The sequence below is a fragment of the Virgibacillus sp. GM2-2 genome, assembly GCF_055329585.1.
In genome coordinates this window covers 1-57,671 of record NZ_JBUZWC010000003.1, presented here as the reverse complement: position 1 = coordinate 57,671, position 57,671 = coordinate 1, and the positions used below count along the sequence as shown (strand labels likewise).

Sequence of the window (57,671 nt, the reverse complement as noted above, 5' to 3'; positions counted from 1 at the left end):
AAGAACTACAATTGGAATGGTGGAAGTATATACGTGACGAAGAGAAATTTGACAATGTTACCGAATTAATTGAAAAAATAAAAGATGATGAGGTAAAATGTCGCAAGTATTTTTCCAATCAATGAAATTTATAATATCACTTGCAATTTAACTCAATTAGATGTACGCTTAAGAACGTAAAACCATTGCTTGGCAATTCGACACTCCGACGATTGCTAGGGAATTGGGGCTATGAAGAATAATAGGAGGTGAACCTAAATGGCTATCACTAAAGAGCGTAAGAATGAAATCATTAATGAGTATAAGGTTCATGAAAATGATACTGGATCTCCAGAAGTACAAATCGCTGTACTTACTGCAGAAATCACTACGTTAAATGAACATTTACGTACGCACAAAAAAGATCACCATTCACGTCGTGGTCTACTTAAAATGGTTGGTAAGCGTCGTAACTTACTTAACTACCTACGTAACAAAGATGTTACACGTTACCGTGAACTTATTAAAAGACTTGGTTTACGTCGATAGTTATTCAAAAAGCGGGAGAAATCCCGCTTTTTTTATATTCTTTTGTTTGTGGCATGCTTGTAAACAGCCGCCTATGCTTTTCTTTGTCTAGCAACGGCTCCTAGAAGCTGCCGTCATAAGCAATGAACACGTCGAGCACGAAACCCTTGTGCTCTACGATTCCTTGCTTATGCGTCCGCTTCTAAACAGTCGCCTACGCTTTTCTTTGTCTAGCTTCGGCTCCTAGTGGCTAGCAAATAGATGGTTATGATGAAAGTACGGATAGACCACCGTACTATTCACATTCCCATCTATTTGTACACCACTAAACAGTCGCCTATGCTTTTCTTGTTTACATACGAACGGTTTATCGCTAAAATGAACTTTAAGAGCTTTTGAAAGGAGTATACAATTAAATGGCAGAAAAAAAATTATTCTCCACTGAAATTGCTGGTAAAACTTTTTCAGTTGAAATTGGAGAACTCGCAAAACAAGCAAATGGAGCTTGTATGATTCAATATGGTGATACGTCCGTATTATCTGCTGCGACAGCATCAAAGCAGCCAAAAGATCTACCCTTTTTTCCATTAACGGTAAATTATGAAGAACGATTATATGCAGTTGGTAAAATTCCAGGTGGTTTTATTAAGCGCGAGGGTCGTCCAAGTGAGAAGGCTATCCTAGCATCACGTTTAATCGATCGTCCAATTCGTCCATTATTTCCAGATGGATTCAGAAATGAAGTGCAGGTAATTAGTACAGTAATGAGTGTTGATCAGGACTGTTCATCAGAAATGGCAGCTATGGTAGGTTCGTCAATTGCACTTAGCATTTCTGACATCCCTTTCAGTGGACCAATTGCTGGTGTTATTGTTGGACAAGTTGATGGCGAGTTTGTTATTAATCCAACAATTGAACAACAAGCAAAAAGTGATATTGAGCTTACAGTTGCTGGAACAAAAGAGGCAATTAACATGGTAGAGGCAGGAGCAAACGAGGTACCTGAAGAGGTTATGCTTGAAGCAATCATGTTTGGACATGAGGAAATAAAAAGACTCGTTGCATTCCAGGAAGAAATAGTAGCTGCTGTAGCAAAGGAAAAATCAGAGGTTAAACTTTTTGAATTAGACCAAGAATTAATGAAAAAGATAGAGGATGAATCGAAAGACAAGTTAGTTGCAGCGATTCAAGTACATGAAAAGCATGCTCGTGAAGCTGCTATTGAAGAAGTTAAAGCTGCAGTTGTTGAGGCATATGAAGAGGAAGAAGAAAGTGTAATTAAACAAGTTAAATCTATTCTGGATAAAATGGTTAAGGATGAGGTAAGACGTTTAATTACAAAAGAAAAAGTTCGTCCTGATGGTCGAAAACCAGATGAGATTCGTCCGCTTTCATCAAGAATTGGTGTATTACCAAGAACACATGGATCAGGTCTATTTACACGTGGACAAACACAAGCTTTAAGTGTATGTACGTTAGGAGCATTAGGTGATGTTCAGATATTAGACGGATTGGATCTTGAAGAATCAAAACGTTTTATGCATCACTATAATTTCCCTCAATATAGCGTCGGAGAAACTGGACCAATTCGTGGACCAGGACGTCGTGAAATTGGCCATGGGGCTTTAGGTGAACGCGCACTTGAAAAGGTAATTCCATCTGAAACTGAATTCCCTTATACAATAAGACTTGTTTCCGAGGTTTTAGAATCGAACGGCTCTACTTCACAGGCTAGTATCTGTGCTAGTACTTTAGCAATGATGCATGCAGGTGTTCCAATTAAAGCACCAGTCGCAGGTATTGCAATGGGTCTTGTTAAATCAGGTGATGACTATACAATCTTAACGGATATACAAGGTATGGAAGATGCGCTAGGAGACATGGATTTTAAAGTTGCAGGAACTAGTAAAGGTGTTACTGCACTACAAATGGATATTAAAATCGATGGACTTTCAAGGGAAATTTTAGAGGAAGCACTTACTCAAGCCAAACAAGGTAGACAACATATTTTAGGTCACATGACAGAAACAATCGATAAGCCTAAAACAGAGCTTTCTGAATACGCACCTAAAATCCTAACAATGTCTATTAATCCAGATAAAATCCGTGATGTTATTGGACCAAGTGGTAAACAAATTAATAAGATCATTGACGAGACTGGCGTAAAAATTGATATTGAACAGGATGGAAGTGTCTTTATATCTTCTACTGACGCTTCAATGAATGATAAAGCGAAAAAAATTATTGAAGATTTAGTACGCGAAGTTGAAGTTGGACAAGTTTACCTGGGTAAAGTAAAACGCATTGAAAAGTTCGGTGCTTTTGTAGAAATCTTTAAAGGTAAAGATGGACTTGTTCATATTTCAGAATTAGCTGAGGAACGTACAAATAAAGTTGAAGATGTAGTGTCCATTGGTGATGAAATTATGGTGAAAGTTAAAGAGGTTGATCAACAAGGTAGAGTTAACCTTTCACGTAAAGCTGTTTTAGTGGAACAAAAAGAAAAAAGCGAAAAATCACGATCATAGTTAGTTAATAATGAATGAAGAGGCTGGAGAACCAGTTTCTTTTTTTATTTGTTAAATATTAAGTGTGAAAAGTTTTCGCTTTTAACTTGCCTATGTTTTTCTATCATAACCTGTCCTTTCTTTTCATATCATGGAATGTGAGGAGGGAATGAGTATGCATAGATTAGTTATTCAAGGGCTTATACTTTTTTTATTAATTTTTATATCGTTTAATCACCCAATGAACCCTTTTAAATCGGAAAAAATTACTACCTTTTCTAATGTTCAGCAAGTAATAAAGAAAGAAGATCCATTATATACTGAAATTCAGCAGAAGAGTACTGGCTTCAAAATCCCCCCTCAGAACGCGGTTATTGATAAAGTTTGGAAAAAAATACCTGGTCTTAATGGCAGAGAAGTCGATGTTGATAAATCATACGAAAAAATGAAAAAAGAGGGAGAATTTAATAAAAATCTACTTGTTTTCAATGAGATTTCTCCAGAGGTATCATTAAATGATTTACCACCTGCTCCAATATATCGTGGAAATGCGAATAAACGAATGGTATCTTTTTTAATTAATGTATCCTGGGGTACCGAAAAAATTCCAGGAATACTAAAAATATTAAAAGAAAATCAAGTGAAAGCAACTTTTTTTGTTGAAGGAAAATGGGCAAAAAATAATGCGAAATATGTGCAGATGATAGATGAACAAGGCCATGTTATTGGTAACCATGCATATAACCATCCAGATATGACGCGAATTTCTGAACAAGAAATACATGAGCAAATTAAAAGTACAAATGATACAATACAAGCAATAACAGGCGAAAAGCCAACATTATTCGCTCCACCTAGTGGTAGTTTTACAAACCAAGTCGTAGCAATAGCTGATGGCTACAAAATGAATACTATTCTATGGACTGTCGATACCATTGATTGGAAGAATCCATCCGTATCTGTTATGATGAATCGAGTAATGCCAAAGCTTCATCCTGGAGCAACCATTTTAATGCATCCAACTGATGCAATCGTACGTGGGTTGGATGAACTTATCGCTGGAATTAAAGAAAAAAATTATCAAATTGGTACAGTTGAAAAATTACTGTCAGAAAATCGGTTATCAAATAGGTAATATTGAGCGTAAAATAGGAGGACTAACAATTGATTGAGAAACATACATGTAAAAATGGACTAAGAATTGTCCAAGAAAAAATACCTGCCGTAAGATCAGTAACGATAGGCATATGGGTACTAACAGGTTCACGAAATGAAACAGAAAAAAACAATGGAATTTCGCACTTTCTAGAGCATATGTTTTTTAAAGGTACTGAAACGCGATCTGCGAAGGATATAGCTGAAGCGTTTGATGCTATTGGTGGTCAAGTAAATGCATTTACATCTAAAGAATATACTTGTTTTTATGCGAAAGTATTGGATAACCATAAAGATTATGCATTAGAAATACTTGCAGATATGTTTTTTAATTCATCATTTGATGAAGATGAAATGGAACGTGAAAAGAAAGTTGTGTTAGAAGAAATCAAGATGTATGAGGACACACCAGATGATATTGTACATGATTTATTATCACGCGCATCTTATGGTGAACATTCATTGGGCTATCCAATATTAGGGACGGAAAATCACTTAAAGTCATTTAAACCAGATACACTTCGATCCTATATAACGCAAAGATATACGCCTGATAATGTTGTAATTTCTGTCGCAGGTAACGTTGATCAATCATTCATCGATAATGTAGAGTCTTGCTTTGGAAAATATGAAGCAGATCATGATAAAACTCCATTGATTAAACCTGAATTCCATGCTGGTAAATTAGAGCGGAATAAAGAAACTGAACAGGCGCATTTATGTATCGGATATAACGGATTACCAGTTGGTGATGATTACACCTTTAGCTTAGTAATCATGAACAATGTTCTTGGAGGTAGTATGAGCTCACGCCTATTTCAAGATGTTCGGGAACAAAAAGGGTTAGCATATTCAGTGTTTTCTTATCATTCCTCGTTTCTTGATAATGGACTGTTAACTATTTATGCAGGTACTGGCAAAGAGCAGTTACCACTACTTCAGGAGACCATTTCAAGCACTGTAAATGAACTAATAACGAATGGTCTTACTGACAAAGAATTGAAAAATAGTAAAGAACAACTTAAGGGAAATCTCATGCTTAGTCTTGAAAGTACAAACAGCCGTATGAGCAGAAATGGTAGAAATGAATTATTATTAAAACGGCATCGCACGCTTGACGACATGATAAAAGAAATTGATGCTGTTAATCATGATTCTATTCGTAAGATTATTGATACCATTTTTAATACAAAACCATCAACGGCACTAATTGCACCAAAACAAAATAATTAGTTAGTAAATAACCTATGCAATGACATAGGTTATTTTTTTTGTCATATATTTATAATACCGATACAAAATGAGGTGAGTGTAATGCGGTATAAAGAAATAAGTGGAAAAGAAATTGTAAATGTGAGTCATGGTTCTAGGCTCGGGGTTCTTGGTGCGACGGATTTAGAAATTGACGAGAGAACTGGTCAAATCAGGTCTTTTATCATTCCTAACTACAAATGGTTTGGTTTAAAAAAAGAAGGAGCAGAAACAAAAATTCATTGGAACTCCATAAAAAAAATTGGAGAAGATATGATTATGATTGAAACGGACTAGTTTTTGCCACGTCATATTTTATTTAGTTAGGAGGCTGAGACAAAACTAAAACTATTAATTTAAATAACGAACAATGAATTGTATTAGCTCCGGAAATATACTTAGACTCCTTGAAAAAGAAAATCACTTTTTCTGCGTGCGATGCTTTTTCAGGGTAGCTTTCCTTGTCCTGCGGGAAGACAGGCATTGGTGAGACCCCACAGTGCGTCTATTAAGGAAGGCCGACTAAAAACGTCCTTTGCGGACAACGTCGGCATACCCCTTGCCGGGGCAAGGAGGCTCACCAGCCGCCCGCGGAAAGCGAGTATATTTCCGGAGCGAGTTATTTGCACTAATTATCTTATGTTCGGATTTTCTTTGATAAAAATAGTTTTGTCCTGGCCTCTTTTTTAAAAGATAAAAATCTATAAAATCTGTCCAGCGCAAGCGGACTGGACACTCGAGACATAAACAGTCTACTTCCGTGTGGTAAAAACCACCACACTGCAGCGTTCTGCTTATGCTTGTCGTGTCTTTCAAGTCGCTTGCGCTTTTTTCTTACAGCTTACTCTGACAACGTGCTAATATTCAGAAATAACCTTGACTTTTTATCTTGTTAAATGTAGAGTATTGTTTAACATTTTAATATGAAATTTTTCTTATCCAGAGAGGTGGAGGGACTGGCCCTTTGATACCTCAGCAACAGGTTTATAAAACACTGTGCTAATTCCAGAAGCGTAAAGCTTGAAGATAAGAAAGGGAAATCAGCATAATAGCCAACCCTCTTCTTACTTGAGAAGAGGGTTTTTTTATAACGTTAGAAAGATCTTATATGAAAATACATCGGAATTCGCTATAAGGTGAGGTGAATACCGAGTTTTTCTAATTTTTTCTTAGCTATTACTCACTTACCGAAGCGAAACACATAAGCTATAAAGAAATGATTTGAAAAAGGCATTTGTATAACAAGGAGTGTATAACGAATGGGTTACTCAATAGCTGTAATAGGTGGAGATGCCAGATATATTGAACTAATTCGTCAACTTCAACAAGTTGAAAATACGACTATTTATTTAATAGGTTTTGATAATCTAGATCAAGGATTTACAGGATTAAAACAAAAAGAATTCTCTGAACTAGACCCAAGTGAATTGGATATGGTAGTTTTACCTGTTACAGGAACTGATGATAACGGAGTGATTGAACCTGTTTTTTCCGATCAATCGATTCAATTAACAAAAGAGTGGGTTCAACAATTAAAAAGTACTGCAATTATATTTACAGGCATAGCAAATGACTATTTAACTTCAATAACAGATGAAACAGATCGACGTCTTGTAAAGTTATTTGATCGTGATGATATTGCAGTATATAATTCAATTCCAACTGCTGAAGGAACAATTATGATGGTAATTGAACATACTGATTTTACGATTCATTCCGCTAACTTACTAGTAGTTGGCTATGGTCGTGTCGGAAAAACGGTAGCGAATAAGTTTGCTGCTCTAGGTGCCAATGTAGCAGTATGCGCTAGAAAGTCAGAAGATTTGGCACGCATTACGGAAATGGGTTTTAAAGCCATTCCTTTTGATCAACTGTCACAAAATACAGCGGACTGCGATATTTTAATTAATACGATACCATCTCAAGTTATTACGAAAGAATCAATTCAATACTTACCATCACATGGATTGATTATTGATTTAGCATCTAAACCAGGTGGAACAGATTTTGACTATGCAGAAAAACGTGGGATTCAAGCAATACTTGCGAAAAGTTTACCTAGTATTGTTGCCCCTAAAACTGCGGGTAGAATTTTGGCTGATGTCATTAAACAGTTTATAACGAGTAAGGAGGAAACAGTATGAGTTTAGTAGGAAAACGAATTGGTTTTGGTATCACAGGATCACATTGCACGTATGATCAGGTTTTTCCACAGTTAGAGAAATTAATGAAGATTGGTGCAGAGGTCGTGCCGATTGTAACGTATACCGTGAGATCTACAGATACGAAATTTGGTGATGCAGCTGATCATATCGAAAAGATTGAATCGATTACTGGAAAAAAAGTAATTACTACAATGCCAGAGGCAGAACCTTTAGGACCAAAAGAACCGTTGGATTGTATGGTTATCGCACCATTAACGGGTAATTCGATGAGTAAACTAGCTAATGCTCTAACAGACTCCCCTGTACTGATGGCCGCTAAAGCAACTATGCGAAATAAAAAGCCAGTAGTATTGGGTATTTCGACGAATGATGCACTAGGACTTAACGGCGTTAACTTAATGCGTTTAATGGCAAGTAAATATATTTATTTTATACCGTATGGCCAAGACGATCCGTATAAGAAACCAAATTCGTTAGTTGCACATATGGATACATTAGTGGATACAGTTGAGTCAGCTTTATTATTCGAACAAATCCAACCAGTTATAGTTCCTTATCAAGAAAATAGCGGAGTATAGACTCCAAATAGAAATTAGTTGTATGACAGAGGTGGAAAAATGAAACTATTAGTTCAAAAATTTGGAGGCACTTCATTACAATCACCAGCAAGTATTTCAAAAGTCATCGAACATATAAAAGAAGCAAAAAATAATAATTTTAAGCTAGTTGTAGTTGTTTCAGCATTAGGTAGAATGCCAGACCCATATGCTACTGATACGTTATTAAGTCTCATCGATCGAAATGTACCTTATCATGAAAGTCGTGAAACTGATCTTCTTTTGTCATGCGGTGAAACAATTGCAAGTGTTGTAATAGCAAACGAACTTCGAAAAAATAAATTAAAATCGATTGCATTAACAGGTGCCCAAGCAGGAATTCTAACTACCTCAGATTTTACGCAAGCAAAAATTAAAGGAATTGATACATCTCGATTACTAGAAGAGCTGGAAAAATATGATGTAGTAGTTGTTGCAGGTTTTCAAGGCCAGACATCAATTGGAGAAATAACAACAATTGGAAGAGGTGGCAGCGATACAACCGCTGCTGCTCTCGGTGTTGCGCTTAACGCCGAAAGAGTAGAAATATTTACCGATGTAAATGGTATCATGACTGCTGACCCGAGAATTGTTAAAGCTGCTCGGCAACTTAAATCGGTGACATATACAGAAATTTGTAATTTAGCATATCAGGGTGCAAAAGTTATTCATCCCCGTGCAATTGAACTTGTAATGCAAGCAAATATACCACTCCATGTGCGATCCACTTATTCCAGAGAATCAGGCACATTTGTATCCAACAATTCTATACACGAACTTCCAGATCAACTGATTACAGGTATTGCACATATGACCTCTATGACTCAAATTAAAATAAAAGAAAGGGAAGAAATGCATCGTCTTCATTCAGAAGTATTTAAAGTTCTAGCGGATGGGGGAATTTCGGTAGATTTCATCAATATATCTCCAACAGGATTATTATTTACAATACCTGCTATTCACACGGATTTAGCTGTAAGTTGTATTGAAAATTTAGGATTTGAACCACAAGTAATAGAAGACTGCGCAAAAGTTTCTGTAGTTGGAGCCGGGATGACAGGAGTACCTGGCATTGCTTCTAAGATCGTGCACGCACTTACAGAAGAGGAAATTCAGATATTACAATCAGCTGATAGTCATACTACGATATGGGTGTTAATTCATGAAAATGATGTCTTGAAAGCAGTAAATGCTTTGCATGAAACCTTTAATCTCAGTCAATTAGTTGAACCAGATTTGATAACTGGTTTTTAAACTGCTAACAATTCGTTAGCAGTTTTTTTAATAGGACAAGCTAGAATTGTTCATACTAGTAATTAATAAGGATAATAAATTAGAGGAGTGACCGTAAATGAACAACAATCCATCGATGGATAAAGATAAGAATCAACAAGATGATGAAAACAAATCTTCTTTAGTGGAGAAAATCCAGCAGCTTGGTCAATCAAATGTGGCCCAATCACCAGATTCAAATATTCACGTGTTATCCATTATAGGGCAGGTTGAAGGCCATATACAGTTGCCTGCACAGAACAAAACAACAAAGTATGAACATTTAATTCCTCAATTAATTGCTATTGAGCAGAATCCAAAAATTGAAGGAGTAATTATTTTACTTAATACAGTTGGTGGAGATGTAGAGGCAGGACTAGCTTTGTCTGAGTTAATAGCTTCCATATCAAAACCCACCGTGTCCATCGTATTAGGCGGCGGACATTCAATAGGTGTACCAATAGCAGTTTCAACAACACATTCATATATTGTCCCTACTGCTACAATGACGATTCATCCAATTCGCTTGACTGGAATGGTCATCGGTGTTCCACAGACATTTGAATATTTAGATAAAATGCAAGATAGGGTGATTAATTTTGTCATTAACCATTCAAAAATAAAAGAAGAAAAATTTAAAGAGCTTATGTTTGCCCAAGGGAATCTAACTCGGGATATCGGAACAAACGTTGTTGGAAATGATGCTGTCAAATATGGTTTAATAGATGATGTAGGTGGCGTTAGGGAAGCGATGCAAAAAGTAAATGAATTAATTGCCTTAACGAAACCGGAAAAACCTGACGAAGGCGAGGATCAAACATGATACATTACACACCTTTAGCTGAATCTGATATTTTCCCAGACAACAATGCGGATTCCAATCGGTTATTAATTAATCACCAAAACAAGTCTGTTTATGTGGAAAGAAATGAAGATGGTAATTACCGAGTAGTTCAGTTGTTATCAACAAATCCGAATGATTTTATGGATCCTCAATATCAACCAGGATCTATTCTTTCCTCTCGTTAATTCAGTTTTTGTTAAGCGTTTATTGTTAGTAACGGCGATTTTAAGAATCATATAACTTTCGTCCCACTTGAAAAGTTAGAGCGGGGATTGAATTTTGATCAGTAGCGGACACAGAAGCCCTTATTTTTACTTTTCGGGCATGTTTTATGGGTTAAGTGGATTCAGGATACCTTATTTAGGTAAAAACAGGTTGAGATCAGGCTTTTTTTACTTAATAAGGTATCCTGAGTCCGCTATTTTAATTTCGCTACTTTCTTAGTATCCGTAGACTGCGAACTAAGTAGGGGGGCTAGCGACTGCTTGGCATTGGACTGAGGATGCCTTATTTACCTTTTTTACCTTTATTTTGAGGAATAACGGACACACGATTCCTTATTCAGCTAAAAAACATGATTTTCAACTGTTTTTACCCAAATAAGGAATCCTGAGTCCGATAACAACCGCATTTATCCTTATTTTTCACAAATAAGGGATCGTGTGTCCGCTAGCTGACATCCTGCAGGAATCTATCCAGTACGCTCGAAAATGTTACTTTACTAACCTTGCCTGCAGCAGAAATTAACGTTGCTGTTACCATAAACTTAAATTTTCACTAGTTCGCATTTCACTTCCACTTTGGCATTTTACAACTTACACAACAATCCTTACGAAAAATAGCCTTATTTATAAGAGATTACAATGTAAATCTATGCTATAATAGCCTTAGATACATGGATATCAAAGTTAGCACCCTTGTCAAGATTCTGGCAAGGGTTTCATATTCCATAACAATGGTATTTGAGGTGAAAGTAGTGGCTAAAAAAAGAAAAAAAAGAAAAAGCCAATTGAAAAAACAAGTTAAATTCGAATTACTTGGCCTGCTATTTATATTTATTGCTATTTTTGGTAGCGGTGCTGGAATGATAAGTGACGGAGCAGTTCCTAGTATTTTAGAAAATATATTTCAGTTCTTTTTTGGGATTTGGTATTTTATAGCATCTTTGTTGCTATTAATTACAGGTATAATTTTAATCATAAAACGAAGATATCCTGATTTCTCTCATAAAAAAATGATTGGATTTTATATTATATTTTCGGGAATTCTGTTGTTAACACATATTCAGACCTTTGAGATGCTTCTTTTACGAACAGAAGAAACGTCTATTATTAAGGCGACTTGGAGTAGATTTTTTACATATGTAAATGGTCCAGGTGAATTGATTCAAGCTGGTGGTGGAATGATTGGAGCTATTTTATTCTCATTTTGCTATTATTTATTTTCTTCTATTGGAGCTAAAATTGTAGCTATTTTTTCTATCTTAACAGGAATTATATTCATGACTGAATTCTCAATGGGAGATTTTACAAAGAAACTTGGCGGAAAAGTAAGGTCAATTAAAGAAAAGTCTAAAACACGAGCAAAAGAAAAAAGGGATGCTAAAAAAGAGGAAAAAGCTAATGAACAAATTAACGAAGAAGAACCTGATGAGCTGATAGAAGAACCGGTAATTCAAGACTTTACCGATGTAGCGTACTCTTTTGATCCAAAAACAGAGTCAAAACAAACCGTACAGCCAGAATCAAAAGAACCTGAGCAAGGTGAAAACGTACAAGAAACAGATGTAGATCTTACAGGTTCCATGCCAATGACTGAGCCTGAGAATTACGAATATGAATTACCAGCTATTGATTTACTTACCGAACCAACACATAACTCACAACAACATGAAAAATCACATATCCAGGCAACTGTGAGAAAGTTAGAACGAACATTCAATAGTTTTGGAGTGAAGGCAAGAGTAACAAAAGTACATGTTGGACCAGCTGTTACTAAATATGAGGTTTATCCTGAGGCAGGGGTTAAGGTTAGTAAAATTGTGGGTCTTCATGATGATCTAGCCTTAGCTTTAGCGGCAAAGGATATCCGAATTGAGGCGCCTATTCCAGGAAAGTCTGCGGTAGGAATTGAAGTACCGAATACAGAAGTTGCGATGGTTTCATTACGTGAAGTAGTTGATAGTACACTAACCAAAAAATCTTCTAAGCTTTTATTCGGATTAGGACGAGATATATCCGGTGATGCAGTTGTTGCCGAACTAAATAAAATGCCACACTTATTAATTGCAGGCGCAACTGGAAGCGGGAAAAGTGTATGTGTAAATGGAATTATTACAACCATTCTTATGCGTGCAAAACCACATGAAGTAAAAATGATGATGATTGACCCTAAAAAGGTTGAATTAAACGTATACAACGGGATTCCACATTTACTTGCTCCTGTTGTGACCGATCCTAAGAAAGCTTCCAGAGCCTTAAAAAAGGTAGTTGCCGAAATGGAAAGACGGTATGAACTATTTTCTGATACTGGAACCAGAAATATTGAAGGTTACAATGAATATATTCGCAAATACAACAACACAATTGAGGAGGAAGATAAGCAACCCAACTTACCTTATATTGTTGTATTAGTGGATGAATTAGCTGATTTAATGATGGTTGCTTCAAATGATGTTGAAGATGCAATTACTAGACTTGCTCAAATGGCACGAGCTGCTGGAATTCACTTAATTATTGCGACACAGCGCCCTTCAGTTGATGTAATTACGGGTGTAATTAAAGCAAATATTCCATCACGAATAGCTTTTAGTGTTTCTTCACAAACGGATTCTAGAACTATTTTAGACTCTGGTGGCGCGGAAAAATTACTTGGGCGAGGTGACATGTTATTTATGCCTGTAGGTTCTTCCAAACCAACCAGGGTTCAAGGAGCATTTTTATCAGATGAAGAAGTAGAACGAGTTGTCGATCATTGTATTGAACAACAAAAAGCCTCTTATCAAGAGGAAATGATTCCAGAAGAAACAAGTGAGGTTCAATCTGATGTTGATGATGAACTATTTGATGATGCAGTTGCGTTAATTATAGAAATGCAAAGTGCTAGTGTTTCGATGTTACAAAGAAGGTTTCGAATTGGCTATACAAGAGCAGCACGATTAATCGATGCTATGGAAGATAGGGGAATTGTCGGACCTTATGAAGGAAGTAAACCAAGGACAGTTTTAATTTCTCAATCGTCAGAAGAGAGATCATCATAAAACCAAATGACAAGGCAGTTATAGTTTATATAGACTATAACTGCCTCTTTTTGAGATTATATGTTGATGTATAAAAATAATATATTCTCTTGGATAACGTTCGGGAAAACTTGGTGAAAAAATATAGATCGAAGAAAAATAGATTGAAAATGAAAAAAAGTGATAAATTTTTTAAGAAATTTGACCTATAGTGTTTATTTATGGAGGGAAAAGTGTTATATTTATTTCGGACAAAAGAGTCATACGTCAGATGTCAGATCTCTTTATCCTAGCATGTGTGTAACCTAGGAGGTCAAAATGTCGATTAAAACTGATTCGCGCCATTTATATCTACAAGTGATTGAAGAAATAAAACGTGATATCCAAACAGAAAAGTATAAAGAAAAAGAGAAATTGCCTTCAGAATTCCAATTGTCAAAACAACTAGGCGTTTCACGAGCTACATTAAGGGAAGCTTTACGCATTTTAGAAGAAGAAAATGTAGTAACAAGAAAACATGGTGTAGGAACATTCGTAAATCCAAAACCAATATTTTCATCTGGCATTGAGCAACTTAATAGTGTGACCTCGATGATTGTCAATTCTGGTAGAACACCTGGCTCTCAATACCTTTCCACTGAGCTCTTAGAACCAATGGAAGAAGATATGCAAAGGTTCTTACCCACCAAATTACATACAATTGCACAAATTGAACGAGTACGAACAGCGGACGATCAACCTGTAGTTTTTTGTATTGATAAGGTGCCAGAGGGAATAATACCATTAGACCGCGTTCACAGAGAAGATTCCTTATTTAAATTAATTGAGGAATATTCAAATAAACGAATTTCGTATGCGGTTACATACATCGAACCAATAGGTTACCATGATCGTATATACGAAATACTTAATTGTGAACCTGAACAATCTCTGCTATTACTAAAACAAATGCACTACACAACAGAAGATGAACCTGTACTCTATTCAGCAAACTATTTCCGGTCAGACGTATTTAGCTTTCATGTTTTACGGAAACGTATGTAAGGGTTTTCAGTTTACTTTAGGGAGGTGGTTGTTAACAACAACTGGACAGGCTTAAGATTGAAATAGTCATAATTTACTACTAAAAATGGGGGTATTAAGATTGAAAAATCGTAAATTTTTATTGTTAGCTGCTATGCTTTTTAGCCTAGGATTAATTTTGGCTGCATGTGGCGGTGGTTCTGAAGAAGGTTCAAAAGACTCAGGCAATAAATCTGATGGTGAAAAATCAGCTGAGAATGGTGATTTTAAAGCAGGAATGGTAACGGATGTTGGTGGAGTAGATGATAAATCATTTAACCAATCAGCATGGGAAGGTTTAACAGCATGGGGCGAAGAGCATGGTTTTAAAAAAGGTGAGCAGTATGATTATATCCAGTCAAACGAAGATGCTGACTACCTACCAAATATCACACGTCTAGTTCGTCAAGACTATGACTTAATTTATGGTATCGGTTATAAATTAGCTGACGCAATTAAAAAATCTGCTAAACAATATCCTGATACTAAATTCGGTATTGTTGACTCTGTAGTAGAAGCACCAAACGTTGCGAGCATTACTTTTAAAGAGCATCAAGGCTCATTCTTAGTTGGTGTAGCTGCAGCGATGAAAACAAAGTCAAACAAAATTGGTTTCGTAGGTGGAACAGACTCTGAGTTAATTAACAAATTCGAATCTGGTTATATTGCTGGAGCAAAATCAGTAAATCCAGACATCGTAGTTGAAGTACAATATGCAGGTGCATTTGATGCTCCAGATGATGGTAAGCTAATTGCAGCTAGTATGTACAATGATGGTATTGACGTTATCTACCATGCGTCTGGTGCTACTGGAAACGGTGTATTTGCACAGGCGAAAGATATTAAGAAAAATAACCCAGAAAAAGATATTTGGGTAATCGGTGTTGACCGTGACCAGTATGACGAAGGACAAATTGGGGATCACAACGTTACCCTTACTTCAATGGTTAAACGTGTTGACATTGCAGTACAAGACGTTGCTAACAAAGCAATGAACGGTGAGTTCCCAGGTGGAGAAGTTCTTGCTTATGGTTTAGAAGATGATGGTGTTTCTGTTGCAAGAACAAACGAAGAAGCATTAACGGAAGAAATCATAAAAGAAATCGAAGCTTGGAAAGAAAAAATCGTAAATGGTGAAGTTGAAGTTCCACAAACACGTGAAGAAACAGAAGCGTATGTAGAATCCTTATAAGTGGTAAAAAAGGCTGGATATTCCAGCCTTTTATCACTATTACGTTTGAAAATCATCAAATGAAGAGGTAAGATTCCGGCCCTTTTCATTTGGTGATCTTTCAAGAATTTGTTAAATAGAATTGTTTTTATTAGGGGAGTGAATAACTTGGATTATGTAGTAGAAATGCTAAATATACGAAAAGAGTTTCCAGGCATTGTTGCCAACGATGATATTACAGTCCAATTGAAAAAGGGTGAAATACATGCATTGCTAGGAGAAAATGGTGCAGGTAAATCAACCTTAATGAACGTATTATTTGGATTATATCAGCCGGAAAAAGGTGAAATACGTTATAACGGTGAGAAAGTAAACATAACTGATCCAAACGTTGCTACTAAACTTGGGATCGGTATGGTTCATCAGCATTTTATGTTAGTAGATACCTACACTGTTACCGAAAATATCATTCTAGGAAGTGAACCAACCAAAAGTGGAAAGATAGACCTAAAGAAAGCGGAAAAAGAGGTTCAAGAGCTATCTGATCGTTATGGTCTGAAAGTAGATCCTAAAGCTAAGATTCGAGATATTTCTGTTGGTATGCAACAGCGTGTTGAAATATTAAAGACATTATACCGTGGGGCAAATGTTTTAATTTTTGACGAACCAACTGCCGTTCTGACACCATTAGAGATTACGGAATTAATTGAAATTATGCATTCATTAATAAGAGAAGGTAAATCTATTATTCTAATTACGCATAAATTGAAAGAAATTATGCAAGTTTGTGATCGCTGTACTGTTATCCGTAAAGGTAAAGGAATTGGAACAGTTAACGTTAGTGAAACAAATGTTACGGAACTTGCTTCCCTGATGGTTGGTCGCGATGTCAATTTTAAAACAGAAAAGAAGCCTGCTGAGCCATCAAATGTAGTATTGGAAATTACCAATTTAAATGTGAAGGATTCCAGAAAAGTAAATATTGTAAAAGATTTGAATTTGGAAGTACGAGCTGGTGAAATTGTTGGGATTGCTGGAGTAGATGGGAATGGTCAGTCAGAATTAATAGAAGCAATAACAGGACTCACGAAGTCTCAGTCAGGTACCATTAAAGTAAGCGGTAAAGATATTACAAACTTTAAGCCTCGGAAAGTGACCGAAAGCGGTGTAGGACATATTCCGCAGGATCGTCATAAATATGGGTTAGTATTAGATTTTCCTGTAGCCGAAAATATCGTATTACAGACGTATTATAAAAAACCATATTCTAAAAATAAGATTCTCAGTTTCAATGACGTTTATAAGAAAGCGCAAGAGCTTGTAGACGAATATGATGTTCGTACGCCTAGTGTGCATACAAAAGCTCGAGCACTTTCCGGTGGAAATCAACAAAAAGCAATCATTAGCCGAGAAATTGATCGATCTCCTGATTTACTAATTGCTGCTCAACCTACTCGTGGGCTAGACGTTGGGGCTATTGAATTTATTCATCGTAAACTTGTAGAAGAACGGGATAAAGGAAAAGCAATACTTTTAGTATCCTTCGAACTCGATGAGGTTATGGATGTAAGTGATCGAATCGCAGTAATGTTTGATGGAAAAATTGTTGCCAATGTTAAGCCAGAGGATACAAATGAACAGGAATTAGGTTTACTTATGGCTGGAAGCACGAAAGCGGAGGCAGGTGAAAAGAATGACATCTAATCGACTATTTAATATTTTGGTACCAGTAATATCAGTAATTTTAGGATTAATTTCAGGTGCTATTCTTATGCTCGTTTTCGGTTATAATCCTATCGATGGATATGTTGCTTTATGGAACGGAGCATTTGGAGATTTATACTTTTTAGGTGAAACAGTTAGACAAATTACACCATATATTTTAACTGGTCTTGCAGTTGCATTTGCTTTTCGAACTGGGCTATTTAATATTGGTGCAGAAGGACAAGTAATCGTTGGTTGGCTAGCTGCCATTTGGGTTGGTCTTGCTGTAGACGCTCCAATGATTATTCATTTACCACTTGCCATATTGGCTGCAGCAGTTGCAGGGGGATTATGGGGATTCATTCCTGGTATATTAAAGGCGAAGCTTGGAGTTCACGAAGTAATCGTCACTATTATGTTAAATTACACTGCACTATATATGACAAATGCAATCATTCGAAATGTATTGACAGATTCAAAGGATTCAACTGAAACGATTCCAGCAAGTGCTTCAATGGCTTCTGAATGGTTACAACAGATAACATTCTATTCCCGTATGCACTATGGAATTTTGCTAGCCTTATTCGCAGCATTAGTTATGTGGTTTATTATTGAAAAAATGACTACAGGATATGAATTACGGTCTGTTGGATTTAACCAACATGCATCTAAGTATGCCGGAATGAACGTAAAGAAAAATATTGTTTTATCAATGGTCATCTCAGGTGCTTTTGCTGGACTTGCAGGAGCAACTGAAGGATTAGGTACTTTTGGTTATATGTCCGTTCAATCTGGATTTACCAATTTAGGATTTGATGGTATCGCTGTTGCACTCTTGGGAGCTAATACAGCAATTGGTGTCATAATTGCTGCTTGTTTATTTGGTGTTTTGAAAGTTGGAGCATTAAATATGCCACTTGCAGCAGATGTTCCATCAGAGCTTGTAGACATTATTATTGCTATAATTATTTTCTTTGTCGCATCAAGCTATATTATTAGATGGGCTATTCTTCGCTTCAAAAAGGAGGGTAAATAATGAATATTGTAGATCTATTACAATCGATAATTCCGCCAGCACTATTCTTTTCTGCCCCTCTTATTTTCACTGCACTTGGTGGTGTATTTAGTGAGCGTTCTGGAGTAGTTAATATTGGGCTTGAAGGTTTAATGGTTATGGGTGCATTTGTAGGTGTTGTATTTAACCTTACTTTTGCCGACGCACTGGGTGCTTGGACTCCATGGGTTTCCATTCTAGTAGCAATGATTGTCTCTGCTATTTTCTCGATAATCCATGCAGTTGCTTCGGTTACATTCCGGGCCGACCAGGTTGTAAGTGGGGTAGCTATTAACTTTCTTGCGTTAGGGTTAGGTGTATTCTTAACTAAGCAATGGTACGATAAAGGTCAAACAGACATGGTTAGTAAACCATTCTATACAACTGATATTCCTGTATTAAGTGAAATTCCAGTTATTGGACCAATACTATTTCAAGGTATTTATTTAACTTCATATTTAGCAATCGTATTAGCGTTTGTTGCTTGGTACGTATTGTATAAAACGCCATTTGGTTTGCGATTACGTGCTGTAGGTGAACATCCAATGGCAGCTGATACAAACGGTATTGGCGTTTACAAAATGCGTTATGTTGCTGTAATATTGTCTGGTGCAATGGGGGGACTTGGAGGTTCCGTATTTGCATTAACAATTGCACTAAACTTTTCACACGCAACTATTGTCGGTCAAGGATTTATGTCGTTAGCAGCAGTAATCTTTGGTAAATGGCATCCATTAGGTGCAATGGGTGCAGCATTATTCTTTGGTTTCGCGCAAAGCTTAAGTGTAATTAGTGCGGGTATTCCGCTACTAGAAGATGTACCACAAGTATTCTTGCTAGTTGCACCATATGTGCTAACAATCCTTGCCTTAGCTGGATTTATTGGGCGTGCCGAAGCACCAAAAGCGAATGGCATACCTTATATTAAAGGGAATAGATAACTATTTTAACTGACTTGCTTATATAGCAGGTCAGTTTTTTTTACTGGAAGAAATATATAAGTTTTTAGGATATCAGAACATGTGCAACTTGATCGTTAATCCTTTGCGATAAGCAAAGTTTTCTAATATAGTAAAAAAAGGATAATGGTAATAATATAAATGGTTAATACTACGAATAAGGTAAAAAAACAATATAGTTTGGAGTTGTTTTTATGAATCAGGTGGATGAAAAAATAGTGGAATCAGATGGTTTAAATCTACACCTCGTACCAAGTAAAAAGTTTAAAACATTAAATTTTGTTGTAAAATTTATGGCGCCGTTAGATCGATCTACGATTACCAAACGCGCAATTTTGCCATATGTTCTGCAGCAAGGAACAAAGAAATATGGCAGCAGAAGTGAATTACATCAAAAATTAGATGATTTGTATGGAGCAGTGCTCTCGATTGATGGAACTAAGAAAGGTAATTATCACATTATTTCTTTCCGTTTAGAAATTCCAAATCAACGATTTTTAGAAAACGAATCTGATTTGATTGAAGAATCGATTAAGCTATTAAAAGAAGTTATATATGAGCCTAACGTTACCGACGACAGTTTTAATAGAACTGTTGTAAATAGAGAAAAAGAAACACTAACACAAAAAATTCATTCAATCCTTGATGATAAAATGAGCTATGCTAATATGCGTTTAGTAGATGAGATGTGTGAAGATGAAGTATACAATACACATGTTCATGGCTACATTGATGATTTACCATCTATAGATGGATCGTCATTATATTCTTACTATCAGTCGATATTAGCAGAAGATAAGTTGGATTTTTACGTTTTAGGTGAATTTAATGAGTCACAAATGTCTAATTTAATTGCATCAACGTTTACTAAGGCGAATGCTTCACAGAAACAATTACCCAAATTAGAAGAAGCAAAACAAGAAAGAGCAGCAAAAGTGATTACTGAAAAGCAGAACGTACAACAAGCAAAATTACATATTGGCTATCGGACAAATTGTACCTATAGTGATAAACTGTATGCTGCTCTACAAGTATTTAACGGGTTATTTGGAGGGTTTCCTAATTCGAAATTATTTGTGAACGTCCGGGAAAAAAATAGTCTGGCATATTATGCAGCCTCCCGTTTAGAGAGCCATAAAGGCTTATTGTTTGTATTTAGTGGGATTGCTCCAAAGGATTTTAAAAAGGCAAAGGAAATCATTGACGAACAACTGATAGCGATGAAAAACGGAGAATTTACTGCAGATGATATGGAAGCTACAAAAGAATTAATTGTAAATCAACTGTTAGAAACGTTAGATCATTCTCAAGGAATTATCGAAATGCTCTATCAACAGGAAGTAGCGAACTATTCTTTGACACCAGATGAATTAATCGAAAGTATTAAAAAGGTGGCGAAGGAAGAAATTATCGAAGTGTCAAAAACAATTAGGGAAGACACGACATTCCTGCTTACAAAACAAGGAGAGGAGTGATTACAATGAAAACAAAAAATTATGATGATATTCATGAAAATTTAATTATGGAACAATTACCTAATGGATTACAGGTATTCTTATTACCAAAACCAATGTTATCGAAAACATTTGCGATTTTTTCTACCAACTACGGTTCTGTTGATCTCTCTTTTGTCCCGAGGGATAAACAAGAAGCTATCACGGTACCAGAGGGGATAGCACATTTCTTAGAACATAAGCTTTTCGAAAAGGAAAATCACGACGTGTTTGCTGACTTTAGTAAACAAGGCGCTTCAGCAAATGCGTTTACGTCCTTTACAACAACTGCATATTTGTTTACAGCTACTAATCAAATTGAAAAAAACCTACAAACATTGTTAGATTTTGTACAGGAGCCATATTTCTCCGATCAATCGGTTGAAAAAGAAAAAGGAATAATCGGACAGGAAATAACAATGTACGATGATCAACCAGAATGGCGTGCCTTCATGGGAACAATTCAGAATATGTTTCACCAACATCCAGTAAAAGTTGATATCGCTGGAACGGAAAAATCAATTTCAAAAATTACAAAAGAGGATTTGTATACGTGTTATGAAACGTTTTATCATCCCGATAACATGACTCTTTTCATTGCAGGAAATTTCGAAGAGAAAAAAATTATGCAACTCATTAAACAGAATCAATCTGCGAAGAAATTTTTGCCTTCACAACAAATTGAGCGAGTAATGCCAGAGGAACCACGCGATGTATTTAAAAAAGAAATGACTTTAAAAATGCCTGTATCCATTCCAAAATGCTCAGTTGGAATTAAAGGGATAGTGACAGAAACTGATTCAGACACCTTTCTTCTAAATGACTTGCTTCAAAGCATGCTATTGGATTTTTATTTTTCGGAGGGTGGATCTTTTTATCAACAACTATACGAAGAAGGAATTATCGATAATAGTTTTTCCTTTGAATCAAATAATGAAAATGGGTTTGGTTATGCCATAATCGGTGGAAGCACTTCAAAGCCCGATGTATTCGCTCAAAAGGTGAAGGAAATGTTGTTAAGTATAAAAAGCATCAACATAACAGAGACCGATTTTAATCGTATGAAAAAAAAGCACATTGGTCAGTTATTACGTGCAATGAATTCGATTGAATTTATTGCTAAAAAATATATTTACTATCATTCAAATGGAATTGACTTATTTCAAATTATAGCAAGACTTCAAAGCTTAAGCTATGAGGAAATGTCAAATTTCATGAAGGATTGGATTCATGAAGAACAGTTAACCGTATTTAAAATTGAAGCGGAATAGGGAGATAGAATGGGGAAAAATGTATTAATTATTGGAGCAAGTGGTGATATAGGTATAGCGATAGCTCAACAATTAGCGGACGAAGGTGCTCAATTAATTCTTCACTTTCACAAAAATAGTAAAGGGTTAGAGCTTTTACGACAACAGATTGGTCAGGAAAAAATCCTTGCTGAGATTAGTGCTGATCTTAGTCGGAAAGAAGGTATTGACTACCTGATATCACAATTAGTTTTTCACGTAGATAGTGTTATTTTTGCAAGTGGAAAGGGGCATCATTCTTTATTTCAAGATGCTACAGAACTGGAAATGGATGAAATGCTTACTTTACATGTTAAGGCACCGTGGATGATTGTTAATCAGTTACTACCAGCGATGATTCAAAGAAGAAATGGATCGATTATTTTAATTACATCCATTTGGGGTGATATTGGAGCAAGTAATGAGGTAATGTATTCTTCAGTAAAGGGTGCACAAAACACTTTTGTTAAAGCTTTAGCAAAGGAAGTAGCTATAAGTGGTATTTCAGTCAATGCGTTAAGTCCAGGGTTTATCGAGACGAAAATGAACCATCATTTGTCAGAAGATGAGAGAAATTCAATTATTAGTCAGATCCCAATTAATCGACCTGGGCTCCCAATAGAGATAGCGCACACGGTCAGCTTTTTGTTGGATGATAGGTCAAACTATATCCAAGGGGAAGTTATTCATATAAAAGGTGCATGGTAATTCTTCTTGTTTCAGATAGACGCCAGACAGATACATATGCTTTTTAACTTAATATGTATAAAGTATTTATATCTTCAAATACTATTTATGTAAAACAAGTTAAAAGGAGGATGTGTAATGTCTGTTTTAGATAACTTTGATACATGGAAAGACTTTTTATCCAATCGTTTACAACAAGCTCAATCAGAAGGAATGAGCCAACAAGCGGTTAACAACGTAGCATATGAAGTAGGGGATTACCTTGCAAAAAGTGTCGATGCAAAAAATGACGAAGAAGCAGTTCTAAGAGAACTCTGGAATGCTGCTTCTAAAGAAGAAAAACAAGCACTAGCTAGTACCATGGTGAAGTTAGTTCAAAACAAAGGCGCACAATAACACGAAATAAAATGTAGCGAATCGAAGCTGATGAAATATCTCAGCTTCTTTTTTCGTATAGAAAAGGAAATCTTCTTTTCACTGCACAAAAAATCATTTATTATTAATATAGATAGATTGCAATTACTGGATGAATTAGGTAACATAAAAGCAGCATGTTAGAAAAAGGAGTGTATTATGGAAAAAACGGAATGGTACCTTGAATATGAAATTCAATACAACCGTCCTGGGTTATTAGGTGATATTTCTTCTTTATTAGGAATGCTTTCCATTAATATTATTTCGATTAATGGTGTCGAAAATTCCAGACGAGGCATGCTATTATTATCTGAAAAAGATGAACAAATTACTCGATTAAGGTCGATTTTAGAAACGACAGATACGATTAAAATAACAAAACTTCGAAAACCTAAATTACGTGATAAGTTAGCGGTTAGACATGGCAGATATATTCAAAGTGACGTTGACGATAAAAAAACATTCCGATTCGTTCGTGACGAATTAGGTCTTCTAGTCGATTTTATGGCTGAATTGTATAAAAAGGAAGGTCATAAGTTAATCGGAATACGAGGTATGCCACGAGTTGGTAAAACGGAGTCAATTGTTGCTGCAAGTGTATGTGCAAATAAACGTTGGCTGTTTGTCTCCAGCACACTATTGAAACAAACCATTCGAAGTCAATTAATTAGAGATGAATATAGCGATGATAACATTTATATTATTGATGGAATAGTATCAACCCGTCGTGCGAATGAAAAACACTGGCAGTTAATTAGAGAAATCATGGCTTTACCTGCAATTAAGGTAGTAGAACATCCGGATATGTTCGTTAAGTCTACAGAATATGAACTGGATGATTTTGATTATATTATTGAATTGCGTAGTAATGAGGATGAAGAGATTACATACGAACCGATTGAAAAGGAACAATCTTCGCATGATGATGGTTTTTCTATGTTTGATTTTTAAATTGGATGGTGTTACTTATGGAAATTGGAACGAAATTAAAAGAAGCACGAGTGGCACAAAACTTGTCACTTGAAAGCGTCCAGGAAACAACGAAGATCCAAAAAAGATACCTTATTGCTATTGAAGAAGGTAATTTTAACGTATTACCTGGCAAATTCTATGCCCGCGCTTTTATTAAAGAATATGCGGTTGCAGTTGGATTGGATCCAAATGAACTTTTAGATGAATATAAGGAAGAAGTACCCAAAGCAGAAGATGAGAATACAGAACAATATACACGCATACAACGTTCTAGAAGAGATAGTAACTCGCCAAGGAATACTGCAATTTTCTCTATTTTTCCGACAATCATTGTAATACTGCTCATTATCGGGATTATTTTTGCTGCTTGGTATTTCATATCTAAATCATCGGGTGAAGACCCAGCCGATCAAGTTGACACACCAGATAATAATGAAATTATTTATGATCCAGGTGAATCGACGCAAGATGAGACTCAAGGTAACAATGAAACAACAGATGAAACACCAACTGAAGAGGAACAGCCAGAAACACCTACTGATGAACCCGAATCCGATGCGGTTGAACCTACATTAGAGTTAGTGGAAGCAGGTTCAGGCACAAGTCCAGAATCTACTTTTGATTTAAATAATGCAAGTGAAGAAGTTAAAGTTGTATTGGAATCAGATGGTAATTCTTATCTTGCAATGTCAAATGAAGCTGGAGAACAGTATTTTGCTGGTCCTTTTTCAGCAGAGATCTCACCGAAGGAAATAGATGTCTCAGATGATGAGAGGATATATTTTAATATTGGTAATGCACCTGATCTAACCATAACTATCGATGGGGTTACGCTGGAATATCCGGTTGATGCTAATGAATATGTACATCAAAAAATTTGGATTAATATCAATCCAAAACAGGAATAAAATAATGCTTTAAAACCCTTCCATTAATCAACTTGAGGAAGGGTTTTATAGATAATAATGTTTTTAGGAGGATAAAAATGAATATACCAAATAAAATTACAATTTCACGAATTTTACTCATTCCTATTTTTATACTTTTACTTTCAATACCTTTTGATTGGGGAGAAATAGAAATTGGTAATGCAGTATTACCTGTATCACATCTGGTCGCAGCATTATTATTTATTGTTGCATCGACAACGGATTGGATTGATGGATACTATGCGAGAAAATATAATTTAGTCACTAATCTTGGGAAATTTTTAGATCCGTTAGCAGATAAACTATTAGTGTCTGCTGCTCTTATTTTACTAGTTGAATTAGGACTTGCGCCAGCATGGGTTGTCATATTGATCATAAGTAGAGAGTTTGCAGTAACAGGATTACGTCTTGTCGCAGCGGGCGAAGGAATTGTTCTTGCTGCTAGTCAAATGGGTAAATTAAAAACATGGATACAAATAGTTGCAATCTCAGCTTTATTACTTCATAATTTTCCATTTTCGTATGTTGGATTCCGCTTTGATATTATTGCGTTATATGCCGCATTAATTATAACTGTAATTTCTGGATATGATTATTTTGCTAAAAACTGGAATGTGATGAGGGACTCTAAGTAATGAAAGAATTGAATGCTGAAATTGTTGCCGTAGGAACGGAACTATTACTTGGTCAAATTTCCAATACAAATGCACAATGGATTTCACAAGAACTTGCAGTGCATGGTGTAAATGTACTGCATCATAGTGTAGTTGGTGATAATTTATTAAGAGTAAAAAACCAGTTCGAACTTGCTAATAATAGATCTGATGTAATCGTAATAACCGGAGGCTTAGGCCCAACCGATGATGACCTAACAAGAGAAGCTTTTCAACATTTAACTGGGTTGTCAATGATTGAGCATCAGCATTCGATGGAAAAAATTGAGTCATATTTTATAAGACAAGGTATAACAATGACACCTAATAATCGAAAACAAGCTAGGGTATTTGAAGGGGCAACCGTCATTGAAAATAAGGTTGGTATGGCTCCAGGAATGTTTTTACATTACAACGGAAAGGTTTGGATTTTTTTACCTGGAGTTCCAAAAGAAATGAAGCAACTTTTCCGGGATGCAATGATGAATCTTGTCCAATTGTTTAAAGAAAAAACAATTATAGAGTCAACGATGCTTCAATTTATAGGAATTGGTGAAGCGCAGTTAGAGCATCAATTACACGATATTATATCAGAACAGACCAACCCAACGATTGCTCCACTTGCTCAAACAGAGGGAGTAGCTATTCGATTAACAGCAAAAGCTACCACACTTGAAGAAGCAAGATCATTGATTGATCAAGCAAAGAAACAAATTATAAACAAAGTTGGCGGTCATTTGTATGGTGTTAACGATGAAAAAATTGAACAAAAAATATACCAATTATTAAAAGATAAGGGAAAAACTGTAGCAGCAGCCGAAAGCTTGACAGGCGGAATGTTTGTTGAACGATTGATAGGTGTTGAAGGTGCCTCACAAGTTTGTCCAGGTGGAATTGTTTGCTACGATACTAGAATTAAAGAAAACGTACTACATGTTCCAAAAAAAGTTACAAATGAAATAGGTGTAGTAAGTGAAGCTTGTGCGGAGTCGTTAGCAACAAATATCCGATCCGTTATGGATACTTCAATTGGAATAAGCTTTACGGGCGTTGCAGGTCCAGAAAGTGTTGAAGGACATCAAGTTGGAACTGTTTTTATAGGAATTGTTGATGATACAGGACGAAAGCAATTTGAGAAATTTGTATTTAGTGGAAATCGTCAATCAATCCGTCGTAGAGCAGTCTGGAAGGGTTACGAACTTTTATACAACTTCCTAAAATAGTATTTTCAAAGCGTTTTCTTATTACAAAAATCTATTTTCCTTTATTATTGATTCGCTTTAATTTAATTTTAGGTAAAATATCAATCTAGAAATGAGAACATTTATTCGATTTTAGTCTTGGCAAATGATATAAAACAATGTATGATAGATATAGTTAGTTAAAGGAGGTTCTCTCATTGAGCGATAAAAAACAAGCGTTAGATATGGCGTTGAGAAGCATAGAGAAACAATTTGGTAAAGGATCTATCATGAAACTAGGGGAAACGGCAGAGCAACGAATTGCAACTATTCCAAGTGGTTCATTAGCACTGGATGTAGCATTAGGAATTGGTGGATATCCTCGTGGACGTGTTGTAGAAATATACGGACCTGAATCTTCTGGTAAGACAACTGTGGCTTTACACGCGATTGCAGAAGCACAAAGTCAAGGTGGGCAAGCGGCATTTATCGATGCAGAGCATGCACTTGATCCTAACTATGCTAAAGCATTGGGTGTTGATATTGATGAATTGTTATTATCACAACCTGATACTGGTGAGCAAGCTTTAGAAATTGCCGAGGCGTTGGTGCGAAGTGGTGCAGTAGATATCATTGTTGTTGACTCTGTAGCGGCACTTGTACCAAAAGCTGAAATTGAAGGTGAAATGGGAGACGCACACGTTGGACTTCAAGCGCGTTTGATGTCACAAGCTTTGAGAAAGTTATCTGGTGCTATCAACAAATCTAAGACTACAGCAATCTTCATTAACCAAATTAGAGAAAAAGTTGGTGTGATGTTCGGAAATCCAGAAACTACTCCTGGCGGACGTGCACTTAAATTCTATTCTTCTGTTCGATTAGAAGTGCGACGAGCAGAAACACTTAAACAAGGTAATGACATCATGGGAAATAAAGCTAGAGTTAAAGTTGTTAAAAATAAAGTGGCTCCACCTTTCAAAGTGGCTGAAGTAGATATTATGTATGGAGAAGGAATATCCAGAGAAGGCGAATTGATTGATATCGGCTCCGATCTAGATATCGTACAGAAAAGTGGTTCTTGGTATTCTTATAACGAGGAACGCCTTGGTCAAGGGCGTGAAAATGCAAAACAATTCTTAAAAGAAAATCAGGAAATCTTAGAAGAAATTAAAGAAACTATTCGTAAACATTATAATTTGGATGCAACACCTGAGGAGCCAGTTGAAGCTGGACAAGAAAGTTTGGATATTTAATATTTTTATAGAATACAAACAATAGAAAGTTCTCTCTTCGTTTATCGAGAGAGAATTTTTTAGTATTTTTAAATGTTTACAATTCAATGTGAATAATTTTTACGATTCCTTGACATTGGTATAATTGGCAATTAAAATTAGATTGTATAATTATTTTTATTTCATTATACAAAAAATGATATTTTTTAGCAGAATTTGGTACATGCCGACAAATAATGTTTTTGTACAACTTTATAGCAATGGGAGGTGAAACTATGGACTTTTTAACGTTAGTCATCTCCATTTTGCTTACCCTAATCGTCGGTATTGTTGTTGGTTATCTGATTCGTAAATCTATAGCAGAGGCTAAAATTTCCAGTGCAGAAAAATTAGCCAAGCAAATAGTTGATGAAGCACATCGAAATGCAGATGCTTCTAAGAAAGAAGCACTTCTTGAGGCGAAAGAAGAAAATCATAAACTTCGCCAGCAAACGGAACAAGATTTACGCGAACGACGAAATGAAACACAAAAGCAAGAAACCCGTCTAATGCAAAAAGAAGAAAATCTGGACAGAAAAAGTGAAACGCTTGATAAGCGTGAGCTCATGTTAGAGAAGAAAGAAAATTCACTAGCAGAAAAACAACAACAAATTGAAGAAATGGAAAGCAAAGTGGAAGCTATGATTGCACAGCAGCAAACGGAGCTTGAACGCATTTCAGGATATACATCTGACCAGGCTAAACAGATAATCTTAGAACGAATCGAACAAGAGGTAACTCACGACTCAGCGTTGATGATAAAAGAAGCTGAAAATCGTGCGAAAGAAGAAGCGGATAAAAAAGCAAAAAGCATTCTTTCTTTGGCGTTACAACGTTGTGCAGCAGATCATGTAGCCGAAACTACAGTATCTGTGGTTAACCTTCCGAATGATGAAATGAAGGGGCGGATAATTGGACGTGAAGGTCGTAACATACGTACATTAGAAACCTTAACTGGTATTGATTTAATCATTGATGATACACCAGAAGCAGTAATTTTATCTGGCTTTGATCCAATTCGAAGAGAAACAGCTCGTATGGCTTTAGAAAAACTTGTTCAAGATGGTCGAATCCATCCAGCTAGAATTGAAGAAATGGTGGATAAGGCTAGGCGAGAAGTTGACGAATATATACGAGAAGTCGGAGAAGAAACAACGTTCGAAATCGGAGTACATGGCCTACATCCAGATCTTGTCAAAATACTTGGCCGTCTAAAATATCGTACTAGCTATGGTCAGAATGTATTGAAACATTCGACTGAAGTTGCCTATTTATCTGGATTGCTTGCTGCAGAGTTAGGTGAAGATGAAAAATTAGCGAGAAGAGCAGGACTTCTTCATGATATCGGTAAAGCCATTGATCATGAGGTTGAGGGAAGTCACGTAGAAATCGGAAAAGAATTAGGTATTAAATATAACGAACATGAAGTTGTTATTAATGCTATAGCTTCCCATCATGGTGACGAAGAGGCAACCTCCGTTATTTCTGTACTTGTGGCTGCAGCAGATGCACTATCAGCCGCTCGCCCGGGTGCAAGAAGTGAAACGCTTGAAAACTACATCAAACGTTTGGAAAAACTAGAAGAAATTTCAGAGTCATTTACAGGTGTTGAAAAATCATTTGCAATTCAAGCTGGTCGTGAAATTCGAATCATTGTAAGACCAGATGAAATTGATGATCTTGAGTCTGTACGAGTTGCTCGAGATATACGAAAGCGAATTGAAAATGAACTTGATTATCCTGGACATATTAAAGTTACTGTTATTCGAGAAACAAGAACAGTTGAGTATGCGAAATAAAAGCGGACATCGTTCCGCTTTTATTTTTTTTGACTTTAGATGCATGTTGTGAAACACTAATCATAATTTAATAGATAGGATGATACAGACGATGAAAATATTGTTTATAGGTGATGTTGTAGGATCGCCAGGTAGAGACATGGTTAAGGATTATTTACCAAAATTAAAGGAAAAATTTAAACCGCATATGACAATCATTAATGGTGAGAATGCCGCCAGTGGTAAAGGTATTACGGAGAAAATATATAAGGAGTTTCTAGAGTACGGAGCTCAAGTTATTACAATGGGTAACCATACATGGGATAAAAAAGACATTTTTGAATTTATTGATGAAGCTAAATATATGATTCGACCAGCAAATTTCCCAGAAGATACTCCTGGTAAAGGTATCGTTTATAGTAATATAAATGGTAAGGAAATAGCAGTTATCAATATGCAAGGTAGAACATTCCTACCTCCTCTCGATGATCCGTTTCGTAAGGTAGATGAACTGATTGAGGAAGCAAAAAAAATAACGAATATTATCTTTTTAGATTTTCACGCGGAGGCTACCAGTGAAAAGCAGGCAATGGGTTGGTATGTAGATGGAAGAGTAAGCGCTGTAGTTGGGACACATACACACACACAAACAGCAGATGAACGAATTTTACCTCAAGGTACAGGCTATATAACTGATGTAGGAATGACTGGTCCATACGATGGTATTTTAGGTGTTGAAAGAGATGCTGTTACAAAACGATTCTTAACTAGTTTACCCGTACGTTTTGAAATAGATAAAAAGGGAAGAACACAATTAAATGGAGTAGTCGTAACGATAGACGAAAAAAGTGGGAAAACCTCAAATATAGAGCGCGTTTTAATTAATGATGACCACCCATTTTTCGGGTGACTATTTGAATGTTTAGAATCTTTAATGCATAATAGGGTAATAAGCTATCATCTCCAAGAATATAGTAGCTATAGAACTACATTTAGCAAATAAGGGAGGTACTAGTAATGGATGTATTAAAAGTTTCAGCAAAATCAAATCCAAATTCAGTAGCAGGCGCACTTGCAAATGTACTACGAGAGAGTGGCTCAGCAGAGATGCAGGCTATCGGCGCTGGTGCATTGAACCAAGCCGTTAAAGCAGTAGCAATCGCAAGAGGGTTTGTAGCACCTAGTGGGGTAGATTTAATTTGTATTCCTGCATTCACGGATATTTTGATTGATAATGAAGAGCGCACTGCAATAAAACTCATAATAGAACCTCGTTAATGAGATTTTATCCAAATTTTAAGTGCTATACAATTTTGTATAGCACTATTTTTTCGCATTTAAACTGGTATTTTAGCGTTATAATCAAGAAAGTAAAGAACTTTTTGAATCGGTAGTAAACTATTATTCCTAAAAGTATGTAGAAGCCCAAGTTTTTTAGCGTGATTATGACAATAATCAAAACTTTTATCTAAATAAATCATATTTGGTTGGACTAAGTGCCGCATCTATTGTTTATTTTGATATTAGGCTTTATACTGTAATAATGAAAATCGATACACCTCTGTGTATTTACATAAAGAAAGGAGTCATAAAAATGAATGAGGAACAACGAAAAGAGATGTCTCAAATAAACCAAAAAGATGCCGCGGACAGAAAATCCGGACAGGACAAACCTTTACACGAAAAAACAAGTGCAGATTTTGCCAAATACTTTGAAACAACCTACGAACCTCCAAATCTTAATAAGGCACGTAAACGTGGTCGTGACAAAGTTAATGTCCATTATGATTTTGGTATCCCTGAGGATATTGAGAACATCGGGATGGGTAAAAAATTCTTAATCCGTACATATGGATGCCAAATGAATGAGCACGATACGGAGGTAATGGCTGGTATTTTGACAGAACTAGGCTATGAATCAACCACTAACACGGAGGACGCAGATATTATTTTGTTAAATACATGCGCAATCCGGGAAAATGCTGAAAATAAAGTGTTTGGTGAAATTGGTCATTTAAAACCTTTAAAGCTAGAAAAACCAGACTTAATTTTAGGTGTATGTGGATGCATGTCACAGGAAGAATCTGTGGTAAATCGAATTTTGAAAAAGCACCCTCAAGTAGATCTAATCTTTGGTACACATAACATTCATCGCTTACCTCAATTGATTAAGGAAGCAATGTTTGGTAAAGCTAAGGTAGTTGAAGTGTGGTCAAAAGAGGGAGATATAATTGAAAATCTACCAAAAGTTCGAAAAGGTAAAATAAAAGCATGGGTAAACATAATGTATGGTTGTGACAAGTTTTGCACCTATTGCATCGTTCCAATGACTCGAGGGAAAGAACGGAGCCGTAGACCCGAAGATATTATTCAAGAAGTACGCCATTTGGCAGCACAAGGCTATCAGGAGATCACATTACTTGGACAGAATGTAAACGCATATGGGAAAGATTTAGAGGATATCGCATATGGTCTAGGTGATTTAATGGATGATATTCATAGAATTGATATCCCAAGAGTGAGGTTCACAACGTCCCACCCTAGGGATTTTGATGACCGCTTAATCGAAGTGTTAGCTCAAGGCGGTAACTTACTGGATCATATTCACCTTCCTGTTCAATCTGGAAGTAGTGAAGTATTGAAACGAATGAATCGTAAATATTCGAGAGAGGAATATTTGGAACTAGTTGCAAAAATCCGTAAAGCTATACCAAATGCTACGCTTACAACTGATATTATCGTTGGTTTCCCGAATGAAACAGATGAACAATTTGAGGAGACAATGACATTAATGGAAGAAGTAGGTTTTGAAGCTGCTTACACGTATATTTATTCACCTCGTGAAGGCACACCTGCCGCGAAAAAGAAAGATAATGTACCAATGGAAGTGAAGAAACAGCGCTTGTATCGCCTCAATGATCTAGTAAACAAACAATCTGCAGAATCAATGAAGCAATATAAAAACAAGGTTGTAAAAGTGCTTGTGGAAGGTGAAAGTAAAAAAGATCCTGATGTTTTAGCAGGGTATACAGAAAAGAATAAGCTTGTTAACTTTAAAGGACCAGAGTCAGCGATTGGTAAAATTGTCGAAGTTGAAATAACTGAAGCAAAAACGTGGTCATTAAATGGTGTTATGGTAGAAAATACAGTTGAGGTGAAGTAAAATGGCTGAATATACACGTAAACAAATTTTAGATGAAGCAAAGAATCTGGCAAGAATGCTTGCAAATACAGAAGAGATTGATCGGTTTAAAGAAGTAGAAGCAAAAATTAATGAGAGCCAAAAAGTACAAAAACTTATTACTAAAATAAAAGCATTACAGAAACAGGCTGTTAATTTACAAGCTTACGAGAAAAAAGAGGCATTAAAACGAGTGGAAGAAGAGATTGATCGATTACAAGCAGAAATTGATGATATTCCAATCGTTCAAGAATTTAAAGAAACACAAATTGTTGTTAATGATGTTTTACAACTTGTATCAGGAACGATTGCTCGTGAAGTAACAAATGATGTGATTCGTTCAACAGGTGGGGACTTATTGTCTGGTGAAACAGGTTCGAAATCAAAAAATGGTTCTGGTTGTAGCCATTAATTCAATAATCCAATCGGGAGATAATAAATATTTCTCGATTGGTTTTTTTGGTCTAAAGGGCAGTCTAGTCAACATCTAGAAATGATTTATTTACCTCCTCAAACAAATTCATGGTTTTGCTATGCACTTTAGGTATTTGTCTTGCATAAAATGACTATGAAAAAAGAGGAGGTAAACGAAATTATGACTTTTCTTGATCAAGAATATAGAGAAATCATTACAAAGGCAGTTTGCGGTAAAGGGCGTAGGTTTGTAGAAGCAACACATTCGGTATCACCATCCCACAAGCCATCAAGTATTTTAGGGTGCTGGGTAATTAACCATTTGTATCATGCTAAGAAAAAATCTAAAAATACTGTAGAAGTGAACGGAAGCTACGATATTAATATCTGGTATTCCTATAATGATAATACCAAGACAGAGGTGGTTACTGAAAGAATTACCTACTGTGACAATATTAAGCTTTCCGTTAAAGATGATCAATGTATAAATGATGATTACGATGTAGTTGCTAAGGTAATCCAACAACCGAATTGCTTAGAATGCAAAATTGCAAATGAAGGCAATAAAATCGTTGTTGAAATCGAAAGAGAATTCTTAGTACAAATTATTGGAGATACAAAAGTATATGTAAAAGTTGATCCAAGAGGAATTCACAATCATGATGACGACGATGATTGGGATTTCGATGTAAGCAATGATGAGCTTGATGATATCGATCCAGACTTTCTAAAAGGTAAAAAGGATTAATCTAATTACGAGGGAACATTCTCTCGTAATTTTTTTTGCTCAAAATCCTATGCATAAGCTTCTTGATGTTGACTATTTCTAAACAGTCGCTTCCACTTTTCTTTGTCTAGTTGCAGCTCTTAGCGCCTAGAAAATAGATAGTCAGGATGAACGTAGGGAAAGAACACCCTTCTTTTCACCTGCCTATCTATTTGTACACCGCTAAACAGTCGCTTCCACTTTTCTAAATATGCTATAATCATTGTAGAATATTGTTGATTTTTTGGGGGAATAGGCATGCCGAAATATACACCAATGATGGAGCAGTACTTACGAATTAAAGCTGACTATAAGGATGCTTTTTTATTTTTTCGTTTAGGTGATTTTTATGAAATGTTTTTTGATGATGCGATTAAAGCTGCAAGAGAATTGGAAATCACATTGACGAAACGTGACGCTGCAAAGGACGATCCAATTCCGATGTGTGGCGTTCCGTATCACGCTGCTGCGAATTACATAAGAAATTTAATTGAAAAAGGATACAAAGTAGCAATTTGCGAACAAGTGGAAGATCCGAAGCAGGCAAAAGGTGTAGTAAAACGTGAAGTTGTACAGTTAATTACCCCAGGTACGGTAATGGAATCAAATATGCTTAGTGAAGGTGAAAATAACTATATTGCTAGTATTTCCTACTTTGAAGATGAATCTTATGTAATTGTATATAATGATCTATCTACAGGTGAGAACAAAATCGCGTTAATTTCAAATGGATGGGATGCAGTTATACATGAATTATATAATCAACCGATAAAAGAGGTTGTTATTTCTTCAAAAATGCCATCTGACCTTCAACAACAACTACGTGACAAGTTAAGTGTTACCTTGTCATATCAGGATGAAATTACGTTTAACGGGGAATATAGAGAGCTTTTTGATCAATTAAATGACCAACGTCTGGTTAAGGCGTTTAATCGTTTGCTTAATTATGTTCAGTATACACAGAGACGTTCCCTTGACCACTTGCAACCGGCTCAGATTATTGAGCTTGATCAATTTTTGAAACTAGATATGTACTCTAAACGAAATCTAGAATTGACAGAAACGATTATTAAAAAAGGAAAGCACGGGAGCCTCTTATGGGTTTTGGATAAAACCGTTACTGCAATGGGATCAAGACTCTTGAAAAAGTGGATAGAAAGACCGTTACTTAATCAAAAATTGATAGAAAATCGATTAGAGGTCGTTGAGGCATTTTACAATTCCTTTATGGAACGTGATGCACTACAAGAATGTTTAAAATCGGTATATGATTTGGAGAGACTGTCCGGTCGTATTGCATTCGGTAATGTAAATGGTAAAGACTTAATTCAATTAAAACATTCATTAGCCAAAATACCTGAATTAGTAGCTACTTTAAATCAATTCGAATCAAAACAAATCAGTAAGCTAGTTAATGAGATTCAATTTCCAAATAATCTTGTAGAATTATTGGATAATAGCTTAGTTGAGAATCCACCTGTCTCCATTAAGGAAGGATCCCTTATTAAAGATGGTTATAATGAAATGTTGGACAAGTACCGGGATGCATCTAGAAACGGGAAACAATGGATTAAAGAACTGGAGAAAAAAGAGAAAGAAGAAACAAAAATAAAATCGTTAAAAGTGGGGTATAATCGAGTTTTTGGCTACTACATTGAAGTGACGAAAGCAAATCTTCACCTTTTACCTGAAGGGAGATATGAGCGTAAACAAACACTGACAAACGCTGAAAGATATATAACTCCAGAACTAAAAGAAAAAGAACAATTAATATTAGAAGCCGATGAGAAAAGTGTCGATTTAGAATATGAGCTTTTTATTGCAATTCGTGATCAGTTAAAAGCCTATATTCCTGAACTTCAGAAGCTTGCTGAAGCTGTTAGTAAAGTGGATGTTTTACTTGCCTTTGCAACAGTAAGTGAAAGTTATAATTATAAACGACCAACATTTAATAAAAATACGCTATCCATTAAAAATGGTCGACATCCAGTTGTTGAACGAGTTATGAAAAATGGAGAATTTGTACCAAATGACATTTTTTTAGGCCAGGATGCTGATGTACTTTTAATCACTGGTCCAAATATGTCCGGTAAGAGCACTTACATGCGACAGCTTGCACTGACTGTAATAATGGGTCAAATAGGTTGCTTCGTTCCATGCGAGCAAGCTGAGTTAACTATTTTCGATCAAATTTTCACGCGAATTGGAGCTGCAGATGATTTGGTTTCCGGCCAGAGTACATTTATGGTAGAGATGCTCGAAGCCAATCATGCTATTTCAAACGCAACAAACAAAAGTTTAATTCTGCTTGATGAAATTGGACGTGGTACAAGTACGTATGATGGAATGGCACTTGCACAAGCAATTGTCGAATACATTCATGATCATATCCATGCAAAAACACTTTTTTCGACTCATTACCATGAATTAACTGCACTTGATAAAACATTATCAAAATTAAAGAATATTCACGTACGCGCTGAGGAGTATGAAGGAAACGTTGTATTTTTACATCAAATTAAAGAAGGTGCCGCTGATGAAAGCTATGGCATACATGTTGCTAAGTTAGCACAGCTTCCAAACCCATTAATTGAACGGGCAACTTCTATACTTCGTGAATTTGAAACGAATGATCCGAAACAAAAAGTAGAATACAAAGAAGGTACTAGTCAACTATCTTTTTTTGCAGAAGAAACAACAACACAATCTTCTACACTAAACAAATCGCAGGAATTAGTACTAACAGACCTAAGAAAATTGAATTTATTTGATATGACTCCTCTAGACGCGATGAATGAATTAAACCGACTGCAAAAAAAGCTTAAAAAGTAGGAGTAGAAAGGATAATTCGGATGAAAATATTCCAAATGTCTGATGCACTCGCAAACAAAATAGCAGCAGGGGAAGTAGTTGAGCGCCCAGCTTCTGTTGTAAAAGAACTAGTTGAAAACAGTATTGATGCAAATAGCTCATGGATTAAAGTCGAAATAGAAGAAGCTGGTTTGCAGAAAATAAAAGTAACAGATGATGGAGACGGAATGTCTGAAGAGGATTGTGTTAAATCTTTTCTTCGCCATGCTACAAGTAAAATTAAAAACGAGACAGATTTGTTTCATGTCAGAACACTTGGCTTCAGAGGTGAAGCGTTAGCGAGTATTGCTGCAGTAAGCAAATTGAAAATAAAAACTTCTGAAGGTTTGAAATCTGGTACGTATTTAGAACTTGAGGGTGGAAAAATCATTCAACAAACGAAAAGCGACGCTAGGAAAGGAACAGAAATACTTGTCGAGCATTTGTTTTTCAATACACCTGCACGGTTAAAGTATATGAAAACGATCCATACTGAACTTGGACATATTACAGACCTAATGAATCGACTAGCACTATCGCATCCGAATATTCGATTTGAATTAACGAACAACGGAAAACAGCTTTTTAAAACTGCGGGAACAGATGATTTACTTCAAGTAGCTTCTCAGGTCTATGGAATGAATATAGCTAGAAAAATGATTCCAGTAGAAAAGAAATCATTAGATTTTCACGTAGAAGGTTACATTGCGAAACCAGAAATCACCCGAGCTTCAAGAAACTACATTTCAACGATAATTAATGGTCGGTATATTAAAAGTATACCTTTATCACAGGCTGTAATTAGCGGTTATCATACGTTACTTCCAATTGGACGAAAACCTATTGTAGTGTTATCCATCACGATGGATCCAATTTTAGTTGATGTAAATGTTCATCCTACCAAACTAGAAGTACGATTTAGTAAAGAAAAAGAATTATTTCAATTAATAGAAGAAATGATTAGAAGTGCATTTCGTGAAACATCACTTATACCTGAAATAAAGAAATCTGAACCAAGAAAACAGCAATCTTATCAACCTTCTATTGAATTCGATGAACCAAAGCAATCAGTGAAAGAACCAATCTTATTTGATACGCAAACACTAACTGAGAATCATTCAAAAATTGAGGATAAAAATCGCGATTATGCTCCGTCTGGGTTTCAAATTAACGAAAAAGAAAATACCGAAACTACTAAAGAGATTATAGAAGAACCTATTACGCAATCAAAATCTGGTAAGGAAAGGGTACCAATTATGTACCCAATCGGCCAACTACATGGAACTTATTTACTCGCACAAAATGAGAATGGGTTATATATGATTGATCAACATGCTGCTCAAGAGCGGGTTAAATACGAATTTTTCAAAGATAAACTAGGTAAAGCTGAGAATACTGTACAAGAGCTATTGATACCTATGACATTTGAATTTTCAAGACAAGAATCTATATTTATTGACCAGTATAGAGATGAATTTAATAAAGTAGGATTATTTTTTGAAGAATTTGGAAACCAAACGTATATTATCCGTTCACATCCTGTATGGTTTCCAGCAGGTTACGAGGAAGAAGTAATTCGAGAAATGGTTGATCAGATAATGTCGGATGAATCCGTATCAATTGAGACAGTTCGTGAGGAAGCCGCTATTATGATGTCATGTAAAGGTTCCATTAAGGCAAACCATTATTTAAATGAAAAAGACATGTTTCATCTATTAGAGGATTTGCGTAAGACGACCGATCCTTTTACATGTCCGCATGGACGTCCAATAATTGTGCATTTTTCTTCTTATGAATTGGAGAAAATGTTTAAACGTGTAATGTAACTAGGAGGAATTTATGAAACCAAATGTTGTTGCCATTGTGGGACCTACGGCTGTAGGAAAAACGAAATTAAGTATTGAACTTGCCAAGCAATTTAATGGTGAAATAATAAGTGGCGATTCGATGCAAGTCTATAAAGGAATGGATATCGGAACTGCAAAAATTTCTGAAGATGAAAAAGAAACAATTCCTCATTATTTAATCGATATTAAACAACCCGATGAGGAATATTCAGTGGCAGATTTTCAGCGTAATGTAAAAGAATATATAAATGAGATTACCGAGAAAAAACGATTACCGATAATTGTTGGTGGAAGTGGGCTTTATATTCAATCTACATTATATAATTATAACTTTGCTGATGATGCAAGAGACCCAAAACACACAGCCAAGATAGAAGATGAATTGAAAAAATATGGTGCTTCTTTTTTACACAACCGATTAAAACAAATTGACCCTATCCAGGCTTCAAAAATTCATCCAAACAATCATCGTAGACTTATCCGAGCGATTGAAATATATGAAAGTACCGGTAAAACGATGTCCGAATACCAAGCAGAACAAAAAGATTCATCATATAAACCAATTCTTATCGGATTAGAGATGGAGAGATCATTACTATACAAACGGATTAATCAACGAGTGGATCATATGGTCCAAAATGGACTGCTAGTAGAAGTGAAAAGACTGTATGAAATGGGTTTAGAGAATCATCAATCTATGCGTGCCATCGGCTATAAAGAGTTTATTCCATATTTCAAAGGAGAATACGCTTTAGAATACGCAATTGAATTACTTAAACGGAACTCAAGAAGATTTGCAAAACGTCAATATACATGGTTTAAAAATAAAATGGACGTTTCATGGTATACTGTAACACCTAATACAATTGATGAAAAATTTCAAACAATTTTAACGGATTTAGCAGGAATGTTGAGATAAAAGTAGAAGTAAATAATATATAGATAGAAAAAGGAGGATGTGCAATGGCTCAATCGGTAAACATTCAAGAGCAATACTTAAATCAACTACGTAAAGATCACATTTCGGTCACTGTGTTTTTACTTAATGGATTTCAATTAAGAGGGGTCGTTAAAGCTTTTGATAACTTTACTGTCTTACTTGAGACGGACGGTAAACAACAACTTATTTTCAAACATGCGATTTCTACGTTTGCTCCTGTTAAAAACGTATCTTTGGATAAAGAGTAAGAACAAAAGACGTTCACTCACTTGTGAACGTCTTATTTTGTTGCAGTTATTCCTATTTAGCATAAAATTTGATGAACTGCAAAGTAATCCACCTGAGTTAGTGGAGTATATTCAGTAGCAGACACAGAAGTCCTTATTTTTACTTTTCGGATGTGTTTTATGGGTTAAACGGACTCAGGATGCCTTATTTACCTTTTTTAGAGTTATTTTGAAGATTATCGGACACACGATACCTTATTCAGCTAAAAAACATGATTCTTAACTGTTTTAACCCAAATAAGACATCCTGAGTCCGATAACTACCACATTTACTCTTATTTTTCAGAAATAAGGAATTGTATGTCCGCTAGCTGTTATCCTACATGTATTCATTCCAGTATGCTCAAAAATATTACTTCCTTGCCTAGTTCGAAGCGGAATTTAACGATGTAGTTACGATAAACAAATTTTCTACCTCGCATTTTACATCTAGTTTAAAAATTCTTAGGTTAGTTTACTTTTTAATAAATATGGGCGTTTGTCACAACTTTTTCATTCGGTGCGTATACTAAAATGACTAAGGGGTGATGATTTGGAATCGCAAATGATGCAAAATAAAAATGGCCAAATTAACATTGTACTTTATGATAAACAAGGAATAAAAGTCGAATCTGAACAGCGAGTTACATCAAATGAAAACAGTCCTTTTTATCATATTGACAAGGAATTCTCATCATTCATCGGGATGGACTACTTAAAACATTCAATAAAAGAGATATATGCAATGATTGCCATAAATGAAAAAAGGAAACAAATTGGGCTTAATTCTACTAACCAGGTACTTCACATGTTATTCAAAGGTAATCCTGGAACTGGAAAAACAACAGTAGCTAGAAAATTAGCATCTGTTTATTATGATATGAACATTCTTTCAAAAGGACATTTCATTGAAGCAGAACGTGCAGATTTAGTCGGCGAATACATCGGGCAAACCGCCCAAAAGACAAGAGCTGTAATTCAAAAAGCTGCCGGGGGAATATTGTTCATTGATGAAGCTTATTCTCTTGCTCGAGGTGGTGAAAAAGATTTTGGGAAAGAGGCAATCGATACATTAGTAAAGCATATGGAGGATAATCACGATGACTTTGTTTTAATACTAGCTGGTTACCCGTATGAAATGGAACGATTTTTACTCTTAAATCCAGGACTAAAATCAAGATTTCCATTTATTCTTGATTTTGATGATTATCCGATAGATCAATTAATGCAAATTGGTAACAAAATGCTCCAAGATCGCGAATATCGACTAACGAAGGAAGCGGAATGGAAATTGCGTGAACAATTAATACTTGAAAAACAGAATGATTCCCACAATTTTTCTAATGCTCGATTTGTTCGAAACGTTATTGAAAAATCAATTCGAAAGCAAGCAATTCGTATTTTGCATCAAAATAAATACTCTACAGACGATTTAATTACGTTAACCAAACAAGATTTGGTTTTTAATAATTAATATTTATAATGGAAAGCTAATAAAACCTTATCCTACAAATTGTGATAAGGTTTTTACTTTGCTATTATAAGGATAGTCAGAAAAGAGGTCAGATACTTATGCAGGAACAAATATTAATTATTGCTGTTAAACATCCAGAACAAACAGATGAACATTTTGAGTCTTCCTTACAAGAGTTATCTTCGTTATGTGAAACCGCGGGCGGATTGGTTAGAAAAACTGTAACTCAAAATAGAAATAGAATCCACCCTGCTTACTATATTGGTGAGGGAAAAATAGAAGAAATTTGCCAAGAAATTGAAGAGTTGGAAATTGACTTAGTAATATCCAACGATGAGTTATCTGCCGGTCAATCTCGCAATTTATCTGATCGATTTGGAGTTCGATTAATAGATCGAAGTCAGTTAATACTTGATATCTTTGCAATGCGTGCAAAAACAAAAGAGGGAAAGCTCCAAGTTGAGCTTGCTCAACTTGAATATTTATTACCTAGATTGCGTGGTCAAGGGACGCAACTTTCTCGTTTGGGAGCAGGTATTGGAACAAGAGGACCAGGTGAAACGAAATTAGAGACAGATCAACGTCATATTAGACGTCGGATTTACGATATTAAACGACGATTTAAAGTAGTCGTAAGTCAGCGAGAACAGTATCGTAAACGTAGAAAAACCAATCAAGCATTTCAAATTGCAATTGTCGGCTATACAAATGCAGGGAAATCTACTTTATTTAATCGAATTACAAAAGAACAATCTCTGGAAGAAGATCAATTGTTTGCTACATTGGACCCACTTACAAGACACTTTCAGCTTCCATCAGGATTTCATGCACTAGTGACCGATACGGTTGGATTTTTGCAGGATCTACCCACATCGTTAATTGCTGCATTCCGTTCCACCTTGGAGGAAGTTACGGAAGCTGATTTTATTTTACATGTAGTTGATGGCTCACATCCTGATAAAGAACAGCATCAACGGACGGTGCAAAAATTGCTAGAAGAATTGGATGCGACATATATTCCGATGCTTACCGTATACAATAAAAAAGACAAAATGAGTGATGACTTTATACCAAATAACCATCCGTATATCACAATTAGTGCATTCGATAAACAGGATATTACACGTCTGTTTGAGAAAATCGAATCCATTTTAGAAGCAGATTGGGAATGGTATTCTACTATGCTTGACCCAAATGAAGGTAAAATGATTCACAGACTAGAGCATGAAACAATAATGAAAGATAGAGAATTTGATGAGGTACAAGACAAATATATAATTAGTGGTTATGTTAAGCAAGACCATCCGCTAGTAAGCATGTTAAAGGAGCAGTAATCAATCCATGATCGAAAACTTAGCAAAAGAAGCAGAGCAAGATTGTAAGATACAGCATGAACAAGTGGCGGTAATCGTAGAAAAAAATCAAAAACGTGTATTAGATGCATTTAAACGAAATCGTGTTAGTGACAGTCATTTTAATGCAACTACTGGTTATGGTTATGATGACTATGGAAGAGAAACACTCGAAAAGGTTTATGCTGACGTATTCGGTGGGGAGGATGCGCTCGTCCGCCCACAAATTGTCTCTGGTACCCACGCAATATCGACTACATTGTTTGGTTTATTACGACCAGGTGATGAATTAGTGTATATTACCGGAAAACCTTACGACACATTAGAAGGTGTAATTGGAAAGGTTGATCATGATACTGGGTCATTACGCAATTATGATATTACGTATAAAGAGATAGACCTATTGGATAATCAAGTTATTAATTTTCGACAAGTCAAACAAGCAATTTCTAAACAAACCAAAGTAATTGGGATTCAGCGTTCAAAAGGATATGCGGATCGTCCATCGTTTTCTATAGAACAAATTCGTGAGATGGTGCAATTTATTAAAAATATTAACCCTAATATCATCGTATTCGTGGATAATTGTTATGGGGAGTTTGTTGAAGATATGGAACCACTTCATGTTGGGGCGGATATTATTGCTGGTTCTTTAATAAAAAATCCTGGTGGTGGAATTGTTCGTGCAGGTGGCTATATTGTTGGTAAAAAAGAACTTGTAGAGAAGTGTGCACATCGTTTAACTGCACCTGGACTTGGAAAAGAGACCGGTGCAACATTGAATATGTTACAAGAGATGTTCCAAGGATTATTTTGGGCACCTCACATGGTTGGCGAGGCACTAAAAGGAGCTATTTTTACTGCAAGATTACTTGAATTATGTGGATTTACATCAAATCCACATTATCAATCACATCGCACGGATCTGATTCAATCGGTAACATTTAAAACCGCCGAACAAATGATAGCTTTTTGCCAAACGATCCAACAAAATTCTCCGGTAAATTCATTTGTTACACCACATCCTAGTGAAATGCCCGGTTACGACAGTAAAGTAATAATGGCAGCAGGAACGTTCATCCAAGGGGCAAGTCTTGAATTAACAGCTGATGGTCCCATACGCGAACCATATACAGCCTTTGTGCAAGGTGGATTAACATACGAACATGTCAAGATTGCTTTAATGGAATCGATAAAAAATATTAAAAATAATGATTAACTGATTGAAAATAGGGTAAAAGATAAAGGGTTGCATTGCGACTCTTTTTTAATTTGAATTTACATGTAAGGAAACCTAACATTTGTTTGACAAATAATCTTACATAACATATACTGTTTGTATATTATTAAAGAAGGAGGGTATCCAATGAATGATCAGGATCGCCGTTCGATGCCCTTATTTGCAATAGGAACTGTTATGAAACTAACTGAATTAACAGCACGACAAATTAGATACTATGAAGATAATGGCTTAATTCAGCCAGCTAGAACAACTGGAAATCAACGATTATTTTCATTCAACGACGTTGATCGTCTGTTAGAAATTAAGAACCTGCTTGATAAAGGGGTTAATTTGGCTGGAGTGAAAATAATGTTAGATCCAACTGTTAACCAGGAGGATTCTGTTGAAGAAAAGCCAACTGAACTTACTGACCGAGAGTTAAGAAAAATGCTAAGACAAGAATTGTTTGAAGCAGGACGGTTTGGTAAATCAAGTTTACGACAAGGTGAGTTATCAAGATTTTTTCATTAAAATAAAATTGCATTTAATCCAAGGAGGATGAACCATGAGTTCAGAAATGACGAAGAAAAAAATCTTACAAAAAATTGAGGAGGAAAATGTCCGCTTTGTTCGCTTGCAGTTTACAGACATGCTAGGAACAATCAAAAATGTTGAAATTCCACTTAGCCAGCTGGACAAAGCATTAGATAATAAAATGATGTTTGATGGATCATCAATTGAAGGCTTTGTACGTATTGAAGAATCAGACATGTATTTACATCCTGATTTAGACACATTTGTTGTCTATCCATGGACTTCAGATAAAGGTAAAGTAGCACGATTTATATGTGATATTTATAATCCAGATGGTACTCCATTTGAAGGTTGTCCTAGATATAATTTAAAACGTAACCTTAAAAAGATGGAGAAACTAGGATTTGATGCTTTTAATATTGGAACAGAGCCTGAGTTTTTCTTGTTTAAGCTAGACGAAAAAGGTGATCCTTCACTAGAATTAAATGATAGAGGTGGGTACTTCGACCTTGCTCCTACTGATTTAGGAGAAAATTGTCGTCGTGACATCGTACTGGAATTAGAAGAAATGGGATTTGAAATTGAGGCTTCCCATCACGAGGTAGCACCTGGGCAACATGAAATTGACTTTAAATATTCTGATGCGGTTAAACATGCAGATGATATACAAACCTTTAAGTTAGTAGTAAAAACAATTGCGCGTAAACATAATCTACACGCAACGTTTATGCCAAAACCGTTATTCGGTGTAAATGGATCTGGAATGCATGTAAACATGTCCTTGTTTAAAGGGAATCAAAATATGTTTTATGATGAAAAGGGAGATATGGAACTTAGTGAGCTAATGTTTCAATTTACTGCCGGAATTATTAAACACGCAACGAACTTTACTGCAGTTACAAATCCTACAGTAAATTCATATAAGCGTTTAGTCCCAGGCTATGAAGCACCTTGTTATGTTGCTTGGTCCGGTCAAAACCGTAGCCCTTTAGTACGTATTCCTTATTCAAGAGGTTTGAGTACTCGAATGGAAGTACGAAGTGTGGACCCTGCTGCAAATCCATATTTAGCTATGGCTGTATTGCTAGCAGCTGGACTGGATGGTATTGAAAATAAACTACAACCACCTAAGCCAGTTGACCGTAATATTTACGCTATGGATAAAGCAGAGCGAGTAAAAAATGGCGTAAAAGATCTTCCTGCAACGTTAATGGATGCTCTTAAAGAACTTGAACAGGATGAAATTATTAAAGAGGCTCTTGGTGATCACTTGTATGAACATTTTGTAGAAGCAAAAGAAATTGAATGGGATATGTTCCGTACTACTGTCCATCCTTGGGAAAGAGAACAATATTTGACAAGCTATTAATTAAAATGATCAGGTAAGTAGTCATAAGCTACACGAAAAACCCTTTCCAAACATGTAAAAAACAGTCCAATTTATAAATTGGACTGTTTTTTCATGGTTAGACTTCCAATCGGATATTTTTAATGGTATAAACGCCGTTACACTATTGACTCAAATTCATACTATACCCTACTGGGAGGTGATTGCATGGGATATAGAAGTAACAAATTCTTTCAGGAGCGTAATCGTATGCGACAGCTTGTTGAGGATAAAAGAGAAAGGGAGTATGATGGTCTCGACCAAGAACAGGATGACAATTGCGATTGTGACTGTTGTAAGCGCAGGAGAAGAAGAAATCGAATTAATAATGACTTTTGGTATTAAGCAAGCTTGTACCTAACTTAATTCTAATGAGAAAAAATAACAGGCAAATAATAATTCCAAAACTTTGGTTAATGACTGTATGTTGAGATTATATCGTGTTACGCTCATCTGGTCATTTTCTAATTAAAAAACCCTTTGTGCAATTAGATGCATCAAGGGTTTTTATGGTTTTAATGAATTGTTCTATGCAGTCCAGTAACCTTGCCAAGTATTGTTACATTTTGATAAATCAAAGGTTCCATTGTCGCGTTTTCAGGTTGTAAGCGAATATGATCCTTTTCCTTAAAGAATCGTTTTACAGTAGCTTCATCTTCATCTGTCATTGCCACTACAATATCACCGTTTTGAGCCGTGTTTTGTTGTTTAACAATTACCTTATCTCCATCAAGTATTCCAGCCTCAATCATGCTCTCTCCTTGAATCTCTAAAACAAAAATAATATCGTCTGGTGAAGAAGAAGAGCTTGGTAGTGGAATAAATTCATCAATATTTTCTACAGCTGTGATAGGAATACCTGCTGTGACTTTACCAATAACGGGAGCGTACCTAACTGCATCTTTTGGTACGTTATTTTCCAATGACAAATCTAGTACTTCAATTGCACGTGGTTTAGTAGGGTCTCTTCTTATATAACCTTTACTTTCTAAGCGGGATAAATGACCATGTACGGTTGAACTAGATGCTAGACCAACAGCTTCTGCAATTTCCCTAACAGAAGGTGGATAACCTTTCTTGCTAACTTCATCTTTAATATACTCAAGAATTTTCTCTTGTCTTTTTGATAGTTTTGTCATCTATCTAACACCTCACGCATAGGATTTATTACTGATAGTTTATCACTGATTTTAAAGGAAAGCAAACATTCGTTCGAAAAAATGTTGACAAGACCATATGTTCGGGTGTATTCTAATAAATAGATAAAGCGAACAAAGGTTCCTATAATCAGAAAGGGATGATCATATGTTTAGTAATATAACAAAAACAGATGCATTTTATTTAATAGCTTTCGGATTAACTCTAGCATTTTTATACTTTTCAATGGTATCAAGTGCATAATTACAAATCGTTAATTCAACTTATCGGAGAGAATTGATTATGAAAACAATCATCTATTGTCGAGTAAGTACAGACAAACAAACACAAGAGACATCTATAGCACGACAAGAGCAAGAATTACTTCAGTTAGCAAAAGCTTCAGGTTTTACGGTAGTAGCTATCATAAAGGAACAGGCTAGTGGTTACGAAATAGAGCGTGATGGAATATTTGAGATGTTAGAGTACTTCACAAATCATAAAGCTGAATATTTACTTGTGCAGGATGAAACAAGATTAGGACGCGGCAATACAAAAATCGCATTGTTTCATCAACTAAAAAAATTGAATGTAACCATATACTCATCAATTCATAATGGTGAACTTGAACTCACTGAGTCAGACTCGATGGTATTACAGATAGTTGGAATTGTTGAAGAATATCAACGAAAAATTCATAATACAAAAATAAAAAGAGGCATGAATAAGGCAATACAAGAAGGTTATCGACCAGGAGATAACCTATCAAATCATAATAAAGCACATGGGCGGGAACGAAAGAATTTTCCAATTGAAGAAGTTGTTCGATTACGAGAAAAAAAATTAACCTTTAACGAAATTGCCTCGACGTTGAGGGGACTTGGATTTGATGTTTCAAAGGCAACGGTTCATAGACGATATCAAGAATTTCTAAATTCTTGAATAAACATATATAGAACGGTAAGATAGTAAAGCAGGGACTCGTAAAAGTTCTTGCTTTTTATATTTTCTTCACACTGACAGGAAGTATAAAGGAGATCAGTATAAGAGCAACGAAGGCATTGGCCTTATGTCATGGTGATAAGCCAATCTTTCAAAAATCAAGTGTACAAAATACACGTTAAATGACGAGTGAACAACGATATATATTTAATTGTACAGAGGAGGTATAGCCTTGATATCGAAGGAGAAATTAGAGCGTATAAATCTACTAGCAAAAAAGGCTAAAGCGGAAGGATTAACAGAAAAAGAAAAACAGGAACAAAAAAAACTTAGAAAAGAATATTTAAATAATGTACGTTCATCATTTAAAAACCAATTTAAAACGATGACTGTTATGGATCCAGAAGGAAATGATGTAACACCCAAAAAGGTAAAAGATCTACAAAAAAAGAATAATAACAATCAATAGAAATGAAAACATGAAATATGGATACGATAATAGAAAATCATACTTGTTACAACTTGTTTTTCATTATAGAATTGAGTAGGACAAAACAAGTTTCGACAAGAAAGGGGAATTTTATGTCAACAAACGTAGAGAACTTATCAATAAATACTATTCGTACATTGTCAATCGATGCTATTGAAAATGCTAATTCAGGACATCCGGGTTTACCAATGGGTGCGGCCCCGATGGCGTACACATTATGGACAGATTTTATGAATCAGAATCCAAAGAATTCAAAATGGTTTAACAGAGACCGATTCGTTTTATCTGCAGGTCATGGATCTATGCTTTTATATAGCTTACTTCACTTATCTGGTTTTGATGTAACAATCGATGATTTAAAGAATTTTAGACAATGGAATTCAAGAACTCCGGGTCATCCTGAGGTTCACCATACAGATGGAGTAGAGGCTACAACTGGACCATTAGGACAGGGTATTGCCATGTCTGTCGGAATGGCAATGGCAGAGGCACATCTGGCTGGTACATTTAATAAGGACGATTTATCGATCGTTGATCATTATACGTATGCACTCGTTAGTGACGGCGACTTAATGGAAGGTATCTCACACGAAGCAGCTTCATTAGCTGGACACCTTGGTTTAGGTAAATTAATTGCTTTGTATGATTCAAATGATATTTCACTTGACGGAGAATTAGATCGTTCTTTTTCCGACAATACAGAAGAACGTTTTAAAGCTTATGGATGGCAAGTTCTACGAGTGGAGGATGGCAATGATCTTACTGCATTGCGAAATGCAATAAAAGAAGCTCGTGACAATGTTGAACAACCGACACTTATTGAAGTGAAAACTGTAATTGGTTATGGTTCCCCTAATAAATCAGCATCTTCAGCATCGCATGGTTCACCATTAGGTGCTGATGAAGTGAAGCTTACGAAGGAAACGTATAAATGGACACATAAAGACTTTCACGTTCCTGAGGAAGTTTACGCTGACTTCAATGAAAAAATAGGTAAAAACGGTGCTGATGCAGAAGCAAATTGGAATCAATTACTAGACACTTACAATGAAAAATACCCTGAAGACGGCAAAAAATTAGCATTGGCAATGTCAGGTGAACTTCCAGTAGATTGGGAAAAAGAACTGCCGAGTTATGAGCCGAACAAGGATAAGTTAGCGACACGCGCTTCATCCGGTGAGGTGTTAAATGCAATTGCAAACACAGTACCTAATTTCTTTGGTGGAAGTGCAGATTTAGCAGGATCAAATAAAACATCTGTCAAAAATCAAGAAGATTTCTCTCGAGTAAATTATGCAGGAAAAAATATTTGGTTCGGGGTTCGTGAATTCGCCATGGCTGCTGCACTTAATGGTATGGCGCTACATGGCGGATTGAAAGTCTACGCTGGTACATTCTTTGTGTTTAGTGATTATTTACGTCCAGCTGTACGTTTATCAGCGATCATGAATCTACCAGTTACTTATGTGTTTACACATGATTCAATCGCTGTAGGTGAAGATGGACCTACACACGAACCGATTGAGCATTTACCAGCGTTCCGTGCAATGCCTGGGTTATCATTAATTCGTCCAGCAGATGGAAACGAGACTCAGGCAGCATGGCGCTTAGCACTTGAATCAACCAACAAACCGACTGCTCTCGTATTAACTAGACAAGACTTACCGACTTTAGAAGGTACAAAACAACATGCATATGAAGGGGTTAAGCGTGGAGCATATGTGATAAGTAAATCTAAGAAAGATACACCAGATGCGTTGTTACTTGCAACTGGATCAGAGGTTCAGTTGGCAATTCGAGCACAGAAAGAATTAGAATCAAAAGATATTCATGTAAATGTAGTAAGCATGCCATCATGGGATCGTTTTATGGAACAAGATCCTTCTTACCAAAATGAAGTAATTCTACCAGAAGTGAAAAGTCGTATTGCTATCGAAATGGCTTCACCGTTTGGTTGGGAACGCTTTGTTGGGGACCAAGGGGCAGTTATTGGAATTGACACATTTGGTGCTTCAGCAAATGGTGAGAAAGTTATGGAAGAGTACGGATTTACAGTTGAAAATGTTGTACAACACGTAGAAAAGCTAATTAAGTAAGGATTAAGGAGATTCCAGCATCAGTTGGAATCTCTTTTTTATAACGTCAGAAAGTATAAATTATGGTAGACCTTATAAGAAAAACTTCGACATTCGCTATTAAGGGCGAGGCGAATGCCGAGTTTATCTAAGCACTGATTTTATGGATATCAGTATAAGGGCAACGAAGGCTTTCGCATTAAAACTTGGTCATTTTCTAACCATTAAAATTGATTAATAATAAGTAGTTTTTTATTCTCGACAAAACTAGTGTATTAATGCAACCTATTCTGACATTTTTTTGAAGTAGCATACGCTATTATATGAAAAAAGGAGTGATATTGTTGCATACTTATTCTATATTCGCTATTAAAAATGAATTTGCACTACGTTACTACTATAAAAGTGATATTCTTTATCGTTTTTTAAAACAATACCATGAAACCAATAAAAGTCAGGTGATAACTGAACAGTTTGATGACCTAACTTGCATTTTTTCACCAAAAGAGTTGAATAATAAAATTAAATCATTGTATAATAACAAGGCTAATGTAAAAGATGGTAATAATGCGTTAGAAATTGAGCAGGATAACTATTATATTTCTTTACATATTAAAGAAAAACAGATAGACTTTCGTTGTGAAATGCTTCACGATGCAGAAATATTGTTATTTCCGATTTTGCAATTATTCCATCCATCCTTATTTGTTTTAGAACAGAATGTAAATAACTATGGTTGGATTTCTCCAGTAACAAAGATGCAGAATGATTTGTACAAGCAAGTATTGTATTCTACTCTTTGATTTACTATACTGTATGAGAGACAACATGAAGGGGGAAGCTTGAAAATGGGCACGATTTGGGTCGTATTAATTGCTATATTGGCTCTTATTGTTGGTGTTGCTCTTGGATTCTTCATTGCAAGAAAATATATGATGAATTACTTAAAGAAAAACCCACCAATTAATGAACAAATGCTTAGAACGATGATGATGCAAATGGGTCAAAAACCATCACAAAAGAAAATTAATCAAATGATGCGTGCAATGAACAATCAACAAGGTAAGTAAACGCTGATACAACAAGGGTTACAGTGTTTTATCATAAAAATGTTCTTTGTCGAAAATAGTGTTGGCTTAATTTTTCTTAGGACACTATATAATATTTGGTTAATTTTTCTAAAAGCCACTTTTTCTGATGAAAAATCAATCAGAGGGAGTGGTTTTTATGTTGTTAGAAGATGCTTTGGAAGAATACCGTTATCATTGTTTAGCACGTAATTTCACCAAAAAGACAATGATCAACAAGAATCAGGAGTATAAGCAGTTAAAAGTATTCCTGAAAGAAAAAAGAGGAATAGTTGATTTAGAATCAGTTACAAGCCATGATTTAAAGTCCTATGTACGCTCAAAACAAGGTCTTAAAGCACAAAGTATTATATCAATGGCTAAAATGGTCAAAGCGTTCTTTAACTGGTGTATAAAAGAAGAATACATTACCGAGAACCCAATGAATAAAGTAACGTTGCCAAAACTTCCTAAACTATTACTTACTGGACTTACTACAAGAGAAGTAGTTAGTATGATGGAATCCTTTAACAACAAGGATTATTTAGAAGTTAGAAACAAAGCAATAATTGCTATGATGTCAGATTGTGGTTTACGTGCAATGGAAATAGCAGGATTAAAAGAAAGTAGTGTATACGATACAAAAATAAAGGTATATGGTAAAGGAAACAAAGAACGTATGGTATTTGTCAGTCCTGCACTCAAAAAGATACTGATACGCTATGAACGTATTAAAAAACAGTATTTCAAAAACAGGATCAAATACAACGATAATTATTTTCTTGCATATCAAGGGAAATCAATGTCAACCGTAGCAGTTTATAATCTTGTTATTGAAGCGTCTGATCGAGTAGGAATAAAGGGGAAAAGAGTTTCTCCGCACATGTTTCGTCATTATTTCGCTGTACAGTCCATCATGGCAGGTATTGATTTGTATAGTTTAAGCAGATTGCTTGGACATTCTGATGTATCTACTACACAACGATACTTACAAACACTTCAGGATAGCGAATTAGGTGACAAAGCATTATCTAGTAGTCCACTTATGAATTTGAATAAGGGGGCATACTAATGGAAGTGAAAAATGTAAATGGAAAAATTGAAATGAATGGATCATATTTAGAGGTTGCGTCACTGGTTACTGCTTTAGACCACTATATTATACTAAATCCTGATAAAGATGATTATGAATTATTAAAGAAATGGTCAGAAAAACTTCATAATCCATTTGTAACTAAATAAAAAGAATTAAGAATATTTAGAACCTTATTTATCTTAATAGGAATGTAAACAATTAGTGGTATTTATCTTAATAGGTATAACAAGAAATAAAGGTGTTATAAAATAGAACCTTATTTATCTTAATAGGAAATCAAAAAATCGTGTATAAATAGATGATATTTATCTTAATAGGATACCAAGAAATAAATTACATTATCTTTAAACGTCCTGAGACACGAATAGGGCGTTTTTCTTTTGTTGTAATATATTTGGACTGGATTAATATTTAAACGCTGATATTAATGGCTCAGTATTGTATTTGTATAAATAGATACAACAGTAAACGTCATACAGTTGCTTTTATTTATCTTAATAGGATACCAAGAAATAATACTAGAAGTTTAGACAAATCTTAAATCTCTTGTCCCCCAACGGATACAGTGATTGTTGGATTATTTGTATATATGATAGTGATAAAAATATTACCATTTAGGAAAATAGAACCTTATGTTTCTTAATAGGAGTGTCCAACAGAGTTAATCCTTGAAACATCTACTCTACCAAAGGATTCAGCGTTTACTGGTAAGTTGTACTAGTGATAGAAGAAGGAGAAAATGTTAAGGGTTTAGAAAATCTATGAACCGTTGATATATAGGGTTTATCTCAGAAAAAATTTTTCACGAATCTCAAAATACTTGGTACAACTATGTTTGGCGGACTTTCGTAACTTCACCATAAAGGAATAATAACTAGAAGTTTAGAAACCCTCAAAATCCTTGATATGACGTATGTTACGATTAAGAGCACATTTGCACATAATCATTTTCCATTACAAATCCCTTGCCACACAAGGGTTAGAGCACCAGATATTATCATTTTCACGGATCGTCTTTAAAGGAAGTAATTTAGGAAAATAGAACATGCTCAAAACCAAGTCATATTAGGTATTATCATAAAGTCATGCACATTTAGTGGTGTAAAAATTGGCTATTAAGATAGATATGATGTGGCTTAATAATGATTTTTTGTGGATCGTCTTTAAAGGAAACAAGTAATGTTCGAAATAGAAAAGCGCTGAAATCCTTATCTGCCAAAGGATTCATGAGTTTTTACATAAAATAGAAATTAAACAGTTATCTTCTTTCTCTTACGTACCAACAGATACAGATTTTTTCACGGATCGTCTTTAAAGGAAGTGAACGAAAATAAAACATGAACAAATGTAAAAAGTACGTCTTAAACTTAATCATATCAACATGTTTGTCTATTATTGAGATAATACCCTTTAAAGGAAGAATAAAAAAAGGTGTAAATTTATTAATATTTTGTAAGGTGAAAATTTTTAAACGTAGTCATATCAGGCGTTTTCAAGGTCGTCTAATGGTAAAAGAAAATGGTGGAACACTACTAGATAAGAGTTCGATTCTGGAAAATCCTTGTACCCCTTGCGTATCAATAAGTTCGTCTAATGTATATATTTACCAAAATCACAATAACATTGATTTATCAACATTCTTGTGAAAAGTTCGATGGTCTCTAAGGGAACGAATACGCAAGCGTAGATGAAAAAAACAAAGGGAATACAGGGCTAATAAAAAACGTGTATAAATAGAGAAATCTCAAACCTCTTGTCTCCCAAAGATTTTAGGAGTTATTGGCAAAAAGTACTAGTGATAGAAATAAGAGAATGTTTGATTTAGAGAAATCTTAAACTTCTTGATATACAAAGGATACAGCGTTTATCGGTAAATAGTATATATGAAAGAGATACAAAAACTACCACTATTAGAACCTTATTTATCTTTATAGGTATCCTGAAAATGTGAAGTTATTTTTACCATTTAGAAAATGCTCAAAACACGCATGAATACTGACGTTCTAAAATGTGTCGGTAAATTGTACTAGTGACAGAAGTTAATAATTCGATTTAGACACTCAATTTAAAGATTTGCCGACGCTGGTCGGAAGTTTGAATGTTTAAATGGGTTTATTAACCCTGTAATAATGAGAGTTGTATTTCATTATTATCTTCCTAATTTTACCTTAGTCAAGGTTCACATCTTGACTTCAACTTTCTGTGAGTAGTCGTATTGGCTACTCTTATTTTTTTATTCATATTTATTCATCATATATATGATCATTATTTTTAGGGGGTGTAAGAAATGGATTTAACAAGTATTCCAATAGACGTATGGTTGTCACAAGGAATCTTTGCGGTGTTATTTGTATGGTTATTAATAACAACACGCAAGGAATCAAAGGAACGTGAAGATAAATTATATACGCAAATTGAAAAGCAGAATTTAGTACAAAGTAAAATTGTTGGTTCACTGGAACGTATAGAAACAAATATTAATAATTTGAAAGGTGGTAATAAGTAATGGCAGAAATAACAGCAATGGCTTATACATATGTTCGTGAAGATGTTATGAATAGAGTTAGTCGTGTTCAATTACGAGATGATACAGGTGCAACAATATTGGACAAGCCAATTACAGACACTAGATTTACATGGGTTCACCCTACAAAGGAAATACAAACTGGATATGATCAAGTAGGAAATCCTTTGTATTCAACTGTTCCTGATTCACAAACATTACAATTACAGATTGTGATTAGTGGTACAGATGTAAGCGTCAAATACTCCCCACATATTAATGCTAGGTCATTCATGCGATAATCTTCCTAGCAATTAATTGGGAGGTTAGTCGATGACCAAAGTAGATAAACGAATAGAGTGGAAAGAGCGTTACGATGCGTGGAAAGCCAGTGGTGAAAGTGTAGCTGCATGGTGTCGTGTACAAGAGATAAAGGATTATCAAATGTACTACTGGATCAAACAGTTCGAAGGTGATGAGACTACCTCATCTGATACACAGTGGCTTGCAGTGAACGTAAACAATCAATCGGTAAATGCCTTACCTAGACAGGATCCCATTTTTATTCATGTTGGATCTATCTCTGTCGAGGTTCGCTCTGGTACCAATCGTGCACTTTTATCAGATGTGATCCATGTGTTACAAAATCCATGCTGACCAATTTTCACTATGAACGGGTTTACCTAGCACGTGGCAGTACAGATCTTCGCAAGTCCATTGATGGACTCGCCGTTATTGTAAAAGAGTGCTTTCAACTTGATCCCTTTTCTCCTTGTTTATTCGTATTCTGTAATCGGAAACGGGATAAGTTAAAAATTCTTCAATGGGAACACAACGGATTTTGGTTACATTATCGTCGATTGGAACGCGGAACATTTCATTGGCCATCCGAAAAGGAAACGGATCCAATGGATATTAGTCCACGCCAACTACGTTGGTTACTAGACGGATTGCCAATCGAGCAGAAAAAGGCACACCGGGAAGTGACAACACGTACCATTCTATAACTATTTGAAATATGGAAATATGGGAATTCGACTAGTCAGGTCGGGTTCTTTTTCGTATACTAAATGTATGAAAAAGACGGAGCAACCATCAAACGAATCAATTGAATATTACATTGAGCGCACCGAAAAGCTAGAAATGGAAAACGAAGCGTTGGAAGCGAAACTAAAATGGTATGAAGAACAGTTTCGCCTAAGCCAGCAGCGTCAATTCGGCTCCTCTAGTGAGAAGGTCCATCCAGATCAATTATCCATTTTTAATGAAGCTGAGGTTACGACAGATCAAACGGTTGAAGAACCAACTGTCGAGACCATTACCTATCAACGCAAGAAAAAGGGTGGACAAAGAGATCAGATGCTGGAAAACCTGCCTACGGAAACGATTGAATATCGTTTGCCAGCCGAGGAACAGGTCTGTTCGTGTTGCGCCGGTGCGTTACATGAAATGAGCACGGAAGTGCGTCGAGAAATTGACATTATTCCAGCACAAGCGAAGGTAAAGAAACATATTCGCTATGTGTATAGTTGCCGTCATTGTGAGCGCAATGGGATCGAAACCCCAATTGTGACAGCGTCGATGCCAGCACCGGTTTATCCAGGAAGCCTCGCTTCCGCTTCCGCGATGGCTTATACGATGACACAAAAATATGTGGAGAGTATGCCGCTGTATCGTCAAGAGAAGCATCTAGAGCGATTTGGTTTGTCTATACCACGCCAAACCTTGGCAAACTGGATGATGTATGGTGCGAATACGTGGCTGAACATCATTTACGATGAACTATATGCTCACCTTCTCAAGCAGGATATTTTACACGCGGATGAGACCACGTTGCAGGTTCTTTCAGAACCAGATCGTCCAGCAACATCAACTTCTTATATGTGGTTATATCGTACAGGACGAAAAAGTTCGCCAGTTGTTCTGTATGATTATCAGCAAACCCGTGCGAATAAACATGTCCGCCGTTTTTTAGC

General features: G+C 35.6%; 55 protein-coding genes and 1 riboswitch (1 of these 56 running past the window's edge). Of the genes, 54 read left to right on the top strand and 1 reads right to left on the bottom strand.

Features of this window, described 5'->3' with window-relative positions:
* The 42 genes from ACY9Z2_RS05310 to ACY9Z2_RS05105 form a co-directional block, all read left to right on the top strand.
* Positions 1-125, top strand: partial view of a bifunctional riboflavin kinase/FAD synthetase gene (locus ACY9Z2_RS05310; RefSeq protein WP_463608576.1) — the final stretch only. 817 nt of this gene lie to the left of the window's left edge; the window shows 125 of its 942 coding nt (coding positions 818-942); its start codon lies beyond the left edge, outside the window; it ends in the stop codon at positions 123-125.
* A 133-nt stretch (positions 126-258) separates the two neighbouring features.
* Entirely contained in the window at positions 259-528 is a 270-nt protein-coding gene (gene rpsO / locus ACY9Z2_RS05305; protein WP_463608575.1) for a 30S ribosomal protein S15, read from the top strand.
* A 395-nt stretch (positions 529-923) separates the two neighbouring features.
* Positions 924-3,035 carry a polyribonucleotide nucleotidyltransferase gene (locus tag ACY9Z2_RS05300; protein ID WP_463608574.1) on the top strand — a complete coding sequence of 704 codons (2,112 nt, stop codon included), beginning with the start codon at positions 924-926 and terminating at the stop codon, positions 3,033-3,035.
* Positions 3,036-3,189: 154 nt separating this feature from the next.
* Positions 3,190-4,149 (top strand): polysaccharide deacetylase family protein, encoded by a 960-nt coding sequence (locus ACY9Z2_RS05295; protein ID WP_463608573.1) that lies wholly within the window; start codon positions 3,190-3,192, stop codon positions 4,147-4,149.
* A gap of 29 nt (positions 4,150-4,178) precedes the next feature.
* Complete coding sequence (locus ACY9Z2_RS05290) at positions 4,179-5,402, top strand: M16 family metallopeptidase (RefSeq protein ID WP_463608572.1); 1,224 nt, start codon at positions 4,179-4,181, stop codon at positions 5,400-5,402.
* Between the two features lie 81 nt (positions 5,403-5,483).
* Complete coding sequence (locus tag ACY9Z2_RS05285) at positions 5,484-5,717, top strand: YlmC/YmxH family sporulation protein (RefSeq protein ID WP_463608571.1); 234 nt, start codon at positions 5,484-5,486, stop codon at positions 5,715-5,717.
* Between the two features lie 635 nt (positions 5,718-6,352).
* Positions 6,353-6,453, top strand: a riboswitch (SAM riboswitch).
* A 226-nt stretch (positions 6,454-6,679) separates the two neighbouring features.
* Positions 6,680-7,564 carry a dipicolinic acid synthetase subunit A gene (dpaA, locus tag ACY9Z2_RS05280; protein ID WP_463608570.1) on the top strand — a complete coding sequence of 295 codons (885 nt, stop codon included), beginning with the start codon at positions 6,680-6,682 and terminating at the stop codon, positions 7,562-7,564.
* Positions 7,561-8,163 (top strand): dipicolinate synthase subunit B, encoded by a 603-nt coding sequence (gene dpaB / locus ACY9Z2_RS05275; RefSeq protein ID WP_463608569.1) that lies wholly within the window; start codon positions 7,561-7,563, stop codon positions 8,161-8,163. The genes dpaA and dpaB overlap by 4 nt, the downstream gene beginning before the upstream one ends.
* A 39-nt stretch (positions 8,164-8,202) precedes the next feature.
* Complete coding sequence (dapG, locus tag ACY9Z2_RS05270; protein ID WP_463608568.1) at positions 8,203-9,435, top strand: aspartate kinase; 1,233 nt, start codon at positions 8,203-8,205, stop codon at positions 9,433-9,435.
* A gap of 97 nt (positions 9,436-9,532) precedes the next feature.
* Positions 9,533-10,276, top strand: a complete 744-nt coding sequence (locus ACY9Z2_RS05265) for a ClpP family protease (protein ID WP_463608567.1) — start codon at positions 9,533-9,535, stop codon at positions 10,274-10,276.
* Positions 10,273-10,482: a YlzJ-like family protein gene (locus ACY9Z2_RS05260; RefSeq protein WP_463608566.1), complete on the top strand. Its 210-nt coding sequence runs from the start codon at positions 10,273-10,275 to the stop codon at positions 10,480-10,482. Before ACY9Z2_RS05265 ends, ACY9Z2_RS05260 begins: the two co-directional genes overlap by 4 nt.
* A gap of 770 nt (positions 10,483-11,252) precedes the next feature.
* Positions 11,253-13,556: a DNA translocase FtsK gene (locus tag ACY9Z2_RS05255; RefSeq protein WP_463608565.1), complete on the top strand. Its 2,304-nt coding sequence runs from the start codon at positions 11,253-11,255 to the stop codon at positions 13,554-13,556.
* 297 nt (positions 13,557-13,853) lie between these two features.
* Complete coding sequence (locus ACY9Z2_RS05250; protein ID WP_463608564.1) at positions 13,854-14,579, top strand: GntR family transcriptional regulator; 726 nt, start codon at positions 13,854-13,856, stop codon at positions 14,577-14,579.
* A gap of 100 nt (positions 14,580-14,679) precedes the next feature.
* Positions 14,680-15,789 (top strand): BMP family lipoprotein, encoded by a 1,110-nt coding sequence (locus ACY9Z2_RS05245; RefSeq protein ID WP_463608563.1) that lies wholly within the window; start codon positions 14,680-14,682, stop codon positions 15,787-15,789.
* 147 nt (positions 15,790-15,936) lie between these two features.
* Entirely contained in the window at positions 15,937-17,472 is a 1,536-nt protein-coding gene (locus tag ACY9Z2_RS05240) for an ABC transporter ATP-binding protein (RefSeq protein ID WP_463608562.1), read from the top strand.
* Positions 17,462-18,508 (top strand): ABC transporter permease, encoded by a 1,047-nt coding sequence (locus ACY9Z2_RS05235; RefSeq protein ID WP_463608561.1) that lies wholly within the window; start codon positions 17,462-17,464, stop codon positions 18,506-18,508. Before ACY9Z2_RS05240 ends, ACY9Z2_RS05235 begins: the two co-directional genes overlap by 11 nt.
* Positions 18,508-19,467 carry an ABC transporter permease gene (locus ACY9Z2_RS05230; RefSeq protein WP_463608560.1) on the top strand — a complete coding sequence of 320 codons (960 nt, stop codon included), beginning with the start codon at positions 18,508-18,510 and terminating at the stop codon, positions 19,465-19,467. Before ACY9Z2_RS05235 ends, ACY9Z2_RS05230 begins: the two co-directional genes overlap by 1 nt.
* A 212-nt stretch (positions 19,468-19,679) precedes the next feature.
* Positions 19,680-20,960: an EF-P 5-aminopentanol modification-associated protein YfmF gene (yfmF, locus tag ACY9Z2_RS05225; RefSeq protein ID WP_463608559.1), complete on the top strand. Its 1,281-nt coding sequence runs from the start codon at positions 19,680-19,682 to the stop codon at positions 20,958-20,960.
* 5 nt (positions 20,961-20,965) lie between these two features.
* Complete coding sequence (yfmH, locus tag ACY9Z2_RS05220; RefSeq protein WP_463608558.1) at positions 20,966-22,249, top strand: EF-P 5-aminopentanol modification-associated protein YfmH; 1,284 nt, start codon at positions 20,966-20,968, stop codon at positions 22,247-22,249.
* A 9-nt stretch (positions 22,250-22,258) separates the two neighbouring features.
* Positions 22,259-22,975 carry an elongation factor P 5-aminopentanone reductase gene (gene ymfI / locus ACY9Z2_RS05215; RefSeq protein ID WP_463608557.1) on the top strand — a complete coding sequence of 239 codons (717 nt, stop codon included), beginning with the start codon at positions 22,259-22,261 and terminating at the stop codon, positions 22,973-22,975.
* 117 nt (positions 22,976-23,092) lie between these two features.
* Positions 23,093-23,350 carry a DUF3243 domain-containing protein gene (locus ACY9Z2_RS05210; protein WP_463608556.1) on the top strand — a complete coding sequence of 86 codons (258 nt, stop codon included), beginning with the start codon at positions 23,093-23,095 and terminating at the stop codon, positions 23,348-23,350.
* A gap of 177 nt (positions 23,351-23,527) precedes the next feature.
* A complete protein-coding gene (locus ACY9Z2_RS05205; RefSeq protein WP_463608555.1) occupies positions 23,528-24,319 on the top strand; it encodes a DUF3388 domain-containing protein in 792 nt (263 codons plus the stop codon).
* A gap of 17 nt (positions 24,320-24,336) precedes the next feature.
* Positions 24,337-25,248, top strand: coding sequence for a helix-turn-helix domain-containing protein (locus ACY9Z2_RS05200; RefSeq protein WP_463608554.1), 912 nt, complete (start codon positions 24,337-24,339; stop codon positions 25,246-25,248).
* Between the two features lie 77 nt (positions 25,249-25,325).
* A complete protein-coding gene (pgsA, locus tag ACY9Z2_RS05195) occupies positions 25,326-25,904 on the top strand; it encodes a CDP-diacylglycerol--glycerol-3-phosphate 3-phosphatidyltransferase (protein WP_463608553.1) in 579 nt (192 codons plus the stop codon).
* The gene (locus ACY9Z2_RS05190; RefSeq protein WP_463608552.1) at positions 25,904-27,145 is read left to right on the top strand and encodes a competence/damage-inducible protein A; all 1,242 of its coding nucleotides are present in this window, start codon (positions 25,904-25,906) and stop codon (positions 27,143-27,145) included. Before pgsA ends, ACY9Z2_RS05190 begins: the two co-directional genes overlap by 1 nt.
* Positions 27,146-27,321: 176 nt before the next feature.
* The gene (gene recA, locus ACY9Z2_RS05185; RefSeq protein WP_463608551.1) at positions 27,322-28,356 is read left to right on the top strand and encodes a recombinase RecA; all 1,035 of its coding nucleotides are present in this window, start codon (positions 27,322-27,324) and stop codon (positions 28,354-28,356) included.
* A 254-nt stretch (positions 28,357-28,610) separates the two neighbouring features.
* Positions 28,611-30,173 (top strand): ribonuclease Y, encoded by a 1,563-nt coding sequence (gene rny / locus ACY9Z2_RS05180; protein ID WP_463608550.1) that lies wholly within the window; start codon positions 28,611-28,613, stop codon positions 30,171-30,173.
* A 91-nt stretch (positions 30,174-30,264) separates the two neighbouring features.
* On the top strand, positions 30,265-31,062 hold the full coding sequence (locus ACY9Z2_RS05175) for a TIGR00282 family metallophosphoesterase (protein WP_463608549.1): 798 nt from the start codon (positions 30,265-30,267) through the stop codon (positions 31,060-31,062).
* Positions 31,063-31,169: 107 nt separating this feature from the next.
* Positions 31,170-31,430, top strand: a complete 261-nt coding sequence (locus tag ACY9Z2_RS05170; RefSeq protein ID WP_463608548.1) for a stage V sporulation protein S — start codon at positions 31,170-31,172, stop codon at positions 31,428-31,430.
* A gap of 316 nt (positions 31,431-31,746) precedes the next feature.
* Positions 31,747-33,315 (top strand): tRNA (N6-isopentenyl adenosine(37)-C2)-methylthiotransferase MiaB, encoded by a 1,569-nt coding sequence (gene miaB, locus ACY9Z2_RS05165; RefSeq protein ID WP_463608547.1) that lies wholly within the window; start codon positions 31,747-31,749, stop codon positions 33,313-33,315.
* Between the two features lies 1 nt (position 33,316).
* Positions 33,317-33,745, top strand: coding sequence for a YlbF/YmcA family competence regulator (locus tag ACY9Z2_RS05160; protein ID WP_463608546.1), 429 nt, complete (start codon positions 33,317-33,319; stop codon positions 33,743-33,745).
* Between the two features lie 183 nt (positions 33,746-33,928).
* Complete coding sequence (locus tag ACY9Z2_RS05155) at positions 33,929-34,495, top strand: outer spore coat protein CotE (RefSeq protein WP_463608545.1); 567 nt, start codon at positions 33,929-33,931, stop codon at positions 34,493-34,495.
* A 276-nt stretch (positions 34,496-34,771) separates the two neighbouring features.
* Positions 34,772-37,345, top strand: coding sequence for a DNA mismatch repair protein MutS (gene mutS, locus ACY9Z2_RS05150; protein WP_463608544.1), 2,574 nt, complete (start codon positions 34,772-34,774; stop codon positions 37,343-37,345).
* 20 nt (positions 37,346-37,365) lie between these two features.
* Positions 37,366-39,189: a DNA mismatch repair endonuclease MutL gene (gene mutL / locus ACY9Z2_RS05145; RefSeq protein WP_463608543.1), complete on the top strand. Its 1,824-nt coding sequence runs from the start codon at positions 37,366-37,368 to the stop codon at positions 39,187-39,189.
* Positions 39,190-39,202: 13 nt separating this feature from the next.
* Complete coding sequence (gene miaA, locus ACY9Z2_RS05140) at positions 39,203-40,129, top strand: tRNA (adenosine(37)-N6)-dimethylallyltransferase MiaA (protein ID WP_463608542.1); 927 nt, start codon at positions 39,203-39,205, stop codon at positions 40,127-40,129.
* A gap of 44 nt (positions 40,130-40,173) precedes the next feature.
* Positions 40,174-40,398 carry an RNA chaperone Hfq gene (gene hfq / locus ACY9Z2_RS05135; protein WP_463608541.1) on the top strand — a complete coding sequence of 75 codons (225 nt, stop codon included), beginning with the start codon at positions 40,174-40,176 and terminating at the stop codon, positions 40,396-40,398.
* A gap of 571 nt (positions 40,399-40,969) precedes the next feature.
* Positions 40,970-41,890 (top strand): stage V sporulation protein K, encoded by a 921-nt coding sequence (spoVK, locus tag ACY9Z2_RS05130; protein WP_463608540.1) that lies wholly within the window; start codon positions 40,970-40,972, stop codon positions 41,888-41,890.
* Between the two features lie 98 nt (positions 41,891-41,988).
* Complete coding sequence (gene hflX / locus ACY9Z2_RS05125; protein WP_463608539.1) at positions 41,989-43,224, top strand: GTPase HflX; 1,236 nt, start codon at positions 41,989-41,991, stop codon at positions 43,222-43,224.
* A gap of 7 nt (positions 43,225-43,231) precedes the next feature.
* Positions 43,232-44,461, top strand: coding sequence for a methionine gamma-lyase family protein (locus ACY9Z2_RS05120; protein ID WP_463608538.1), 1,230 nt, complete (start codon positions 43,232-43,234; stop codon positions 44,459-44,461).
* A 147-nt stretch (positions 44,462-44,608) separates the two neighbouring features.
* Positions 44,609-44,995 (top strand): MerR family transcriptional regulator, encoded by a 387-nt coding sequence (locus tag ACY9Z2_RS05115; RefSeq protein WP_463608537.1) that lies wholly within the window; start codon positions 44,609-44,611, stop codon positions 44,993-44,995.
* 34 nt (positions 44,996-45,029) lie between these two features.
* Positions 45,030-46,367 (top strand): type I glutamate--ammonia ligase, encoded by a 1,338-nt coding sequence (glnA, locus tag ACY9Z2_RS05110; protein WP_463608536.1) that lies wholly within the window; start codon positions 45,030-45,032, stop codon positions 46,365-46,367.
* Between the two features lie 186 nt (positions 46,368-46,553).
* Positions 46,554-46,730 (top strand): hypothetical protein, encoded by a 177-nt coding sequence (locus ACY9Z2_RS05105; RefSeq protein WP_463608535.1) that lies wholly within the window; start codon positions 46,554-46,556, stop codon positions 46,728-46,730.
* A 170-nt stretch (positions 46,731-46,900) separates the two neighbouring features.
* On the opposite strand, the gene lexA is transcribed toward ACY9Z2_RS05105, so the two are convergent.
* The gene (lexA, locus tag ACY9Z2_RS05100) at positions 46,901-47,524 is read right to left on the bottom strand and encodes a transcriptional repressor LexA (protein WP_463608534.1); all 624 of its coding nucleotides are present in this window, start codon (positions 47,522-47,524) and stop codon (positions 46,901-46,903) included.
* 301 nt (positions 47,525-47,825) lie between these two features.
* On the opposite strand from lexA, the gene ACY9Z2_RS05095 reads away from it, so the two are divergent.
* The 12 genes from ACY9Z2_RS05095 to tnpC form a co-directional block, all read left to right on the top strand.
* Positions 47,826-48,464, top strand: coding sequence for a YneB family resolvase-like protein (locus ACY9Z2_RS05095; RefSeq protein WP_463608533.1), 639 nt, complete (start codon positions 47,826-47,828; stop codon positions 48,462-48,464).
* Positions 48,465-48,696: 232 nt separating this feature from the next.
* On the top strand, positions 48,697-48,933 hold the full coding sequence (locus ACY9Z2_RS05090) for a DUF896 domain-containing protein (RefSeq protein WP_463608532.1): 237 nt from the start codon (positions 48,697-48,699) through the stop codon (positions 48,931-48,933).
* 113 nt (positions 48,934-49,046) lie between these two features.
* Positions 49,047-51,050, top strand: coding sequence for a transketolase (gene tkt / locus ACY9Z2_RS05085; protein WP_463608531.1), 2,004 nt, complete (start codon positions 49,047-49,049; stop codon positions 51,048-51,050).
* A gap of 323 nt (positions 51,051-51,373) precedes the next feature.
* On the top strand, positions 51,374-51,832 hold the full coding sequence (sirA, locus tag ACY9Z2_RS05080; protein ID WP_463608530.1) for a sporulation inhibitor of replication protein SirA: 459 nt from the start codon (positions 51,374-51,376) through the stop codon (positions 51,830-51,832).
* A gap of 45 nt (positions 51,833-51,877) precedes the next feature.
* Positions 51,878-52,099, top strand: a complete 222-nt coding sequence (locus tag ACY9Z2_RS05075) for a YneF family protein (protein ID WP_089062699.1) — start codon at positions 51,878-51,880, stop codon at positions 52,097-52,099.
* Positions 52,100-52,256: 157 nt separating this feature from the next.
* A complete protein-coding gene (locus ACY9Z2_RS05070) occupies positions 52,257-53,168 on the top strand; it encodes a tyrosine-type recombinase/integrase (protein WP_463608529.1) in 912 nt (303 codons plus the stop codon).
* Entirely contained in the window at positions 53,168-53,338 is a 171-nt protein-coding gene (locus tag ACY9Z2_RS05065) for a hypothetical protein (protein ID WP_463608528.1), read from the top strand. The genes ACY9Z2_RS05070 and ACY9Z2_RS05065 overlap by 1 nt, the downstream gene beginning before the upstream one ends.
* Positions 53,339-55,479: 2,141 nt before the next feature.
* Positions 55,480-55,698, top strand: coding sequence for a BhlA/UviB family holin-like peptide (locus tag ACY9Z2_RS05060; protein ID WP_463608527.1), 219 nt, complete (start codon positions 55,480-55,482; stop codon positions 55,696-55,698).
* The gene (locus tag ACY9Z2_RS05055; protein WP_463608526.1) at positions 55,698-55,997 is read left to right on the top strand and encodes a hypothetical protein; all 300 of its coding nucleotides are present in this window, start codon (positions 55,698-55,700) and stop codon (positions 55,995-55,997) included. The genes ACY9Z2_RS05060 and ACY9Z2_RS05055 overlap by 1 nt, the downstream gene beginning before the upstream one ends.
* A gap of 31 nt (positions 55,998-56,028) precedes the next feature.
* Positions 56,029-56,352, top strand: coding sequence for an IS66 family insertion sequence element accessory protein TnpA (gene tnpA / locus ACY9Z2_RS05050; RefSeq protein ID WP_463608525.1), 324 nt, complete (start codon positions 56,029-56,031; stop codon positions 56,350-56,352).
* Positions 56,346-56,702, top strand: coding sequence for an IS66 family insertion sequence element accessory protein TnpB (gene tnpB, locus ACY9Z2_RS05045; RefSeq protein WP_463608524.1), 357 nt, complete (start codon positions 56,346-56,348; stop codon positions 56,700-56,702). Before tnpA ends, tnpB begins: the two co-directional genes overlap by 7 nt.
* A 67-nt stretch (positions 56,703-56,769) precedes the next feature.
* A partial coding sequence (gene tnpC, locus ACY9Z2_RS05040) for an IS66 family transposase (RefSeq protein ID WP_463608523.1) occupies positions 56,770-57,671 on the top strand: 902 nt, incomplete at its 3' end.

What these genes read in the sequence shown, in the direction of transcription:
- rpsO (WP_463608575.1), top strand. Translation starts at nt 259, where the DNA reads ATGGCTATCACTAAAGAGCGTAAGAATGAAATCATTAATGAGTATAAG.
- ACY9Z2_RS05300 (WP_463608574.1), top strand. Translation starts at nt 924, where the DNA reads ATGGCAGAAAAAAAATTATTCTCCACTGAAATTGCTGGTAAAACTTTT.
- ACY9Z2_RS05295 (WP_463608573.1), top strand. Translation starts at nt 3,190, where the DNA reads ATGCATAGATTAGTTATTCAAGGGCTTATACTTTTTTTATTAATTTTT.
- ACY9Z2_RS05285 (WP_463608571.1), top strand. Translation starts at nt 5,484, where the DNA reads ATGCGGTATAAAGAAATAAGTGGAAAAGAAATTGTAAATGTGAGTCAT.
- dpaA (WP_463608570.1), top strand. Translation starts at nt 6,680, where the DNA reads ATGGGTTACTCAATAGCTGTAATAGGTGGAGATGCCAGATATATTGAA.
- dpaB (WP_463608569.1), top strand. Translation starts at nt 7,561, where the DNA reads ATGAGTTTAGTAGGAAAACGAATTGGTTTTGGTATCACAGGATCACAT.
- dapG (WP_463608568.1), top strand. Translation starts at nt 8,203, where the DNA reads ATGAAACTATTAGTTCAAAAATTTGGAGGCACTTCATTACAATCACCA.
- ACY9Z2_RS05265 (WP_463608567.1), top strand. Translation starts at nt 9,533, where the DNA reads ATGAACAACAATCCATCGATGGATAAAGATAAGAATCAACAAGATGAT.
- ACY9Z2_RS05260 (WP_463608566.1), top strand. Translation starts at nt 10,273, where the DNA reads ATGATACATTACACACCTTTAGCTGAATCTGATATTTTCCCAGACAAC.
- ACY9Z2_RS05255 (WP_463608565.1), top strand. Translation starts at nt 11,253, where the DNA reads ATGGTATTTGAGGTGAAAGTAGTGGCTAAAAAAAGAAAAAAAAGAAAA.
- ACY9Z2_RS05250 (WP_463608564.1), top strand. Translation starts at nt 13,854, where the DNA reads ATGTCGATTAAAACTGATTCGCGCCATTTATATCTACAAGTGATTGAA.
- ACY9Z2_RS05235 (WP_463608561.1), top strand. Translation starts at nt 17,462, where the DNA reads ATGACATCTAATCGACTATTTAATATTTTGGTACCAGTAATATCAGTA.
- ACY9Z2_RS05230 (WP_463608560.1), top strand. Translation starts at nt 18,508, where the DNA reads ATGAATATTGTAGATCTATTACAATCGATAATTCCGCCAGCACTATTC.
- yfmF (WP_463608559.1), top strand. Translation starts at nt 19,680, where the DNA reads ATGAATCAGGTGGATGAAAAAATAGTGGAATCAGATGGTTTAAATCTA.
- yfmH (WP_463608558.1), top strand. Translation starts at nt 20,966, where the DNA reads ATGAAAACAAAAAATTATGATGATATTCATGAAAATTTAATTATGGAA.
- ymfI (WP_463608557.1), top strand. Translation starts at nt 22,259, where the DNA reads ATGGGGAAAAATGTATTAATTATTGGAGCAAGTGGTGATATAGGTATA.
- ACY9Z2_RS05210 (WP_463608556.1), top strand. Translation starts at nt 23,093, where the DNA reads ATGTCTGTTTTAGATAACTTTGATACATGGAAAGACTTTTTATCCAAT.
- ACY9Z2_RS05205 (WP_463608555.1), top strand. Translation starts at nt 23,528, where the DNA reads ATGGAAAAAACGGAATGGTACCTTGAATATGAAATTCAATACAACCGT.
- ACY9Z2_RS05200 (WP_463608554.1), top strand. Translation starts at nt 24,337, where the DNA reads ATGGAAATTGGAACGAAATTAAAAGAAGCACGAGTGGCACAAAACTTG.
- pgsA (WP_463608553.1), top strand. Translation starts at nt 25,326, where the DNA reads ATGAATATACCAAATAAAATTACAATTTCACGAATTTTACTCATTCCT.
- ACY9Z2_RS05190 (WP_463608552.1), top strand. Translation starts at nt 25,904, where the DNA reads ATGAAAGAATTGAATGCTGAAATTGTTGCCGTAGGAACGGAACTATTA.
- rny (WP_463608550.1), top strand. Translation starts at nt 28,611, where the DNA reads ATGGACTTTTTAACGTTAGTCATCTCCATTTTGCTTACCCTAATCGTC.
- ACY9Z2_RS05175 (WP_463608549.1), top strand. Translation starts at nt 30,265, where the DNA reads ATGAAAATATTGTTTATAGGTGATGTTGTAGGATCGCCAGGTAGAGAC.
- ACY9Z2_RS05170 (WP_463608548.1), top strand. Translation starts at nt 31,170, where the DNA reads ATGGATGTATTAAAAGTTTCAGCAAAATCAAATCCAAATTCAGTAGCA.
- miaB (WP_463608547.1), top strand. Translation starts at nt 31,747, where the DNA reads ATGAATGAGGAACAACGAAAAGAGATGTCTCAAATAAACCAAAAAGAT.
- ACY9Z2_RS05160 (WP_463608546.1), top strand. Translation starts at nt 33,317, where the DNA reads ATGGCTGAATATACACGTAAACAAATTTTAGATGAAGCAAAGAATCTG.
- ACY9Z2_RS05155 (WP_463608545.1), top strand. Translation starts at nt 33,929, where the DNA reads ATGACTTTTCTTGATCAAGAATATAGAGAAATCATTACAAAGGCAGTT.
- mutS (WP_463608544.1), top strand. Translation starts at nt 34,772, where the DNA reads ATGCCGAAATATACACCAATGATGGAGCAGTACTTACGAATTAAAGCT.
- mutL (WP_463608543.1), top strand. Translation starts at nt 37,366, where the DNA reads ATGAAAATATTCCAAATGTCTGATGCACTCGCAAACAAAATAGCAGCA.
- miaA (WP_463608542.1), top strand. Translation starts at nt 39,203, where the DNA reads ATGAAACCAAATGTTGTTGCCATTGTGGGACCTACGGCTGTAGGAAAA.
- hfq (WP_463608541.1), top strand. Translation starts at nt 40,174, where the DNA reads ATGGCTCAATCGGTAAACATTCAAGAGCAATACTTAAATCAACTACGT.
- hflX (WP_463608539.1), top strand. Translation starts at nt 41,989, where the DNA reads ATGCAGGAACAAATATTAATTATTGCTGTTAAACATCCAGAACAAACA.
- ACY9Z2_RS05120 (WP_463608538.1), top strand. Translation starts at nt 43,232, where the DNA reads ATGATCGAAAACTTAGCAAAAGAAGCAGAGCAAGATTGTAAGATACAG.
- ACY9Z2_RS05115 (WP_463608537.1), top strand. Translation starts at nt 44,609, where the DNA reads ATGAATGATCAGGATCGCCGTTCGATGCCCTTATTTGCAATAGGAACT.
- glnA (WP_463608536.1), top strand. Translation starts at nt 45,030, where the DNA reads ATGAGTTCAGAAATGACGAAGAAAAAAATCTTACAAAAAATTGAGGAG.
- ACY9Z2_RS05105 (WP_463608535.1), top strand. Translation starts at nt 46,554, where the DNA reads ATGGGATATAGAAGTAACAAATTCTTTCAGGAGCGTAATCGTATGCGA.
- lexA (WP_463608534.1), bottom strand. Translation starts at nt 47,524, where the DNA reads ATGACAAAACTATCAAAAAGACAAGAGAAAATTCTTGAGTATATTAAA.
- ACY9Z2_RS05095 (WP_463608533.1), top strand. Translation starts at nt 47,826, where the DNA reads ATGAAAACAATCATCTATTGTCGAGTAAGTACAGACAAACAAACACAA.
- tkt (WP_463608531.1), top strand. Translation starts at nt 49,047, where the DNA reads ATGTCAACAAACGTAGAGAACTTATCAATAAATACTATTCGTACATTG.
- ACY9Z2_RS05075 (WP_089062699.1), top strand. Translation starts at nt 51,878, where the DNA reads ATGGGCACGATTTGGGTCGTATTAATTGCTATATTGGCTCTTATTGTT.
- ACY9Z2_RS05070 (WP_463608529.1), top strand. Translation starts at nt 52,257, where the DNA reads ATGTTGTTAGAAGATGCTTTGGAAGAATACCGTTATCATTGTTTAGCA.
- ACY9Z2_RS05065 (WP_463608528.1), top strand. Translation starts at nt 53,168, where the DNA reads ATGGAAGTGAAAAATGTAAATGGAAAAATTGAAATGAATGGATCATAT.
- ACY9Z2_RS05060 (WP_463608527.1), top strand. Translation starts at nt 55,480, where the DNA reads ATGGATTTAACAAGTATTCCAATAGACGTATGGTTGTCACAAGGAATC.
- ACY9Z2_RS05055 (WP_463608526.1), top strand. Translation starts at nt 55,698, where the DNA reads ATGGCAGAAATAACAGCAATGGCTTATACATATGTTCGTGAAGATGTT.
- tnpA (WP_463608525.1), top strand. Translation starts at nt 56,029, where the DNA reads ATGACCAAAGTAGATAAACGAATAGAGTGGAAAGAGCGTTACGATGCG.
- tnpB (WP_463608524.1), top strand. Translation starts at nt 56,346, where the DNA reads ATGCTGACCAATTTTCACTATGAACGGGTTTACCTAGCACGTGGCAGT.